50 protein-coding genes and 5 pseudogenes (2 of these 55 cut by a window edge) are annotated in these 57,122 nt (G+C 60.5%); 35 read left to right on the top strand and 20 right to left on the bottom strand.

What is annotated here, in order from left to right:
* The 7 genes in view from BKP54_RS19320 to BKP54_RS19350 are tightly spaced (at most 59 nt apart) and all read left to right on the top strand, a layout consistent with a single transcriptional unit that may run on beyond the window.
* On the top strand, positions 1-864 hold the 3' portion of the coding sequence (locus tag BKP54_RS19320) for an ABC transporter substrate-binding protein (protein ID WP_025428827.1). 699 nt of this gene lie to the left of the window's left edge; only the last 864 of its 1,563 coding nucleotides appear in the window; its start codon lies off the left edge, out of view; it ends in the stop codon at positions 862-864.
* Positions 865-923: 59 nt separating this feature from the next.
* The gene (locus BKP54_RS19325; protein ID WP_025428826.1) at positions 924-1,895 is read left to right on the top strand and encodes an ABC transporter permease; all 972 of its coding nucleotides are present in this window, start codon (positions 924-926) and stop codon (positions 1,893-1,895) included.
* A 9-nt stretch (positions 1,896-1,904) separates the two neighbouring features.
* Positions 1,905-2,855: an ABC transporter permease gene (locus tag BKP54_RS19330; protein WP_025428825.1), complete on the top strand. Its 951-nt coding sequence runs from the start codon at positions 1,905-1,907 to the stop codon at positions 2,853-2,855.
* Between the two features lie 3 nt (positions 2,856-2,858).
* Positions 2,859-4,052: an amidohydrolase family protein gene (locus BKP54_RS19335; RefSeq protein WP_084814745.1), complete on the top strand. Its 1,194-nt coding sequence runs from the start codon at positions 2,859-2,861 to the stop codon at positions 4,050-4,052.
* Entirely contained in the window at positions 4,049-5,539 is a 1,491-nt protein-coding gene (locus BKP54_RS19340; RefSeq protein WP_084814714.1) for an amidohydrolase family protein, read from the top strand. The genes BKP54_RS19335 and BKP54_RS19340 overlap by 4 nt, the downstream gene beginning before the upstream one ends.
* The gene (locus BKP54_RS19345) at positions 5,532-6,518 is read left to right on the top strand and encodes an ABC transporter ATP-binding protein (RefSeq protein ID WP_025428822.1); all 987 of its coding nucleotides are present in this window, start codon (positions 5,532-5,534) and stop codon (positions 6,516-6,518) included. The genes BKP54_RS19340 and BKP54_RS19345 overlap by 8 nt, the downstream gene beginning before the upstream one ends.
* A complete protein-coding gene (locus tag BKP54_RS19350; RefSeq protein ID WP_084814715.1) occupies positions 6,515-7,507 on the top strand; it encodes an ABC transporter ATP-binding protein in 993 nt (330 codons plus the stop codon). Before BKP54_RS19345 ends, BKP54_RS19350 begins: the two co-directional genes overlap by 4 nt.
* A gap of 82 nt (positions 7,508-7,589) precedes the next feature.
* Here the strand turns inward: BKP54_RS19350 and BKP54_RS19355 are convergent, their stop codons facing one another.
* Positions 7,590-8,324, bottom strand: a complete 735-nt coding sequence (locus BKP54_RS19355; protein WP_025428820.1) for an aspartate/glutamate racemase family protein — start codon at positions 8,322-8,324, stop codon at positions 7,590-7,592.
* Positions 8,325-8,632: 308 nt separating this feature from the next.
* Between BKP54_RS19355 and BKP54_RS19360 the strand changes: the two genes are divergently transcribed.
* Together BKP54_RS19360 and BKP54_RS19365 are read left to right on the top strand one after the other, a co-directional pair.
* On the top strand, positions 8,633-9,319 hold the full coding sequence (locus BKP54_RS19360; RefSeq protein ID WP_025428819.1) for a GntR family transcriptional regulator: 687 nt from the start codon (positions 8,633-8,635) through the stop codon (positions 9,317-9,319).
* Positions 9,320-9,394: 75 nt separating this feature from the next.
* Entirely contained in the window at positions 9,395-10,222 is an 828-nt protein-coding gene (locus tag BKP54_RS19365; RefSeq protein ID WP_084814716.1) for a bifunctional allantoicase/(S)-ureidoglycine aminohydrolase, read from the top strand.
* A gap of 239 nt (positions 10,223-10,461) precedes the next feature.
* On the opposite strand, the gene BKP54_RS19370 is transcribed toward BKP54_RS19365, so the two are convergent.
* Entirely contained in the window at positions 10,462-11,007 is a 546-nt protein-coding gene (locus tag BKP54_RS19370; protein ID WP_025428817.1) for a class I SAM-dependent methyltransferase, read from the bottom strand.
* Between the two features lie 457 nt (positions 11,008-11,464).
* A complete protein-coding gene (locus BKP54_RS19375; protein ID WP_038578250.1) occupies positions 11,465-13,273 on the bottom strand; it encodes an ABC transporter ATP-binding protein/permease in 1,809 nt (602 codons plus the stop codon).
* 279 nt (positions 13,274-13,552) lie between these two features.
* Here BKP54_RS19375 and BKP54_RS19380 point away from each other — a divergent pair, with 279 nt between their 5' ends.
* The gene (locus tag BKP54_RS19380; RefSeq protein ID WP_084814717.1) at positions 13,553-14,401 is read left to right on the top strand and encodes a methyltransferase domain-containing protein; all 849 of its coding nucleotides are present in this window, start codon (positions 13,553-13,555) and stop codon (positions 14,399-14,401) included.
* Positions 14,402-14,603: 202 nt separating this feature from the next.
* On the opposite strand, the pseudogene BKP54_RS19385 reads toward BKP54_RS19380, so the two are convergent.
* Together BKP54_RS19385 and BKP54_RS19390 are read right to left on the bottom strand one after the other, a co-directional pair.
* A pseudogene (locus BKP54_RS19385) lies at positions 14,604-15,898 on the bottom strand (S41 family peptidase).
* Between the two features lie 199 nt (positions 15,899-16,097).
* Positions 16,098-17,111 (bottom strand): LysR family transcriptional regulator, encoded by a 1,014-nt coding sequence (locus BKP54_RS19390; RefSeq protein WP_198956848.1) that lies wholly within the window; start codon positions 17,109-17,111, stop codon positions 16,098-16,100.
* Between BKP54_RS19390 and BKP54_RS19395 the strand changes: the two genes are divergently transcribed.
* Together BKP54_RS19395 and BKP54_RS36585 are read left to right on the top strand one after the other, a co-directional pair.
* Positions 17,110-18,096: a cyclase family protein gene (locus BKP54_RS19395; RefSeq protein WP_082523517.1), complete on the top strand. Its 987-nt coding sequence runs from the start codon at positions 17,110-17,112 to the stop codon at positions 18,094-18,096. The two genes, BKP54_RS19390 and BKP54_RS19395, sit on opposite strands and share 2 nt — an antisense overlap.
* An 87-nt stretch (positions 18,097-18,183) precedes the next feature.
* Entirely contained in the window at positions 18,184-18,558 is a 375-nt protein-coding gene (locus BKP54_RS36585; protein ID WP_245317861.1) for a hypothetical protein, read from the top strand.
* A gap of 215 nt (positions 18,559-18,773) precedes the next feature.
* Here the strand turns inward: BKP54_RS36585 and BKP54_RS19405 are convergent, their stop codons facing one another.
* Both BKP54_RS19405 and BKP54_RS19410 read right to left on the bottom strand, forming a co-directional pair.
* Complete coding sequence (locus tag BKP54_RS19405) at positions 18,774-19,130, bottom strand: hypothetical protein (RefSeq protein ID WP_057206424.1); 357 nt, start codon at positions 19,128-19,130, stop codon at positions 18,774-18,776.
* 368 nt (positions 19,131-19,498) lie between these two features.
* Entirely contained in the window at positions 19,499-19,714 is a 216-nt protein-coding gene (locus BKP54_RS19410) for a hypothetical protein (protein WP_057206426.1), read from the bottom strand.
* 1,147 nt (positions 19,715-20,861) lie between these two features.
* Here BKP54_RS19410 and BKP54_RS19420 point away from each other — a divergent pair.
* The 3 genes and pseudogenes from BKP54_RS19420 to BKP54_RS19430 all read left to right on the top strand — a co-directional run.
* On the top strand, positions 20,862-21,992 hold the full coding sequence (locus tag BKP54_RS19420) for a YdcF family protein (RefSeq protein ID WP_234907938.1): 1,131 nt from the start codon (positions 20,862-20,864) through the stop codon (positions 21,990-21,992).
* 238 nt (positions 21,993-22,230) lie between these two features.
* Positions 22,231-23,604, top strand: a complete 1,374-nt coding sequence (locus BKP54_RS19425) for an ISNCY family transposase (RefSeq protein ID WP_025427064.1) — start codon at positions 22,231-22,233, stop codon at positions 23,602-23,604.
* Between the two features lie 245 nt (positions 23,605-23,849).
* Positions 23,850-24,620, top strand: a pseudogene (locus tag BKP54_RS19430) (IS30 family transposase); the annotation flags it as partial.
* A 330-nt stretch (positions 24,621-24,950) separates the two neighbouring features.
* Here the strand turns inward: BKP54_RS19430 and BKP54_RS19435 are convergent.
* Positions 24,951-25,917: pseudogene (locus tag BKP54_RS19435) on the bottom strand (IS110 family transposase).
* A gap of 120 nt (positions 25,918-26,037) precedes the next feature.
* Here BKP54_RS19435 and BKP54_RS36590 point away from each other — a divergent pair.
* Positions 26,038-26,262, top strand: a pseudogene (locus BKP54_RS36590) (IS30 family transposase); the annotation flags it as partial.
* Between the two features lie 126 nt (positions 26,263-26,388).
* Here the strand turns inward: BKP54_RS36590 and BKP54_RS19445 are convergent.
* On the bottom strand, positions 26,389-27,342 hold the full coding sequence (locus BKP54_RS19445) for a fatty acid desaturase (protein ID WP_057208073.1): 954 nt from the start codon (positions 27,340-27,342) through the stop codon (positions 26,389-26,391).
* A gap of 248 nt (positions 27,343-27,590) precedes the next feature.
* Between BKP54_RS19445 and BKP54_RS19450 the strand changes: the two genes are divergently transcribed.
* The 5 genes from BKP54_RS19450 to BKP54_RS19470 are packed head-to-tail and all read left to right on the top strand — an operon-like array spanning position 27,591 to position 32,948.
* On the top strand, positions 27,591-29,153 hold the full coding sequence (locus BKP54_RS19450; protein WP_084814718.1) for an ABC transporter substrate-binding protein: 1,563 nt from the start codon (positions 27,591-27,593) through the stop codon (positions 29,151-29,153).
* A gap of 42 nt (positions 29,154-29,195) precedes the next feature.
* Positions 29,196-30,170, top strand: a complete 975-nt coding sequence (locus BKP54_RS19455; protein WP_084814719.1) for an ABC transporter permease — start codon at positions 29,196-29,198, stop codon at positions 30,168-30,170.
* A gap of 2 nt (positions 30,171-30,172) precedes the next feature.
* Positions 30,173-31,006, top strand: coding sequence for an ABC transporter permease (locus BKP54_RS19460; RefSeq protein WP_084814720.1), 834 nt, complete (start codon positions 30,173-30,175; stop codon positions 31,004-31,006).
* Positions 31,003-31,977, top strand: coding sequence for an ABC transporter ATP-binding protein (locus tag BKP54_RS19465; protein ID WP_084814721.1), 975 nt, complete (start codon positions 31,003-31,005; stop codon positions 31,975-31,977). Before BKP54_RS19460 ends, BKP54_RS19465 begins: the two co-directional genes overlap by 4 nt.
* Complete coding sequence (locus tag BKP54_RS19470) at positions 31,977-32,948, top strand: oligopeptide/dipeptide ABC transporter ATP-binding protein (protein WP_084814722.1); 972 nt, start codon at positions 31,977-31,979, stop codon at positions 32,946-32,948. The genes BKP54_RS19465 and BKP54_RS19470 overlap by 1 nt, the downstream gene beginning before the upstream one ends.
* Here the strand turns inward: BKP54_RS19470 and BKP54_RS19475 are convergent.
* Positions 32,930-33,736 carry a PhnD/SsuA/transferrin family substrate-binding protein gene (locus tag BKP54_RS19475; protein ID WP_084814723.1) on the bottom strand — a complete coding sequence of 269 codons (807 nt, stop codon included), beginning with the start codon at positions 33,734-33,736 and terminating at the stop codon, positions 32,930-32,932. The genes BKP54_RS19470 and BKP54_RS19475 overlap by 19 nt on opposite strands.
* A gap of 92 nt (positions 33,737-33,828) precedes the next feature.
* Here BKP54_RS19475 and BKP54_RS19480 point away from each other — a divergent pair, with 92 nt between their 5' ends.
* Entirely contained in the window at positions 33,829-35,445 is a 1,617-nt protein-coding gene (locus tag BKP54_RS19480; RefSeq protein ID WP_084814724.1) for an FAD-binding protein, read from the top strand.
* Complete coding sequence (locus tag BKP54_RS19485) at positions 35,445-35,765, top strand: ferredoxin family protein (RefSeq protein WP_057207959.1); 321 nt, start codon at positions 35,445-35,447, stop codon at positions 35,763-35,765. Before BKP54_RS19480 ends, BKP54_RS19485 begins: the two co-directional genes overlap by 1 nt.
* Before the next feature lie 229 nt (positions 35,766-35,994).
* On the opposite strand, the gene BKP54_RS19490 is transcribed toward BKP54_RS19485, so the two are convergent.
* Complete coding sequence (locus tag BKP54_RS19490) at positions 35,995-36,966, bottom strand: ornithine cyclodeaminase family protein (protein WP_084814725.1); 972 nt, start codon at positions 36,964-36,966, stop codon at positions 35,995-35,997.
* A 124-nt stretch (positions 36,967-37,090) separates the two neighbouring features.
* On the bottom strand, positions 37,091-38,152 hold the full coding sequence (speB, locus tag BKP54_RS19495) for an agmatinase (RefSeq protein ID WP_084814726.1): 1,062 nt from the start codon (positions 38,150-38,152) through the stop codon (positions 37,091-37,093).
* A gap of 366 nt (positions 38,153-38,518) precedes the next feature.
* Here speB and BKP54_RS19500 point away from each other — a divergent pair, with 366 nt between their 5' ends.
* The 5 genes from BKP54_RS19500 (at position 38,519) to BKP54_RS19520 (ending at position 43,548) form a co-directional block, all read left to right on the top strand.
* A complete protein-coding gene (locus BKP54_RS19500; protein WP_057207964.1) occupies positions 38,519-39,595 on the top strand; it encodes an extracellular solute-binding protein in 1,077 nt (358 codons plus the stop codon).
* 92 nt (positions 39,596-39,687) lie between these two features.
* The gene (locus BKP54_RS19505) at positions 39,688-40,572 is read left to right on the top strand and encodes an ABC transporter permease (RefSeq protein ID WP_084814727.1); all 885 of its coding nucleotides are present in this window, start codon (positions 39,688-39,690) and stop codon (positions 40,570-40,572) included.
* A complete protein-coding gene (locus BKP54_RS19510) occupies positions 40,569-41,408 on the top strand; it encodes an ABC transporter permease (RefSeq protein WP_057225264.1) in 840 nt (279 codons plus the stop codon). The genes BKP54_RS19505 and BKP54_RS19510 overlap by 4 nt, the downstream gene beginning before the upstream one ends.
* Before the next feature lie 10 nt (positions 41,409-41,418).
* The gene (locus BKP54_RS19515) at positions 41,419-42,486 is read left to right on the top strand and encodes an ABC transporter ATP-binding protein (protein ID WP_025428789.1); all 1,068 of its coding nucleotides are present in this window, start codon (positions 41,419-41,421) and stop codon (positions 42,484-42,486) included.
* 201 nt (positions 42,487-42,687) lie between these two features.
* Complete coding sequence (locus BKP54_RS19520) at positions 42,688-43,548, top strand: LysR substrate-binding domain-containing protein (RefSeq protein WP_057225262.1); 861 nt, start codon at positions 42,688-42,690, stop codon at positions 43,546-43,548.
* 41 nt (positions 43,549-43,589) lie between these two features.
* Here BKP54_RS19520 and BKP54_RS19525 read toward each other — a convergent pair whose 3' ends face one another.
* From BKP54_RS19525 to BKP54_RS19545, 5 genes are all read right to left on the bottom strand, one after another.
* Positions 43,590-44,399, bottom strand: a complete 810-nt coding sequence (locus BKP54_RS19525; protein WP_244497489.1) for a citryl-CoA lyase — start codon at positions 44,397-44,399, stop codon at positions 43,590-43,592.
* Positions 44,400-44,410: 11 nt separating this feature from the next.
* Entirely contained in the window at positions 44,411-45,595 is a 1,185-nt protein-coding gene (locus BKP54_RS19530; RefSeq protein WP_025428786.1) for a CoA transferase, read from the bottom strand.
* Positions 45,592-47,130, bottom strand: coding sequence for a tripartite tricarboxylate transporter permease (locus BKP54_RS19535; protein ID WP_084814728.1), 1,539 nt, complete (start codon positions 47,128-47,130; stop codon positions 45,592-45,594). Before BKP54_RS19535 ends, BKP54_RS19530 begins: the two co-directional genes overlap by 4 nt.
* Position 47,131: 1 nt before the next feature.
* Positions 47,132-47,623: a tripartite tricarboxylate transporter TctB family protein gene (locus BKP54_RS19540; protein ID WP_057207976.1), complete on the bottom strand. Its 492-nt coding sequence runs from the start codon at positions 47,621-47,623 to the stop codon at positions 47,132-47,134.
* Positions 47,624-47,687: 64 nt separating this feature from the next.
* The gene (locus tag BKP54_RS19545) at positions 47,688-48,665 is read right to left on the bottom strand and encodes a tripartite tricarboxylate transporter substrate-binding protein (protein WP_057207978.1); all 978 of its coding nucleotides are present in this window, start codon (positions 48,663-48,665) and stop codon (positions 47,688-47,690) included.
* Positions 48,666-48,840: 175 nt separating this feature from the next.
* Between BKP54_RS19545 and BKP54_RS19550 the strand changes: the two genes are divergently transcribed.
* The 7 genes and pseudogenes from BKP54_RS19550 to BKP54_RS19575 all read left to right on the top strand — a co-directional run bounded on the left by BKP54_RS19550 (position 48,841) and on the right by BKP54_RS19575 (position 55,557).
* Positions 48,841-49,575, top strand: coding sequence for an IclR family transcriptional regulator (locus tag BKP54_RS19550; protein WP_234907939.1), 735 nt, complete (start codon positions 48,841-48,843; stop codon positions 49,573-49,575).
* A 37-nt stretch (positions 49,576-49,612) separates the two neighbouring features.
* Positions 49,613-50,005, top strand: coding sequence for a putative sulfate exporter family transporter (locus BKP54_RS19555; protein WP_277996387.1), 393 nt, complete (start codon positions 49,613-49,615; stop codon positions 50,003-50,005).
* Between the two features lie 366 nt (positions 50,006-50,371).
* Positions 50,372-51,535, top strand: a complete 1,164-nt coding sequence (locus BKP54_RS19560) for an MFS transporter (protein ID WP_057208075.1) — start codon at positions 50,372-50,374, stop codon at positions 51,533-51,535.
* Between the two features lie 12 nt (positions 51,536-51,547).
* Positions 51,548-51,637, top strand: a pseudogene (locus BKP54_RS36595) (ABC transporter ATP-binding protein); the annotation flags it as partial.
* A 140-nt stretch (positions 51,638-51,777) separates the two neighbouring features.
* Positions 51,778-53,217 (top strand): NAD-dependent succinate-semialdehyde dehydrogenase, encoded by a 1,440-nt coding sequence (locus BKP54_RS19565; RefSeq protein ID WP_057207987.1) that lies wholly within the window; start codon positions 51,778-51,780, stop codon positions 53,215-53,217.
* Positions 53,218-53,551: 334 nt separating this feature from the next.
* Positions 53,552-54,667 (top strand): Glu/Leu/Phe/Val dehydrogenase dimerization domain-containing protein, encoded by a 1,116-nt coding sequence (locus tag BKP54_RS19570; protein ID WP_082523632.1) that lies wholly within the window; start codon positions 53,552-53,554, stop codon positions 54,665-54,667.
* 164 nt (positions 54,668-54,831) lie between these two features.
* Complete coding sequence (locus tag BKP54_RS19575) at positions 54,832-55,557, top strand: glutathione S-transferase (RefSeq protein ID WP_057225293.1); 726 nt, start codon at positions 54,832-54,834, stop codon at positions 55,555-55,557.
* 40 nt (positions 55,558-55,597) lie between these two features.
* Here the strand turns inward: BKP54_RS19575 and BKP54_RS19580 are convergent, their stop codons facing one another.
* The 3 genes from BKP54_RS19580 to BKP54_RS19590 all read right to left on the bottom strand — a co-directional run.
* On the bottom strand, positions 55,598-56,485 hold the full coding sequence (locus BKP54_RS19580) for an aldo/keto reductase (RefSeq protein WP_057207991.1): 888 nt from the start codon (positions 56,483-56,485) through the stop codon (positions 55,598-55,600).
* A 135-nt stretch (positions 56,486-56,620) separates the two neighbouring features.
* Complete coding sequence (locus tag BKP54_RS19585; RefSeq protein WP_057207993.1) at positions 56,621-56,875, bottom strand: helix-turn-helix domain-containing protein; 255 nt, start codon at positions 56,873-56,875, stop codon at positions 56,621-56,623.
* Between the two features lie 84 nt (positions 56,876-56,959).
* A protein-coding gene (locus BKP54_RS19590) for a glycine betaine ABC transporter substrate-binding protein (RefSeq protein ID WP_057207995.1) crosses the window boundary here: on the bottom strand, positions 56,960-57,122 show its end. Its footprint extends 704 nt past the window's final position; 163 of the gene's 867 nt are visible here — the last part of the coding sequence; its start codon lies beyond the right edge, outside the window; the stop codon is at positions 56,960-56,962.

Here is a 57,122-nt window from a genome sequence, read left to right on the forward strand (position 1 = left end):
GCCCTCCTGTCGGGCGAGATCGACCTGACCGACGGTGCGCCCGTGCAGGATCTCGACCGGCTGAAGAGCGATCCGAACATCAAGGTCGTCGAGCGCTCCGACCTGCGCACGATCCACCTGGTCTTCAACCGCAAGGACAAGCTCAACGACGGCCGCGAAAACTTCTTCAATGACATCAAGGTCCGCCAGGCGATCGATCATGCGATCGACCGTCAGCTGATCTTCAAGCGCGTCATGCGCGGCAAGTCGCATGTGGCCGGTACCATGGTTGCGCCTGAGATCCCGGGCTACAGCGCCGAACTGGATGTGCCGACCACCTATGATCCGGAACTGTCTAAGAAGCTCCTGGAAGAAGCAGGCGCCGTCGGCACCGAGTTCACGCTTGTCTGCATGAACGACGAAAGCGTCAACGAAGAAGACGTCTGCAGTGCGCTCGTGTCGATGCTGTCGCGTGTCGGGCTCAAGCCGACGCTCGACATTGGTCCGCGCGCCGTGCAGGCGCCGAAGCGCGCCGGCGGCAAGTCCGATGCCTTTATGATCGGCTGGGCCAACGAGCCGACGCTCGATGCCTACTCGATCCTGATCCAGGTGCTTTCGACCCGCGAAGGTGCTGCCGGCGTCGCCAACTATGGCGGCTGGTCCTATCCCGAACTCGACGCCATGGTGAAGAAGGCCGCAGTCGAAATGGATCGCGACAAGCGATTGGCGATCGAGACCGAAGCGCTGAAGTTTGCCAAGGATCAGGTCATCATGATCCCCTTGCATCAGCAGCCGATGGCATGGGCGATGTCGAAGGAAGTGACCGACGTCACCATCCGCGCCGACAACAAGCCGCGCCACTGGCTGACCCGTATCGGCGATTGACCCCACATTGCCCCGGCAGAGCCTGCTCTGTCGGGGTTTCTCATTGAGCGGGAAACCCAATGATTGTCTTTCTGATCAAGCGGCTGGCTAATGCCGTGATGGTCATGCTCGCCGTCGCGCTGATGGCCTTCATGATCTTTCGTTTCGCCGGCGATCCGGTCGAACTGATGGCCAACGAACAGATGTCGCAGGCCGATCGGCTCGAACTGCGCGAAAAGCTCGGTCTGAATGATCCGTTCCTGACCCAGTATGTGCGCTTCGTCGTCAACGCGGCCCAGGGCGATTTCGGCATCAGCTACCGAAACGGCCAGGACGTGATGACGCTGATCGCCGAACGCTTCCCAGCGACCATCGAACTGGCACTGGTCGCCACCGTCCTTTCGCTGCTGGTCGGCATTCCGCTCGGCGTGCTGACGGCGATCCATCGGGGCCGCTGGTATTCGGAAGGCTTGCAATTCGTCAGCATTATCGGCGTTTCCCTGCCGAGCTTTGTCGTTGGCATCCTGCTGATCCTTGTCTTTGCCGTTTCGCTCGGCGTAGTGCCGGCCTTCGGCCGCGGCGACGTCGTCCAGATCGGCTGGTGGAGCACGGGCCTCTTGACCGCATCCGGGCGTGCGTCCCTGCTTCTGCCGTCCTTTGCGCTTGCCCTCTACCAGATCACGCTCGTCATGCGGCTCGTGCGCGCCGAGATGATGGAAGTGCTGCGTTCTGATTTCGTGAAGTTTGCCCGTGCCCGCGGCGTGCCGCGGTGGCGCATCAATTTCCGCCATGCGCTTCGCAACTGTCTGATGCCTGTTGTCACCATGACGGCGATGAACGTCGGCTCGCTGATCGCCTTCGCGCTGATCACTGAAACCGTGTTCCAGTGGCCGGGAATGGGCATGCTGTTCATTCAGGCGGTGACCTTCCTCGATATCCCGGTGATGGCAGGCTACCTGTGCATCGTCTCCTTCATCTTCGTCACGCTGAACACGCTTGTCGATATCGCCTATGCGGTCATCGATCCCCGTCTTCGCGATGCCACACGCTGAGGCCGCCCCATGACTGACCAGGCTCAGGAAACAACCTCGACAGCCAAGATCGGCCGGCTCGCGCGCTGGCGTCAGAGCGATCTCTGGTGGTCCTTCACCCGCAGTCCGTCGGCAATCGCCGGCGCACTGATCCTGCTCGTGCTCATCGCCGCGGCTTTTGCCGCGCCGTTGATCGCGCCGCAGAACCCGTTCGATCCGGCGCAGCTCGATCTCTGGAACTCGGAGCTGCCGCCGATCTGGCAGGCTGACGGCCAATGGCCCTTCATTCTCGGCACTGACACCCAGGGCCGCGACATGCTTTCGGCTATTCTCTACGGCTCTCGCATTTCGATCCTGATCGGGGTCTGCTCGGTGATCCTGTCGCTGACGGTCGGCCTCAGCCTCGGTCTCATCGCCGGCTATTTCGGCGGCGTTGTCGACAACATCCTGATGCGCATCGGCGATGTTCTGCTCTCGATCCCGACGATCCTGATCGCCATTCTCGTTAGTGCCGTTGCCCGCCAGATGCTGCCGCCGGAGCTGCGCGACGTCGGATCGGCAGCTGTTCTCGTGCTGGCAATCACGCTCAGCGCCTGGGTTCAATATGCCCGAACCGTCCGCGCTCAGACGATCGTCGAGCGCGGCAAGGAATATGTCCAGGCAGCCCGCCTCCTGAAGACGCCGGCGCGGCGGATCATGCTCAACCATATCCTGCCCAACACGCTGACGCCGATCATGGTTGCAGCCACGCTGAACTTCGGCATGGCGATCCTCACGGAAGCGACGCTCTCTTTCCTCGGCATCGGCATGCCGCCGAGCCAGCCCAGCCTCGGAACGCTCATCCGACTTGGCAACCAGTTCCTGTTCTCCGGTGTCTGGTGGGTCGTCCTCTTCCCGGTGCTGCAGCTTTGCCTACTTGTCGTCTCGGTCAACCTTCTTGGTGACTGGCTGCGCGACGCACTCAATCCGAAACTGAGGTGAATGATGTCCAACCTTTTGATCCGTAACGTCCGTCCCCACGGCGGGGCGCCGAAGGATATCCTGATCCGCAACGGCAAGATCGAAGCGATCGGCCAGAACCTTCAGGCCGATGGCTTGGCGATCGAGGATGGCCGTGGCCACATCGCCATTCCCGGCCTGGTCGAAGCCCATACCCATCTCGACAAGTCGGTCTGGGGCATGCCCTGGCATGAAAACGCCAAGGTCGCAACGTTACGCGGACGCATCGATTTCGAACGCGAGAAGCGGCTTGAGATCGGCATCGATCCGCATCGCCAGTCCATGCGCCAGGCGACCCTGCTGGCGGCGAACGGCGCCAGCCATATCCGCAGCCATGTCGATATCGACACAACCCATGGCCTGCGCCTGATGGAAGGCATCATCGAAACGCGCGAGGCGCTCGACGGCATCATCGACATCGAGATTGTCGCCTTTCCGCAGTCGGGCCTGGTGACGCGCCCGGGCACGGCCGAGCTTCTCGACCAGGCTCTAAGCAATGGCGCGGAAGTCCTTGGTGGAATTGATCCTTGTGGCATCGACCGTGACCCGAAGGGACATCTCGATGTCGTCTTCGGCCTTGCGGAAAAACATGGCAAGCCGATCGACATCCATCTGCATGAAGCCGGCGAACTCGGCGCCTTCAGCATGGAGATGATGTTCGAGCGCATTCGTGCGCTCGGCATGCAGGGAAAGGTTGCGATCAGCCACGCCTTTGCGCTCGGCGCTCCGGATTACCTGCGGGTCTCCGGCCTGATCGAGCAGATCGCCGACCTCGACGTGCGCATCGTCACGACGGGCTCGCCGTCCTCGACGGTACCGTCAATCCTGCGCCTCAAGGAGGCTGGTGTGAAGGTTGCGGCCGGTTGCGATGGCATTCGCGACACCTGGGGCCCGTGGGGCCAGCCGGATATGATGGACCGCGTTCGCATCCTCGGCATGAAGAACGGCCTGCGCCGCGACGTCGACCTGGGGCATGCGCTTCATGTCTGCTCCACCGGTGGCGCTGACGTCATGGACATTGCCGGCTACGGCCTGGAAGTCGGCTGCAATGCCGATTTTACCCTGCTCGTCGGCGAAACGCTTGCCCATGCAGTCGTCGAAGTCGCACCACGTCCGCTGGTCGTCAAGCGCGGCCGTGTCGTTGCCCGTAACGGTATCGCGGAGGTAGCCATCCCATGATCGACCTCAAGGATTTGAAACTCGGCACGCGTGCCGAAGACCGCACACTGTTGACGGCGCAATGGGTTCTCGGCCACCGCGACGGCAGTCACCGTCTCATCCCAAACGGCGAAGTGGTTATCGAAGGCGGCAGCCTGCTTTATGTCGGGCCGCACTTCGAGGGCGAGGTCGCACGCAGGGTGGATTTCGGCGCGGCGATGATCAGCCCCGGCCTGATCGATCTCGATGCCCTCTCGGATCTCGACACGACGATCCTTTCCATCGACCATCAGCCAGGCTGGGCCAAGGGCCGGGTCTGGCCGCGCTCCTACGTCGAGCGCGGGCCTTATGAAATGTATACGCAGGAGGAACTGGCGTTCCAGAAACGCTTCTCCTTCGCTCAGCTTCTGCTCAACGGGATCACCACCGCGGCACCGATCGCGTCGCTGTTCTATCGGGAGTGGGGCGAAACGGTCGAGGAGTTTGCAGCCGCCTCGGATGCCGCCGGCGATCTCGGCCTGCGCGTCTATCTGAGCCCTGCCTACCGCTCCGGCGGCATGGTGCTGGAGGCGCCGGGACAGCTCGAGGCCGTCTTCGATGAGGCGAGAGGCCTGCAAGGCCTCGACGACGCCATCGGCTTCATCCGCGATCACGATGGCCGTCATGGCGGCCTGGTTCGCGGGCTTCTGGCCCCTGATCGCGTCGAGACCTGCACCGAGGCGCTGCTGAGGAGAACGGCGGATGCCGCGCGCGATCTCGATTGCTCGATCCGGCTGCACGCCGCACAGGGCACGATGGAGGTCGATACGGTCCGTCGTCTTCACGGCAAGACGGCGCCGGAGTGGATGGCGAGCCTCGGCTTCCTGAGTTCGCGGTTGATCGCCCCGCATGCCACGCAGGCAACGGCCAACGATCTCAAGCTCTATGCCGACAACGGCGTCAGCATCGTCCATTGCCCAATGGTCTCGGCACGCGGCGGCAGCACGCTCAATTCCTTCCGCTCGGTCAAGGAGCGCGGCATCAACATCGCCATGGGCACCGACACGACGCCGCCGGACATGCTGATGAACCTTCTGGTCGGCCTCATCACCTGCCGCGTCGTCGAGGGCGACACCGCAGCCGTCAGCTGCGCCAATCTCTTCGACGCCGCCACGCTGGGCGGTGCGAAAGCTCTGGGACGCAGCGATCTCGGGCGGCTCGAAGCAGGCGCCCGGGCTGACATCGCGGTCTTCGGCCTGATGGATCACCACATGGCGCCGGCGATCGACCCGATCACGACGCTGGTTGTCGGTGGCTCGGGGCGTGTCACCAAGACAGTCTTCGTCGATGGCCGTCTCTCCATGCACGAAGGCAAGGTCGCCGGCATCGACATGGATGCGGCACGCCGGCAGGCACAAAAGCAGTTTGACGGGCTGATCGCCAAATACCCCGAACGCAGCTGGGCCCATCCACCCGTCAGCGAAATCTTCCCACCCAGCTATCCCTTGGAGGACCTGCGGCATGAGTGAGCTCGTAACTTCGCCGGTTCTCGACGTGCGCGGACTTTGCGTCGAGTTTCCCGGACGGCACGGCACCGTGGCGGCATTGTCCGACGTCTCGCTCAGCATACGGCCGGGCGAGATCCTGGGTGTGGTCGGCGAATCCGGCGCCGGCAAGTCGATGACCGGCCTTGCCGTCCAGGGTCTGCTCGAACCGCCGGGACGGATATCCGGCGGTGAGGTCTGGCTTTCGGGTCGCCGCATCGACCAGCTTTCCGACAGGGAAATGCAGGGCGTGCGCGGCCGACAGATCGGCGCGATCTTCCAGGATCCGCTGACATCGCTCAACCCGCTCTTTACCGTCGGCGCGCAACTGGTCGAGACGATCCGCCTTCACCTGAAGCTGTCGAAGCAGGGTGCCAAGGAACGGGCTATACACCTCCTGAAGGAAGTAGGTATTCCCGCACCTGAGGCACGTTTCGATCACTATCCGCACCAGTTCTCGGGCGGCATGCGGCAGCGTGTGGTCATTGCGCTTGCGCTTGCGGCGGAGCCGAAGCTGATCATCGCCGACGAACCGACGACGGCGCTGGATGTTTCGATCCAGGCGCAGATCACCTCTCTCCTGCGTCGTCTCTGCGACGACCACGGCACATCCGTGATGCTGGTGACGCACGATATGGGCGTGATTGCCGAGACCGCTGATCGGGTTGCGGTAATGTATGCCGGTCGCCTGGTCGAGATTGGCCCGGTCGAAGAGGTGCTCCGTAATGCGCGCCATCCCTATACGCGCGGGCTGATGGGCTCGATCCCCGCGCTCGGGCGCCGTGTCGAGCGGTTGAACCAGATCGACGGCTCCATGCCGCGCCTGAACGCCATCCCGCGCGGCTGCGCCTTCAATCCACGTTGTCCCGAGGCGGGACCGCGTTGCCGTGAAGATCGTCCGGAGCCGACCCCGGTCGGCCTCGGCGTCAGTGCTTGCTGGCTCAATGCAGGAGGAGTTCTATGAGTGACGCCCTGACCGTCAATGATCTGACGTGCAATTTCAATGTATCGGCCCCCTGGCTGAACCGAGTCCTAGAGCGCAAGCCGCGCCAGTTCGTGCGCGCGGTGGACGACATCAGCTTTTCCGTGCCGATGGGCGGCTGCCTCAGTCTCGTGGGAGAATCCGGCTGCGGCAAGTCGACCGTCGCCCGGCTTGTCACCGGCCTCTATCGCGCCACGGAGGGTGAGGTTCGTTTTGCGCCGGGTCGCTCCGGCGAGCCCCTTTCCGCCCAGATGATCTTTCAGGATCCTTTCGCCAGCCTCAATCCGCGCTGGCGGGTGAAAAACATCATCGCCGAGCCGCTGCGCGAGCTGAAGCTGCGCAATTCGGAAGCAGAGGTGATGGAGCGCGTCGGCGAATTGCTGCGCATCGTCGGACTTGCGCCTTCTGATGGTTCGAAGTTTCCGCACGAGTTTTCCGGTGGCCAGCGCCAGCGCATTTCGATCGCGCGTGCGCTTGCCGGTGAGCCGGAGTTCCTTGTCTGCGACGAGCCGACTTCGGCACTCGACGTATCGGTGCAGGCGCAGATCCTTAATCTCATGCGCAAACTGCAGGATGAGATGGGGCTCACCTATCTCTTCATCAGCCACGACATGAGCGTCGTCCGCCATATGTCGGACCGGATTGCAGTGATGTATCTCGGCCGCATCGTCGAGGAGGCGGACACGGAAACGCTTTTCGCCAATCCGCGCCATCCCTATACGCGGCTGCTGCTGGAAACGATCCCCGATATCGCCGAACCGAAGCGCCAGCGCAGCATCACGGCCAGTGAAGTGCCGAGCCCGCTCAATCCGCCGTCGGGCTGCACTTTTCACCCGCGTTGTCCGCTGGCTGATGCCCGCTGCAAGAACGAACGTCCGGCAATGAGAAGCTTTGCTGATGGTTCACGTGCGGCGTGCCACCGCGTCGAGGAAGCTGTCGCGTCAACGGCAAAGCCGACGCAGGCAGCATAACCGGGGCGTCATCACAGAATGAAAAAGCTCCGGAGGCAGTTGCCTCCGGAGCTTTTTGTTTTCAGTCAGTTGCAGCTGTTTGTTAAGCTACCGTATCCACAAGGCGGGTGACGGCCGCAGACTTAACCCGCGGATAGTCATAGGCGCCCACCTTGGAGGTGGTATAGCCCGCGCCAACCAGTGCTTCGGCGAGCTTGATTGCAGCGGTCACGCCGTCGATCACCGGCATGCCCGTTCTAAGCTTCAGCCGGTCGCACAGTTCCGACATTCCCGCACAGCCGAGAATGATCGCCTCAGCGCCGTCCTCATGCTTGGCGCGCAGGATTTCCTGTACGAGCATTTCCTCCGTGTGGGCGAGGTCTTCCTCCAGCGCCAGCACCGGCATGTCGACAGAGCGCACCTTGCGACAGCGGTGGCCCGCACCATAGGCGTCGACCAGGTCCTCGATGATCGGCACAGAGCGCGGCAATGTCGTGATGATGGAGAAGCGCGTGGCGATGTTCATCGCCACCTGGATGGCGGCCTGGCAGATGCCGATGACCGGTCCGCGGGCGATCTCACGTGCAGCGCCAAGGCCGGGGTCGTCGAAGCAGGCAATGACATAGGCATCGACCCCGCGCGCCTCTCCGGCGCGGATTTCGGCAAGCATCGCCGGCACCGCCATGGCTTCGTCCGCATGGCCCTCGATGCTGGCGGGACTTGTGGTCGGGTTGACGGACTCGACCAGCGTCGGGGCGGCTGCAACCCGCTCGGCGCTGCGGTGCGCCTGTTCGGTCATCGAGGCAGTGGAGTTCGGGTTGACGAGAAGGATGCGCATGGATCAGTTCATTTTCGTTTTGAGGGCGGCAAAGGACGCGATGTCGGGTGTCCGCATCTCGAACTGACGATCGGAGGTGATGTAGTTGTTTGGCAGTTCGGCGAAGTCAAAGTCCATCAATGAGCTCTCAGGTCAGCGCGGTCGGTTGTCACACCGGTCGATGGCCGTCGTTTAAGTGGTTGCCACAGCATATCAAGTTACGGTACACAATATTGTCTACAATTTTGTAGTCAATATCAAACTGCAGTGAGTGGAATTGACTTTGAACGCTGGCCGACGAGAGTATGCGAACGGCTATGGGAGATTTCATGTACAATGCGGACGAGACCGCCGGAGCGCCGACGGCTATCATTTGTGAGAAGATCTGGCTTGCCATTGCGGAGCGGCGCCTGCGCCCAGGCACCCGCCTCAAGGAAGAGCAGCTTGCCGAGATTTTCTCCGTCAGTCGCGCCCGTATCCGCCAGGCGCTGACCGCGCTCGAACGGGATGGGCTGGTTACGATCATGCCGAACCGGGGCGCTTTCGTATCCGAGCCGTCGGTGGATGAGGCGCGCGACGTCTTCGTGACGAGAAGGGCGATCGAGCAGCGGGTGGTCGAGCGCTTGTGCGAGCGGGCGACGGTGGAAGACATCGAGCGTATGCGCTCCCATATCGACGAGGAACGGGTTGCGGGTAGGGCAGGCGATCTCTCTGCAATCGTTCGTCTTTCCGGCGGATTCCACCTGCTTTTGGCGGAGCTCTCCGGCTCTGCCTTCCTTTTCGGCATCCTGCGCGACCTGGTTTCGCGCACATCGCTGATCACCGCCATGTACCGTTCGAAACACCTGCACAATTGCGGGCCGGACGAGCATATGGCGGTCGTCGACCGCATCGCGGCGAGGGATGTGGACACGGCAATCCGTGAGATGGCCGAACATCTGCATCACGTCGAGGCGGAACTGGATCTCGACGAAGAGAAGGATCAGCCGCGCGACCTGCGCGCAGCACTGCTTTGACATTCCATTGGCAATAACCCAACCGCACCGCTCTTGTGAGGAGGCGGTGCCTGTTTTGAGAACTGAAGGACGGAAATGACTGGTCGTAATTACTATGCGCCCCATGGCGGCGCTCCGGAACAAACGCAGCTCCTGACCGACCGTGCGGTCTTCACCGAAGCCTATGCGGTGATTCCGAGGGGCGTGATGATGGACATCGTCACCAGCTATCTACCGTTCTGGGACAAAACCCGCCTGTGGATATTGTCGCGACCTTTGTCCGGTTTTGCTGAAACATTTTCGCAGTACATCATGGAAATCGCTCCTGGCGGCGGCAGCGACCGGCCGGAACTCGATGAGGGCGCTGAGGGTGCGCTGTTCGTCGTCGAGGGTGAGCTGACCGTCACGCTTGATGGCAATGAGCACCGCATGCAGCCCGGCGGCTTTGCTTTCATTCCGCCGGCCAGCAACTGGGCGGCGCATAACAGAAGCGAATCTCCCGTTCGCTTCCATTGGGTCCGCAAGGCCTATGAATACGTCGACGGCCTTCCTGCTCCCGAAGCCTTCTTCACCAACGAGGCTGACATCACACCGTCCGCCATGCCCGGCACTGAAGGCAAGTGGGCAACGACGCGTTTCGTCGACCCGACCGATCTGCGGCACGACATGCACATGACCATCGTGACCTTCGAGCCGGGCGCGATCATTCCCTTTGCCGAAACCCACGTGATGGAGCATGGCCTCTACGTGCTCGAGGGTAAGGCCGTCTACCGGCTTAACCAGGATTGGGTCGAGGTCGAAGCCGGCGACTATATGTGGCTTCGCGCATTCTGCCCGCAGGCCTGCTACGCCGGCGGCCCCGGCAAGTTCCGCTATCTGCTCTACAAGGACGTCAACCGTCACATGAAATTGCGCGCGCGCTAAGATCCGTGGCAACATTGTCCTACCGAAACAGCGCCTTCCGAGAAGGCGCTGTTTCTTTTTAATCAATGGGATGCGTTAGCGATTTAATGTGCCGCCTTGGGTCGGTGAGGGCCACGCTTTTGCCCCACGGGCCAAAGATATTCGGCGGTCAGGAGGACAAAAGCGCGATCTCGCTCCTGACTCTCGTCCTCGTTGCGGCCGGCGCAGTCAACGTTTTCCCGTAGCGGCACGCCAGCGGATCACCACGGCCCATTAGCGTAGAGAAAATACTTGTCTTTGCGCGCGCCCGGCGGAAGCGGTAGCGAACGCGTCCCCGCCAGTTCGAGCGGCAAATCGGACAGGACGATGGCATGCGGCGCAAGGACTGCCGGGAGGCATCGGCTCAGTTTGGCGCTTGTCGCAATATTGTTCGCGTTGACATATGAACCCATATCCGCATGCGCCAGGATGACCTGTCTGTCAAAGCGGGTGGCAGCGGCACCAAGCGTATCCTCGATGTCGCCAAGCAGCAAATAGTTCTCTGGCGGCGTGCAGTCGGCGAAACAGTCGATCTCGCGATCCAGAACATAGATCTCGCGCTCCGGGAGATGGATGCGCAAGTGGTCGTAGGTACGACCGTGACCCAGCCCCATCTCGAACACAATGCCCGGACGGTCGGCTATTTCTCGGAAGGCCCATTCGAGGCAGATGTGCTGAGCCTCCAGACGGAACAGCAATGTTTCGAGTCGGGAGTCTTTACGTCTCCCTTCAGCGCGCGGTTCTTTCAGTGTGGCACGTGTCGGCATACTTATCGTCCCTGCGGGTTATGGAATCGAACGCGGCTCGGATGGCTCCAATTGGCGCCGGCGCGGTGGCCTGCAACCGGTGAATGAAAGATATAGGACGAACGTCCGATGTGCCAGTGCCCAGCCTGTGAGGAAAAAATGCAGTGATCTCAAGGAACATCTAAGTTCCAGGAGGCATCTAAGGTGGACGGGCAACCAGGCTGGCGATTTTGCGACGTTTTTTTGGGGGGCTTCAACGGAGATCCCGACCCCATGAGAAAAGGCCGTGGGCGCGATCCCGACGTACAGGACGGTACGACTGAGGGGCAGCAAAGGGTTGCACTCTGCCGTCTGAAAGGTGCTTTTCCAACGACTGTTGTGTGGCGAAACCGGCCATATCCCCGTCGTGTGAGCGTCGCCATGGCGCTTAGGGTTTCGCCCCCTACCGGAATCGCTCCCGCCTTCAGCGCGAGCGCTGTCAATCGACAAGTTGTGGATTGGTGGGGCGCAGGCTCTTCGGACGGATCAGACGCAACGAACCGCCGGCGGCGTCCTTTTCGAGTTCCAGCACGCGGGTGAAGAAGCCGTTGGCGCGTTCCCTGCGCCCGATGTTGACGATTGCCGCCTTGCCCATTTCCTGGTCGAGGAACGTCATCACCTTGCGATAGGCATCGTCTTCCAGTGTATCCAACGCCTCGTCGATGATCAGCCACCGCGGTTTGTGCAGACCAAGGCGGGCGATCGCCAGAAGACGCATCTCGACCTCGCTCAGATTGAGCTTCTTGCGCATGTCCTGGTCGAGACGATCGGCGAGGCGGCCAAGGCCGACCTTGGAAAGCACGCCGCTAAGTTCGCCGTTCTTGAAGCTGTCTGGCGTCTTCGGGTAGGCAAGCACCTCTTCCAGCGTGCCCGGCGCAAAATACGGCGAGCGGGGAACGAAGGCGAGGCCATCATCGATCGGCAGCGAGATGCGGCCATGCCCCCAGGGCCAGAGACCTGCAATGGCGCGGAAGAAGGGCGCTTTTTCCACCTCCGCCGCACCGGTGACAAGCACGCGTTCACCAGGATTGATGGTGACATTGGGCTCCGAAAGCTTGATACAGCCGGCGGCCGAGACAATCTCGATATGATCGAACATCATCTGCGGTCCATCAGCCGTAACGAACTCGATGCGCTTGTCGCCTTCATGCCGGTCGTCGACGACGAGCAGGGCTGAGCGGAACGCGGCGACGCGCATCAATGTCGCGCGCCAGTCGGCAATGGCACCGATGTTGTCGACGAACCAGCGCAGCGATGCGTGCACCTGGTTGAAGGCGCCCACGGCCATCATCAGGCCGCCGAAGCTGAGATCGCCGGCAAAATAGACCGGCGAGGCGATGACGATCGGTGCGACAACAGTGATCCAGCCATAACCGGCCGTCACCCAGGTCAGCCGCGTAACGGCGAGCAGCAGGCTCTGGCTGATCTCCAGAACGGACGCGAGATCTGCCTGCAACCGGCGTTTCTCGTTCGTCTCGCCCGATGACAGCGAGACCGCCTCGATGTGTTCGTTGATGCGCATCAGCGAGAAGCGCAGCGACGCCTCGCGTGCGTAGTGTTCGCCGTTGAGCTTGACCAATGGCCGCCCGACGAGCCAGCTCAGCCATGACGCCGTGCCCGCGTAGAGAATGGCAGCCCAGACCATGTAACCGGGGATGTTGATGGCCATGCCCGAGATGTGAAAGACGAAGCCGTCCGACAGCGACCAGAGCACGCCGATGAAGCCGGCGAGCAGGATGCCGGATTGGATCAGCCCAATCGTCAGCCCGGCGGAGAGATCTGACAGATGGCGTGCATCCTCGTGTATGCGCTGGTCTGGATTGATGCCGATGGCGCCTGCATTGGCCAGCCGGAACGCGCGCGCCGGCTTCATCCATTCGTGGATGAGATCGAGTGTCAGGCCTTCGCGGAGCTTCAGCCGAACAAGCTGGCCGAGCCATGTCTGCAGAACATTGAGAACGAGCAAAGCTCCGGCGATCTGGGCGAAGACAACGAGCTGGTGCAGGAAGGCCGGGAGGTCACGTCTTTCCAGCGTGTCGTAGAACGGCTTGTACCATCGATTGAGGATGATCTGACCGAAGGCAGTGGTGACGATGACGGTCAGGATACCAAGGGCGAGCCAGATGATCCGGTTTCGGAGTGGCGAAGCCATGAAGGCTGCATGCATCATCCGTAACTGGGCGCTAAGGGGTTGTTCGTCGTTGGCCTCTACCCGACCATTGTTCTTGCCGTTTGTTGGGTTCGGCATCGATGCGAATCTCTCCGTCACGATCTCCACAGGGGAAATATAGCCTGCCGAGCCCGGTCTCCCTAGCGCCGATTGTCGTTATCCAAATCAGCAGAAGGCAATTTGGGTGGCCCCTGTTGCCCAAGCAACAGCATTCGGGCTGCAAAACTCAATTCAACAAGGAGCTGGACGACAGTGCGGCACGCGCCCCAAAAGGCATGAAACTGATTGTATCCATATAAAGAGGGTTCATAGTTCCGATCGATGAGACACGAGAGCGCATCCACGGGAGGAACGTGCATGTCCAACAATCTCGACCACATCCGTGAGCAGCAGAAGGATCTCTGGGACCGGTTTTCAACCGGCTGGCAGAAATGGGACGAACTGGTTCTGGGCTGGCTCGCTCCGTTCGGCGATGCAATGATCCACCAGGCCAAGCTTAGGGATGGTGACCATGTTCTCGATGTCGCGGCTGGCACCGGCGAACCGGGGTTAACGGCTGCCGCTTTGGTCCCGAATGGTCGAGTGACGGTAACAGACCTGTCCGAGCGCATGCTCCAGGTGGCCGCCGAGAATGCCCGACATCGCGGTCTCAGCAATTTCACGACCGAGATATGCGACGCCGGCAGTCTGCCTTTTGCCGATAAATCCTTCGACGCAGTACTATGCCGGTTCGGGTTCATGTTTTTCCCGGATGTCGGCGCGGCGGCGCGACAATTCAGTCGTGTCGCGAAACCTGGCGCGCGTGTTTGTGCTGCTGTTTGGAGCGGGCCTGAAAAAAATCCCTGGGCGACGACAATAATGGCAACGATCGCGCGGCACGTGACTTTGCCCGCGCCGATGCCCGGCGCGCCCGGCCTGTTTCGTTGCGCAGCCGCGGGCATGATGTCGGCGGCATTCGCCGACGCAGGTTTGCAAGATGTCGATGAGCGGGAGATCTCAACTATGATGGTGCACGAGTCTCCCGAACGGTATTGGACCTTCATGACCGAAATAGCGGCGCCCGTGGTCGCGGGGCTGGCTCAGGCGGACGCCGCGACGCATGAGGCGATCAAAAATGAGGTTCTTGATTTGGCGCGTCAGTCCACGCGCGGCAACAAGGTCGAGTTACGTTCTACTGCGACGATTGTCACGGGAACACGAAGATAAAGGCGGACGAGGACCAGGGCGGGGCTTTCAGACACGACCGTGCATGGAGAACACTGTCTGAGGGTCGCGATCAACAATCACCGCACCGGACGCCAGGACTTGAAGTTGCTCGTCGACGAGGTCGTCCGGCTTGGCCGGGAAATCGTCCGGGCGAGCGCAGCTGCCTGAATGGCCCGCAAACCCCAGGGTGTCACGTTCGTTGTCACCGCGTCAGCGACGGTTGACGTGGCGTGACGATGCGGTCCGAGGTGCCGTCGGCGAGAAGCCGAAGCATCTCCGAGACTGCGGCTTCCCGTTGCGGATCTCGGCCGGCGGCATAGGCGAGGGGCAGGGCGACGCGAATGTCCGGGGCGATCCCGTTTCCTTCCAGCCGAACATTGTCGTCGATGACCGCATCGGAAACGGCAATTTCAAGGAGGCTGTTGTCGGGCAATGTATAGGCGCGGCCAGCCAACAGCGCGCCAGCGGTTCGCTCGCCCACAAGCGGAATGCCATTGATCTTCAGCGCGTAGGCGAAAAGCTCGAGCCCGCTGCGCGTGCCCTCATCGACCAGCGCCACCACCGGCCCGCGCCAGCGAACATTTGCCAGCGTGTCCTTTCCGCGCCGCGGGATCAATCGGAACGACGGCGTGTCGCCGACGAACAGTTCGGCGGCGTCCGCAGCGCCACCGCCCCAACGCCCGCGGAGGTCGACGATCACCCCGTCGACATTGCTCAGGCGACCGGTCGAAAGCTCGCGCTCCACGATATCAAGCCCATCGCGCGTCGAGAGGGTCCAGAACCTCACATAGCCGATCTTTTGCCCGTCCCGTTCGCTCACTGCGACGCTGTTTTCGATCGCCTTTTCGAATGTTGGGAGCGGACGCAGCCGTTCGACCGCAACCTTGACGCCTATCGGCGCCGCATCGGCCCTGCGGCGGAGACGGATGTCAACCGATTGCCGACCTTGCCTTGAAAGGAGGCGATCTCGCGATAGGGCTTACCATCGACGGCAAGGATCTCGTCGCCCATGACGATCCCGGCCTTTGCTGCCGGAGAACCATCATAGACATCGGTCACGAACCGGGCATCGCCTAACTGCGTGACCATGCCGATGCCGGCGTAGCTCACTTCTCCATCGGGCGGAAACAACCGACGCAGGTCATCACGGATAGCGAAGCGGAAGATGTCGCTCAACTCGAAGTACGCAATCGTGTCCGATTTGAAACGGCCATTGTGGGAGGCTTGCAGGCTGGCCAGCGCCGTTTCGATAGCCGCATCCACGCGGGCCGTGGAACCCGTCGTGGACAGCGCGGGTGCCGCGCTTTCGATTTCTTTTTTTGCCGCGGCGTTGAAGCGATCGAGCGCATTTTCGTCGTGAAACTCCGAATTCACCAACGTGATGACGCGGTCGAAGACCGGATCGCCCGACCGAGGCACGTCGGTCGCAAAGGCGCTCACGGATATGAACGCCAGCAGGATCGGGGTTTGTGCGGCCCTGAGTATCGCATTGCGCATCGGCGGTTTTCCGGTTCGTTTCCGCTCATTATCGGTCTAAGCGCGGCGGAGGCGAGGCCCGGCATTGCAAAATTGCGTGATCGCCGGTGTGAGGCACTGGCTGCACCGCGCGCCATGGCGTCCAGTTTTAGAGATGGCGATGGTAGGAGGTCGTAAGGGGCCGATACTGATCACTTTGCGCGTCAGCTAAAAGCCTGGTCTAGAAACCGGCTTTCCGTAGCTCGCCGGCTAGAAATTCGGTAAAAACCTTCACTTTCGACTGCAGAAGGCGGTTGGTCGGGTAGACCGCGTAGATGCTGCGCCGGGCAAGTTTTTGCTGCGGCAAAATCCGCACGAGCTTGCCGCCGTCAAGCGGCGGGTTGGCGATGAAGGACGGCAAGGCACCGATGCCGATGCCGGATTGGATCATCTGACACAACATCAGACTATTGTCCGCGACGAAACGCGCGGGCAATTCGATGCTTGTCGTCCCATCGGGACCTTCCAGCACCCAGCTCCCCGGTTGGTCGGCAAGCCGGTAGGCGAGGCAATGATGATGCTTGAGATCGTTGACCTCGGTCGGGGTGCCATTTGCCGAGATATAGGCAGGCGCTGCACAGATGAATTGCTCGACTTCACCAAGCCGCCTGGCAATCAAAGATGAATCCGTAAGCGTCGCGCGCACGCGGATGGAAACGTCGAAGCCCTCGGAGACGACGTCGAGCACGTGGTCATCGAGCGTCATATCCACCTTCAATTGCGGGTGAAGCATCATGAAGCGGGCAAGCATCGGTGCGAGAACGGTCAGTCCGAAAGACAGGGGAGCATTGATCCGGAGCCGGCCATTGATTTCGCCGGTTTCCCCGGATGTCTTCCGCTCGAGATCGTCGAGCTCGTCGAGCAGCCTGCAACATTCGGTGAAATAGCTGCGCCCGCTTTCCGAGAGGCTCATGCGGCGCGTTGTGCGCACGATCAGCACTGTGCCGAGCCGCGCCTCGAGCTGCCGGATTTGCTTGCTGATCGACGCATTCGATTGTTGCTGCTCTTCGGCCGCCTTGCTGAAGCTCTGCAACTCGATGACGCGACGGAACGAGCGCATGGCGGCCAACAGATCCATATTTTCTCCTGAGTAAATTATGTTTTCTAATTGTCGCCGATTATTCGCGCTTGGGCTAGCAATAAGATGGACCCAGCTTCCCGATTTCAGGGAAAGCGAGAAGAAGGAGTTCATCATGTTCGATACGAAAGTTCTCAGCCGCGCCTTGGCTGCCTCCCTCATCGCCGGCCTCGTTGGCAATGCGGCTCTCGCACAAGAGGTCGGCAAGAGCCCCTGGGGGCCAAAGGATGAGATCGGGCGCCTCAATCTGATCACGCCGGAATCCCGCGCTGCGATCCTCTCGCGGATTGATGGAGGCAGGTCCTACGATCTAGCGGTGGAGTATTTCATCGGCATGCCAAGCTGGGAGGCGGCGGGCGATCCGCCATACCAGATGTGGATGACCCACACGCCGCATGGCACCGCCGTTTCCGACCCGATGAAAGTCGGCAAGGAGATGAACGAGCATGTCAGCTACACAGGCTCGGCCGTGTCGATGTATGCACACATGGGCACACATATCGATGCACTCAATCATTTTGGCTTGAACGGCAAGATCTGGAACGGTTATGCCGCCACCGAATACCTTGGCGACCAGGGCTGGACTGTCACAGGCGCCGAGAAGCTGCCGCCGATCATTGCGCGCGGGGTCATGGTCGATGTCGCTGCAGCCAAGGGCATGCAGATGCTGCCGGACAACTATCGGGTGACGCGCAAGGATCTGCAGCAGACGCTCGACCGCCAAGGCGTGAAACTGAAGCAGGGCGATGTCGTGCTCATCCGCACCGGGCGCATGCAGCATTACGAGAACGCATCGGCCTACATGAACAACCCTCCGGGGCTGAGCATCGATGCTGCGAAGTTCCTGGTCGAGGATGGCGGCGCCATCGTGGTGGGTGCCGACAACCTCAGCTTCGAGGCGTTTCCTGCCGAAACTGAGAACAATTACGTTCCGGTGCACACCTATCTGCTCGCCCAGCAGGGCGCGCCGATCATCGAACTCGTCAATCTCGAAGGGTTGTCGAGGGATCGCATCTATGAGTTCGCATTTGTCGGCGCGTCCTTGAAGTTCCGTGGCGCGGACGCCGCACCCATCCGCCCGGTTGCCTTGCCGCTTCGATAGGATCAGGTACCAGGCGTCCACAAATGGCCAACCGAGACGCCGTGGGAAAAGCTCGCGGCGCTCTTGCTACGTCTCGAGTCCTGTTTGATGGGCAGCGGCCTCGGTGAGGCCGTGACCCTGGTCCCCGACGACAACAGGGCTGACACTGCTACTCTTTGTGGCATGGCTGGTTTCACGGCTGAAACCGGGCGATTTCAATTACCGGCGCCTGCCGTGAGAAATCTCTACGATCTTCACGCCGATGGCGGTCTTGGATTCGTTGAAAACGATCTCACCTCGGCCGATGACCGTGCCATTGACCTTGAGGTCGACCGGGTCTCCAAAATTTGTATCGAGATCTATGTGATCATCCCGATGCAGCTTGGAAAGCTGGGCCACAGTCAGCCTGCTGCGGCCAAGGACTACCTCGATGACAAGCGGGATGCCCTGTACGGCATGTTCGCCAATCGGGGCGCTTTCTAACGGAACAGGGCCGGTTTCGATCTCCGGCACGCCATTGTAAAAAGTTTCGTTCATCATCATGCACCACCCAAAAACACTGGTTTACAAGTCCTTAACGAAAGGGTTGCGCCAGTTCGCCATGACAGGCAATGGCACCGGGGAGGGCAGGGCCCGTGCGCCTTCCGTGAGCGTTAACAATCCATTAACATCCACAAAGGCGACGTCGGAAACGTGTCCTAGAGTGTCATTGCGGACCAACTTCCTTCCCGCTTTTCGAACCCTATCGCCCGGCGACCATCAGGCAGCTTGTCACCGAGTCGGACGACATAGACATATCCGCCATAGACCATCAGCCCGCGATCGCCGTCGCTGAACACAATCTCGAACTTTGGAGGGCTCGGGGCAACCGTGCCTTTTGAAGGGTCGGTATCAGGCGCGAGTTCCACGGAAGCGTCGCTCCAAGGCAAACTGGGCGCCGGTGCGACATAATAAATCGCGGTCAAGGCAGATAGGCTGCAGATAGAAATTGCCGCAATCTGCGAGGAAATGCCGTTGGGCCTCATGACATTCGGGTGAAACGTGGCTGCGGCCAATATGCAGTCCTCCTATATTTTACTGATGCTTGCGGCGGCGGGTTGAGGAGGCGGCCGGGTCGATTTGTGGCCTGACAATAAATCTGTCTCGGACCTTTGCTTGACGATGCGACTCAGATGCCTCAGCGCTCCATGCGAAACATTTCACCCTGACCCTGACAGGACAACGCGATCGACAGCGGTTTCCACATCTTTCGATTGCCTTCGAAAGGCGTCCACACTCAGGGGGTATGAGCGATCCAAGGGTATAGCGTCGTCAAGCGCTCCAACTCATCGCATTCGCAAGCGTTGCGTGAACCGTCGATTGATCGATACGCATTCAATGTTCAATGAGGACGCCGATTGCTCTCCTTTGGGCGAGCTGTCCGTCACCAGTTGCCGGGGTCGGCGGTGTGATCGACACTGGCAAACTCGTCGGCCTTTTTCCGATCCAGCGTGAGGCCAGTGGTGATCTTTGCCTCATCTGTGACCGAATAGGACAGAGGCGGCGGCCGATTGGTCAGCTCCTGATACATAAGCAAGGCAGCCTCCTCGGCGGTATCAGCCGCGAACTCTTCGTTGATAGTGACGGTGAACTTATGCATAGCCTTCTCTGTGCTCTTTCGACGCCCCGCACCCAAACGCGATTGTAGCGTCTCTGGAGACCCCGGTATATCCATGCGCCTCAATATGCTCGCATGCACCAATGGCCGCGTTCATCGCCACCCCGCTTTCCCCGGAGGATGACGTTAAGTTATCGGCAGCATCGCTGATCACGCCCAGCGCCAGGTTCACAGCCATCGTAGCGAACTCTGGCTGCAGTCACATTGCAGATCTGCCTTGAAGAGGTGGGCGGCGCCGATCGCTTGGCGGCAAGCGGGCGCCGCCCTCGTCGCGAAGGCGTACGACGTCGCGTTGGCGGGGAAGCCACGCCCAGGAATATTAGAAAGCGAGGCAACGCCAATCTATACCTCATTGAGGCACTTCCGATACCTTGGTCGACGTAAGCTGGTCGACGCGGCGGCGCGAACTGGAACAGGCCGCATAGAATCGTGAATAGCCCGAGACCCATGAGGGCAAAATCCGCCACAGCACGCCGTCAAAAGTGCCGGCAAAGACCTTGCCGGTCGATCACATTATTTGCGCGATCGACCGGGCGGCTAACTGATTGGGTTAGGAGCGAACCTGATCACAGAACTTGAGATTGGCTGGCTTCTCCAGAATGTGGTCGTAACCAACGTTCTTCATGTCTGTGGTCGGCATTGAGCCATCGACGATATCCATTACACGTCCCGTCTCCTCCATCCAACGCGCCGGAGTTCAGCGGCGATCCACTGTCTGCCTGCTACGCTTCGGATCTGGAAAGCCTCGTAGTTGAAAAGCGGCCAGCGTTGTGGGTGCACGGCCAAGTCCGCCACGGAGTTGATTACGTGATCGGCGAGACCAGGGTGAAAGGTCGGCTGTTGGGTGAAGATACCAATACAGTACCAATCAACGATTGCCGTCAGTCCAACACCGCCAATTCGTCTATCCAGACATATCCTATCATATTGTATTATAATTCCTATTGCTGGATTCTCCTGCCAGTGATTTGGGAATCATGGCCGTTGACTGGACAAGTGGTCAGTTTTTGGTCTTACTACATGGACCGAACCTCTTATGAATGTAACGGTTCGGTCGTGATCACGGAAAATACATTTCGATCCGGTCGTCAGTAGGCTCGGCCGGTCAGCGGAAAACTGGGAGAGTTAAATGAAGCTGAGATCCATTTTTGCCGTCATGACGGGACCGATCAAGGTCGCACCAGCTGCCACACGCGCGCAGGGTGGGGCGAGACGCTACATTCTGGGCGTCCTGGCAGCAACGGCCTGCTTTATTTCGGCCGTTCCAGTCAGTGCCTTTGATCAGGCCAATGCCGACCGCATCAAGCAGTTGGTCGACACGGGCATGCAATATTACTGGTCGGGCGGCGACGTCAAAAAAGCCGAAGCCGAGGTCTTCAAGGGGATCACCCTGCACGGCAAATACGATGTCGTGGAAGCGGCTTTCAAGGAGGCGTCGACGTTAGCTCCTGAGCGACTGGATTTTCAGTACGCCGTCGCATCGACCCAGATCATTCAGAAAAAACTGGACGAGGCGCAGACGACATTCCAGGGGATCCTCGAAAAAGATCCGACGGCCTTTGACGCCCAAAGCTGGTTGGAGGCCATTGCTCGGATTCGTGGCGATGAGACCAACGTGGCGCTCGCTCATCAAGCTCTCGCAGGGCTCGATCGCGAACAAGCAGAGGTGTATCGCAAGCGTTTTATCCGCGCAGAGCAGATCATGGCAGAAAAGCCAAACTTCGATGTACCGACGCTGCCTGGCAAGGTGATGGTGGTCGCGCTCGGATATGCGTTGGCGGACGACGGCACGGCCCAGCAAACTCTGCTTGACCGCCTCGAAGTGACGTTGAAAGCTGCTGAAGCTAATCCCACAGCGCTCGTTATGGTGAGTGGCGGAGTACCGAAGAACGGCGTCACCGAGGGCGACATCATGTCTAAGTGGCTGGTCGACAAGGGCATCAGCCGTGATCGCATCATCATTGAGGACAAATCAAAAGATACGATCGGCAATGTCGTCAATGCTGCCAATCTCCTAGTGCGGCACCAGGCCGATACCGTAATTTTGGTGACAAGCTCAAGCCATATGCGCCGTGCTCGTACGGTCATGGAAGATGCCCTGACGCAACGCGATTTGCCGACCACTGTCGTGCCACTGAATGCGCTGGACGCACCGTCTCAGGAAGAGGCAGCAAAGGTGGGCGCTGACGAACGGTTGGTAATCTACCGGGATCTGATGCGTGTATCGGGTGTCTGGGCTTACCCTGGGCTTCAACAGTAGTCGCTTCCCCACAGCAACAGAATGCTAGGAACAGATTGCGCGTCCCAATCCATACTTGAGATGGAGGGGCGCGTAAGCTGGCTCGATGGGTCACTCAGAACGACCCGCAGTAAGGCGCATTGAAGTTCCATAAGATACCTTATCTGATTTTCTCGTGTAGCCGCAAAGTTGAAGTGTCCTGATCCTGCAAAGTAAGAATGTCACTCTCCCCGGGTTTTGATGACCTGGGAGATTGCGGATGGGATTGATTGCGATGAGCGAGCGTGACCTGCAGCGGATTGAGGTCTTGTCGAAAGTGATTGCCGGGCGGATGACGCTGGTGTCGGCGGCCCATGTGCTTGGCTTGAGTACCCGCCAGGTGCGTCGTCTGTTGGACCGGATCGGCGCTGGCGGTGCGGCGTCGATCCGGCACCAGGCGATCGGCCGGCCATCGAACAACCGGATCTGCGACGGCGTACGCGATTACGCCATGGCGATCGTGCGCGAGCGCTATGCGGACTTTGGTCCGACGCTGGCGGCCGAGAAGCTTGCGGAGCGTGATGGTCTGACGGTGTCGCGCGAGACCTTGCGCCAATGGATGTCGGAGGCCGGCCTGTGGCTGTCGCGCAAGCAGCGACGGACGTTCCATCAGCCGCGGCTGCGGCGCGAGGCCTACGGCGAGCTGGTTCAGATCGACGGTTCCGAGCATCGCTGGTTCGAAGATCGCGGTGATCCATGTTCATTACTGGTGTTCATCGATGATGCGACCGGCAAGCTGATGCAGTTGCGGTTTGTACGATCGGAAAGTGCGTTCAGCTACTTCGAGGCGCTGGAACTCTATCTGAAGGCGCATGGTGCTCCAGTCGCCTTCTATTCCGACAAGCATTCGGTGTTCCGGGTTGCGAAGAAGGATGCCAAGGGCGGCCAGGGCATGACCCAGTTCGGGCGTGCACTTTGCGAGTTAAACATCGAGATTCTTTGCGCAAACTCGAGCCAGGCCAAGGGCCGCGTCGAGCGGATGAACCGGACGCTACAGGACCGGTTGATTAAGGATCTGCGCCTGGAGGGCGTCTGCGGCATGGACGACGGCAACGCTTTCCTGCCTCGGTTCATGGAGCGCTATAACCGCCAGTTTGCCATTACCCCTGCCAGATCTGATGATCTGCATCGGCCGCTGAACCTTGCCCCGGATCGGCTGCGCGACGTGCTATGCAAACGTGAGCAGCGTTATGTCGGTGCCCAGTTGACGTTTTCGTTCGAGCGCCAGCGGATCATGCTGGAAGAGAACGAGGTGACGCGCGGGCTGGTCGGTCGCTATGTCGAGACCTACGCGCTTGCCGACGGCAGGCTGGATGTGCGTTGGAAGGGGCATTCCCTACCCTACCGGGTGTTCGACAAGGACCAGCGGGTGACGCATGCGGCGATCACCGAGAACAAGCGGCTCGGTGAACTCCTGACCTACATCAAGGAACGTCAGGAGCAGCAGACGAAGCCCGCCGTGAAGACGAACAGCGAGAAGAACGGCTACGTTCGACGCGCGCGCGGCCCGGGACGTCGGAAGGATTTCATGAACGATCCTGCGGTCATTGCCCGGCGGCGACAGGCGCTCTCTGACCTCGATGCGGCGGAATGACCGGCTGCTTCAACTGTCCAAGCTAAAGCCGAAGGGGAGCGTCATCACCCGCCCCGCTCCTTCCTTGCAACCCGGCCCAGCCGGTCGGATCGGGGGCTGACCGGCGGAGCCAGTGTCGCATTTCTAAATGGCTGAGCATGTCGCAGCCCTATTCAGCTTTGACATCTCGTGTAGCCGGGTACATTCTATTTTCAAGTGCGACTTGCGATAGATACCAATGGGTTGTCACGCGCAAGGAATGGCTCATGAGACGCACCTACTCCCAGATCGATATGGATGAACGCCGCAAGATTGCCCGCTGGCGATCGGCTGGCATCAGCGTTGACGTAATCGCCGAGAAACTCGGACGACATCGTTCGACGATTTTTCGCGAACTGCGACGCAACGCGTTTGAGGATGAAAAGATGCCGGACCTCAACGGCTATTACTGCGTGACCGCCAACGACATGGCGCGAGAGCGGCGTGCCAAGCTGCGCAAACTTGCCCGGTTCTCGCATCTGCGCCAATCGGTGATCGAGCGCATCATGCATGGTTGGTCGCCGCAACAAATCGCCGGCCGGCTGCAGTTGGAGCGCCATCCGATTTCTGTCAGCCATGAGACGATCTACAAGTTCGCCTACTCCGCGGATGGGCATGCGATCAAGCTCTGGCGGCATCTGCCGGAGCACCGCGCCAGACGTCGGCCGCGGCATGCCAGGCGTCGTCATGGCAGGCGGTTCAGCCCGGATGTCAACATTCTCTACCGTCCCGACACCGTTGCTGCGCGCAAGCAGTTCGGTCATTGGGAATGCGATCTCATTCAATTCCGCAAGAAGTTCGGCAAGGCGAATGTGACGTCGCTGGTCGAGCGGGTTAGCCGATTTGCCGTTTTTCTGCGCAACAACGACCGGCAATCACGGCCGGTGATGGATGGGCTGATCCAAGTGCTGCAATCCCTCCCTCACCTCGCCCGTCGCTCGATTACCTTCGATCGCGGCACGGAGTTCACGGACTGGTCTTACTTGCAGGCAAGCATGATCGCGGCTCGCGAGTCAATCGCGAGCGAGTATGCGCGATGAGCTCCGAATGCCAGCGCGGCACGGATTCGGCAACGTCATATGGCGTTCCTGTTCTTAGTCGTCGCCCAGCGCTCCATTTTGACGTGAGAGCAATCGTATGTCGGGAACAGGGTTGTCTCCGCGGTCGGCACAAGGCCGCCGCATGATGGTCTTCGCAGGCAAGGTCTTCCTATGTTCTGCGCGCAGTCTCTGGGAGCTGCCGCCAACTTCACGGAATGGCCAGACCTACGTCCACGACAGGGACGCCTCGTCGCGCCAGAAAGGTGATGCGCGGAGAGTAATCGGCTGTCAGACCTTCATTAATGCGTTGGTGCCGACTGAAGCATTGAAGGTTTCTCCCGTCTTGAGCATGGTATGCATGATAACCGCGAGTTTGCGGGCGACGGCCACAGCCGCCCGCTTAAAGCCAAGCCGCTCGCGGAGCTTAAGTCCCCAGTCTTTGAGGCGGCTTTCGTTCCTGGCACTGGTTCGCGTCAGCAGCGCTGTCGCCGCTTCGTAAAGCAGCCCGCGCAACCGGTTGTCGCCTCTGCGTGAGATATGGCCGTCATAATCGACTTCGCCCGACTGATAGCGGCGGGTGGTCAGCCCGAGCCAGGCGCCAACCGAGCGCGAAGTTCGGAAGTTTTCTGGTGCCTCGATGGCGGCGACGTAAGAGACCGCCGTAATGGCGCCGATACCTGGAACTGTCATCAACAACTTCGTAGCCGGGCTCTGCCGCGCCGCTGCAATGAGCTGACGGTCAAGAATGGCCGCACGCTTGCGAATATTGTGCCACGCATCAAGCAAGGGCAAAATGATCTGTGCCAAAGAAGTTTGCCTCTCCAGGAGCTCTCGAACATGGGTATCAAAAACCCGACCTGTGCCTTTGGGTACGATAAGGCCGAAGGTCGGGTCAGCATAGCGTCAAACGACTTGACCCGAACCGCTTTGTAAAAGCCGGCTTCTGCGAGCTGCGCCAGACCATCGGCATCATTGGCATCGGTCTTGTTGAGTGTCTCGTTCAATACCTTTTGCGCGTGCCGTGCTTCAATGCAGATCGCCGGAGCCCCTTCGGCCGTCAGGGCATGATAGAACCACGTCGACAGCGGCCCCGTTTCGAAGACGACGCGCCTGGCGTGCGGCGCGTGCTTGCGGATAAGCTCGGCCAGAAGCGTTGGGTCCGAAGGGCACTTCCCCGCCAGATCCGCTTGCCGTCCTCCCGAACCGAGATTGCTGTGTCTTTCAATGAAACATCAAGCCCAATATACTGGTCCATGGTTGCTCTCCATCTGATGTTGGGCCCGGTTTCCCATCGTGAGCCCGTTTCACCATCTTATCGGGAGCAACCACCCCCGCTAGCATCTGCTTGGGGCGGTCGCGCCGCGATTACCCCATGTTCTGCGACCCCCAATCTCCTTGGCAGAAGGGTACCGTCGAAAACACCAACAGGCGGGCAAGGAAATGGCTTTCGAGAGAGGTCGATCCATTGTCTCTCAATGATCGCGATCTCACCGAGATCTGCAATCACCTGAACGCAACGCCACGAAAATGCCTTGGCTACAAAACGCCAGCTGAAGTCTTTCGCCAGAAACTGCTCGCGCAGAACAGGCGCACGGGCTAGCGTCGCAAAGCCCGCAGGTCGCGGTTCGTCGTGAACTCACAGATGCCTTCCGATCCGGCGATATGTCGCTGGATCACTCCCGCCGCCACGAGAATGCTTTGATCGAAGTCTCTTTTCCCAACCCGTTCATGGATCGCTCCGCTGGCAGTGCCGGGGGTGACGAGGGTCATCGTGTGGTCGTAGCAGGAACCGTCGTGCGACATCCCGATAACCATCGTAGACAAGACCACCGTTGGCCTCGATGAGAATAGTCCTGTATCGACGGTAAAGAAATGGAATCCGGTACCACGGCACGCCGGGACGCTGATGATGCAGCACATGCAAATTGTTGAAGAGGAAGAGCACCCCGAAGAGAGCACTATTCTCAACGATCGCCGTACGCTCATCGTGATTATCTGCATATCGGTGCTCGGCATACGACCGCAATCTGCTGAGTGCCGCACCGAAATAGACGAAGCCAAGAAGATAGAGCCACAGCGGCATATCGCAAATCCAAAACACCCAAGCTGATACAAATGCGACGCCGATGATGTGCCGCGCCCAGATGTACGCTCGCTGGCGGTCACCCTTTAATATCTGCATCGTTTCCTGTGCCAGAAAATTCACGATCATGACGAGCGGCCCGATCGTTAGCCTTCCAAGCAGCGTTGTGTTCCAGGATGCAAGAGCCTTGCCAAGACGGCCCATCGCCTCCCAGGCATTTTGGGTAAAATAGGAGGATTCGGGGTCTTCAATTGGGTCCGTAAGATGCTCGTCTCGATGATGAACCAGATGCTCTTCCCTATAGATCGCGTAGGGCAACCAAAGGGATAATGGCGGCCACCCGATCGCGTCGTTTACAAGACGGTTCCGGGTTGGATGCCCGTGGATGACTTCGTGCTGAAGCGACCCGTGCCAAGCAATCAGCCAGCCACCTAAGCCAAATACTGCAGCCGCGGGCATTGCTTGCCAGAACCAAGTCAAGCCGAAGAAACCACCATAGATGACGAGAGCCAAGGCCACAGTCTGCCATTCAATACGGGCGATGATTGAAAGGGCAGATTGCGAAGGAAGAGTGTCAGACGACAGGTGGCTGGACATGAAGCAGGTTCCGGCAAAGGGGAAAAAGCGATAGATTTCAAGCGCCAATATAAAAGGCCGATGCCTCATGCCGCGCCGCATGGCTTTGCAGCGGAGCCGCGAAAAAAGGAAACCGGTTGCGCAAAAAAGCCGGATCGCAAAATATTTATTCTATGTAATTTATAGATTATTGGCTTTAATCCCTTCATCGAATTGACAGCCGTCCTTTCCACTTTGTGGCCGGGCGCTCATGATTGGAGGGACATTAAATGACATTCCACCCTACACGCCGACAGGTGTTGATCGGCGGCGCTTCTATTGCGACCGTCGTCGCGCTCGGTGGCGTCCATCCCGCCTTCGCCAATACCGATCGCACCAAAATCACCGTGCGCATCGACAAGGACCTTTCCAACTTAGATCCGGCCCACCGCTCCGGCCCGGTCGATCTCAACGTTATCTGGTCCGTGCAACAGGGCCTGATCTCCTTCAAGCCAGGTTCGACCGAGTGGGAGCTCGATGCGGCCGAAGAACTGGAGCAGGTGAACGACACTGAAATCCGCTTCAAGCTGCGCGGCGGCCTCACCTTTACCGACGGCTATGGCGACCTAACGGCCGAGGACGTGAAGTTCTCCTTCGAGCGCTTCATCAATCCCGATGCCGATGGCAAGCCCGTCACCTATGCCAAGGACTGGTCCGCACTCGATCGCGTCGAGGTGACGGGGCCACTCGAAGGCCGCATCATCCTGAAGAACCCGGCGCCGGCGCTTTACACGATCGCGCTAGCCGATGGTTCGGGCCGCATCATCTCGAAGAAGGCTTTCGAAGCGCACGGCAAGGACATCGCTACAAAGCTGATTGGTAGCGGTCCTTATGTACTCAAGCAGTGGACCCCGCGCGAGCAATTCGTTCTCGAAATCAACCCAAACTACAAGGGGCCGATCAAGCCGTACTTCCAGCAGATCGTCGGCAAGCCAATCGGCGAACAGAAGACTGCAGAAATCGCCTTCCAGTCCGGCGAGATCGATTTTACTGCCATCGATCCGGAAAGCGGCAAAGCGCTATCTGATCTGCCGGATGCAAGCGTGACGGAAATTCCCGCCATCGACTATGTCTGGTTCGGGCCGAACATCGAGAAGGCACCGTTTGACGATATCCGGGTTCGCCAGGCGATCCGCTACGCCGTCGATATCGAAGCTATCCTGCAGGGCGCCTATTCCGGCATCTATCCGCGTGCCAACGCGCTGCTCGCACCGAACCTGCTCGGCTACTGGAAGGATGCGCCTGTCTATGCCCGCGACCTGGAAAAAGCGCAGAGCCTGCTCGCTGAGGCGGGCCACGCCGATGGCTTCAAGACGAAGCTGACGATCGAAGCCAATGCGCGCTATGAGGCGATCGCCCAGATAATCCAGGCCAATCTTGCCGAAGTCGGTATCGAGGTCGAAATCGAGGCACTGGAGTCCGCAGCCTATTGGGCGCTCGGCGAAAACGATGCCAGCAAGGATCTCGAACTGTCGCTGATCAAATACAACGGCAAGTTCGACCCCGGCTTCCAGACGCAGTGGTTCACGTCAGCACAGGTCGGTCAATGGAACTGGCAGCGTTGGAAGAACACCGATTTCGACGCCCTGCACGAAAAGGGTGGCGTCACCGTCGATCCGGCTGAGCGCGAGAAGATCTACATTGAGGCGCAGAAGCTGCTTGATGAATCCGCAGCCTTCATCTGGATCACCCACAACCTTAACGCTTTCGCTTCCCGGAAGTGGCTGAAACCCGGCGTCCTGCCGAATGGCAACAACTGGCTCTACACGGCCTTTACGGAAGCGACGGCTTGATCCAGTGACTGCGCTTACACGGACAAAACGGGATGCGCCGCGATGAGAAGCGCATCCCTTCAGATTCATCTCACCTTCAAACTGGCGACGGCGCTTCTCGCCGTTGCCAGCTCAGTCGTGCTTCTGATGGCTCTGACGCGGCTGATCCCGGGCGATCCTGCAACCGTGGTCCTTGGTTCGCGCGCAACACCGGAAGCGGTCGCTGCGCTCAACGCCCGCATCGGGCTCGACAAGCCGCTGATCGCGCAGGTGCTCGCCTTCTTCGGTCGGCTCTTCTCCGGCGATCTCGGCGAAGATGTCTTTAATGGTCGGCCGGTTCTTGCCCTCGTTGCCGCCACTCTGCCGAACACGGCGGCGCTTGCGATCTCCGCTATGCTGTGCGCAATCGCCTTCGGTGTGCCGCTCGCCCTGCTCGCTGCCCGCTGTCCGGGTGGCAAGGTCGATCGGCTGATCGCATACCTGAGTGTCGCCTTCATCTCGACGCCAAGCTTCGTCGTGTCGATTTTCCTCCTGATGGTGTTCTCCGTGACCTTCCGCTGGTTTCCAGTTCTGGGTGTGGGCGAAAGCGGGGATCTCAGTGATCAGCTTTGGCATCTCGTGCTTCCGACCACTGCACTCGCTGCTGGCTGGATTGGCTATATCGCTCGCCTTCTACGGTCCTCGCTGCTCGAGGTGCTCGGTGAAAACCATATCCGCACGCTGCGCGCTTATGGCGTTAGCGAAACGGTTATCTTGCTCAAGTATGCGCTGAAGCCAGCAGTACTGCCGACCGTTGCAGTGCTCGGCATGGGGTTTGGCGATCTTCTTGGCGGCGCGGTCTTTGCCGAGGTGATCTTCAACCGCCCTGGCCTCGGCTCGCTGATCTACGACGCCATTCGGACGCGCAACTACCCGGTCGTTCAGGGCGGCGTCTTCGTCATCGTCACTCTATATGTGTTGACGAACCTCATCACTGACCTTGGCCAGAGCCTGATCGATCCGCGCGAGCGCGCGCGCCTCGCCGTGGGGAGACACTAGGGATGGCCGTCCTCTTTGACCTCCCCCGACGTCCAGGCGGCACTTTCGCGTTCATTGCGGTGACGCTTCTTTGTGTGGTCGCGATCGTCGCGCCGCTGATCGCACCTTATGGCCCGAACTCCATCGCGCCCGGCAACCGACTGATGGACCCCTCGCTGCAGCATCTGCTTGGAACGGATCATCTCGGTCGTGACATCCTGAGCCGCCTAATCTACGGCGCGCGGGTGGCGCTCGGCATCTCGCTCTCGGTCATCGCCATTTCCCTGATAATTGGTGTAACCCTCGGGATCGCGGCCGCCCTTTCGCCGCGCGCCGTCGATCTGTTCGTCATCGGCGTCTTCGATATTGTCACCTCGTTTCCGAGCATCATCCTAGCACTGGCGCTGGTCGCCGTATTCGGTCCGGGCCTCGGCAATGTCGTCCTGCTCGTCAGCATCGTCTTTATCCCCCATTTCGGCCGGGTCGCCCGCGCCCAAACAATCGCGATCCGCAACAGCCCGTTCATTGAGGCCGAAAGAGTACTCGGTGCTCAGTCCTGGCGGTTGATCCTTCATCACGTCACGCCAAATATCATCAGCCCAATTTTCGTGCTGGCCTGCATGGACATTCCCGTTGTCATCACCATCGAGGCGGGGCTCAGCTTTCTTGGTCTTGGCGTACGTCCGCCGCTCGCAAGCTGGGGCAATCTGCTCAACGATGGCTATACCTATCTCGACCGGTCGATCTGTCTGGCCACGTTTTCCGGCTTGGTGCTGGTTCTCGCCACTCTCGGCTTCGCGCTCCTGGGCGAAGCTCTGCGTGACTCGCTCGACCCCAAGCTGAGGAAGACCCTATGAAAGACGCCCTCGTCACAATTGAAGGCCTGAACGTATCCTACCGGGGGTCGGGGCGCACGGCTCATATTCTCGATGGTGCGGATATCATCATCGGACGGGGGCAATCGGTGGGTCTCGTCGGCGAAAGCGGCAGTGGCAAATCGACAGTGGCCTTGGCAATGCTTGGGCTGCTTGCCGACGATGCAGAGGTTTCCGCACGCCGCGCTGTGTTCGACGGCCGCGAGACCAACTTCGCCGTGAAGGAAACGGCGGCGCTACGCGGTGCCGATATCTCGATGATTTTCCAGGACCCGATGACGGCGCTCAATCCGATGTTCACCATCGGCACCCAACTCGTCGATATTCAGCGTCGGCGGTTTCCCAAGGAGAGCCGACGGAAGCTCTGGGGTCGGGCTCAAACGATGCTTGCCGATGTTGGTGTGCAAGACGCAGCAGCGCGCATGCGCCGATACCCACACGAGTTTTCCGGCGGTATGCGTCAGCGTGTGGTGATCGCCATGGCGCTTCTCGTCGAGCCGAAACTGCTAATTGCCGATGAGCCGACCACGGCGCTCGATGCGACGATCGAAGCGCAGGTCGTCGAAGTGTTGCACCGGTTGAGACAACGGACGGCCGCGTCCATGCTCATCGTCAGCCACAGCATGGGACTGATCGCCGAACTCTGCGACAGTGTCATCGTGATGTATGCAGGAACGGTGGTGGAAAGCGGGCCTGTACGCGACGTGCTGCATCGTCCGCGACACCCCTACACCCGCGCGCTGCTTGCGTGCGAGGTCAATCCCTACGCCGCCTTCCACCCGTCGCAGGACCTCGCGACGATCCCGGGCAACGTCCCCGATCCCGCCCGCCGACCTGAAGGCTGCATCTTCGCCGGCCGCTGTCCCTCCCGCCACAACCGTTGCAGCAACAAGCCGCCCCGCCGGCAGGCGGACAGCGGACAGGCCTACTCCTGCTGGTTGGAGGCTGCCTGATGACCCCTACGGCACTCATCTTGAAGGATGCTGTCGTCCGCTACGATCGGTTGACGGCAGTCGATAGCGTTTCGCTGGAGCTGCGACGCGGCGAGACCCTGGGTCTCGTCGGGGAGAGCGGCTGCGGAAAGTCGTCTGTCGCCCGCGCGATCGTGGGGCTTCAGCCGCTTGCGGCCGGTAAGCTGACGATCGAGGGCGAGACGCTGCAGGATGTGACCAGTCGGCGCCGCAGCGATCTGCAGCGCAGGATCCAGCTGCTGTTTCAAGACCCGGCCGCCTCACTTTCTCCGCGTATGACGGTGCACTCCTTGCTTGCCGAGCCGCTGAAAATCAGAAAGGTACACACGCCCGAAAGCTGGGCGCGGATATCGGCGCTGGCGGAAAGCATCGGTCTTGGCGAACAGCTTCTGTCGCGCTATCCGCATCAACTGAGCGGCGGACAGGCGCGGCGCGTGGCGCTCGTGCGGGCACTTGCGGCCGAACCGTCGATCATCGTTGCCGACGAACCAACGGCCGGTCTCGACATTTCCATCCAAGGCGAGCTTCTGAACCTTCTGCGGGCACTGAGAGATCGTCTCAACCTCAGCTACTTGCTCATCTCCCACAATCTCAATGTAGTCGGCCGCGTGACCGATCGTGTGGCGGTAATGTATCTCGGCCAAATCGTCGAAAGCGGGCCGACGGCCGCATTATTTCGCGATCCCGCGCACCCCTATACACAAGCACTGCTCTCGGCCAACCTCACGCTCGATCCCGGTCGCCGACGCGTGCGCATTGTGCTCTCGGGCGAGCTTCCTAGCCCGAGCAACCCGCCCTCCGGGTGCCGCTTCCACAAGCGTTGTCCACTGGCAAAGCCGAGATGCGTCGGCGAAGCACCCACCCTTCAGGCCGGAGCGGATGGACGTAGCGTCGCATGCCACTTCCCGCTCACCGCAGAAGCCATCGTTATGCCTCAGGCGATAGCGGGATAACCATGACGCACAGCATCCCGATCAAATTCCGCCAACCTTTCGTAGTCGGCATCACCCAGCAGGCTGATCCCGCGCAGCGAAAGCGTGTCGCAGACATCGGCGAACTCGGGATCGGCTATCGTCTCCGCCAAGGCGCGGCGCAGAACCACCAGGTCCTTGGTCGGCGTTCCGGCGGCCGTGATAAAGGGCAGGCCCGGTCCCTTGGCGGTCTCCGCAAGGATGCGAACGCCGGCGACACGATCAGGGTCGAATCGCAGAGTATTGCCGAAGGTCACGCAGTCGATCGCCGCAACATCCGCGTCCCCGCTCGATACCGCGTCGATGCTCGCCCGATGGCCTCCGGTTTCCAACACGGAAGAAAAGAACCGTCCTTTAATGGCATGGCGCGCTACGAATGCGCGGAACAGATTATAGCCCGAATTGCTGCCGGGCTCGTTGATTGCGGCTCGCATGCCTCGCAATTCTTCAATCGACTGTGCCGACGACCCGGCATTGACGATGATGAAACTGCACTTGAGCGGTCCGTCGCAGCCCGGCAATCCGTAGACGGGCGACGCCACAAGTTGCACCTTTCCGCGCAGATGCTGGACGTAGGGATATCCGCAGGTCTGGCCGAACAGCAGGTCGGGTCGAAGCCAGGCTTCGTCATAACGCACATCGTCGTTCAACGTTGCCGGGGCATCGAGCCCATTGGCACGAATGCGTGCGCCCAACGCGCCCCAGAACAGCCGCGTCGCCTCCTGAACCGGCGGCGGGCTGACGTACATGGCGAGGCTGGCAAGCGACATCTAATGAAACTCCCAAAAACACAAGTGCTACAATCTATGCAATGCATAGATTTAAACCGCAACGAAATTTGTTCGGTGAAAGGATCCCAGCGATGAGCTTACCTCCGCAGGAAGCCCACTCCGCCATCTCTTCCACAAGCGAGATCATCAGCGACGTGCTGGTCATCGGCGGCGGCCCCGCAGGGTGCTGGGCAGCGCTGGAGGCAGCTAGCACCAAGGCCAGAGTCGTGCTGGTCGACAAGGGCTATTGCGGTAGCTCCGGCGCAACGGCTTCCGCCGGCACCCAGATCTGGTATGTACCGCCGGACCCGGCCGAGCGGGAAGCGGCCATGGCGAGCCGCGAGGCCATGGGCGGCTATCTCTCCGAGCGTGCCTGGATGGTGCCCGTTCTCGAGAAGACCTTCGAAAGCGTCAACCGCCTGGCCGACTGGGGTTACCCCTTCCCCAGTGATGACAAAGGCGAACAGCAGCGCATTTCGGTCCAGGGACCGGAATATATGCGGCTGTTGCGACGCCGAGTGAAGAATGCGGGCGTCACCATTCTCGATCATCATCCAGCAACGCAGCTCCTGACAGATGGCGGGGCTGTCGTCGGGGCAAGCGGACTGCGCCGGCAGGAAGGAGGACAGTGGACGGTCCGGGCAGGCGCTGTTGTGCTTGCAGCAGGCGGCTGTGCCTTCATGAGCAAAGCGCTCGGCTGTGACGTACTGACCGGTGACGGTTACCTGATGGGGGTCGAGGCCGGTGCGGAACTCTCGGGCATGGAGTTCTCATCTGCGTATGCCATATCGCCGGCCTTTGCGTCGATCACCAAGACGGCGCTATACCGCTTCGGGCAGTTCTACCGCAAGGACCATAGTCTGATCGACGGCGCAGGCTCCGCCCGCGGACGCTCAATCATTGCCCGCACGCTCCTGTCCGAACCCGTCTACGCGCGCCTCGATCTTGCCGAAACCGACGAGGTCAAGGCGATCCTGCGCCGCGCCCAGCCGAATTTCTTCGTACCCTTCGACCGCCGTGGCATTGACCCTTTCACGGAGTTCTTCGAGGTGAAGTTGCGTCTTGAGGGTACGGTTCGCGGCACCGGTGGGCTACGGCTGACCGGGCTCGACTGCGCAACAACTGCGCCCGGCCTTTATGCCGCCGGCGACAACGCCACCCGCGAGCCTATCTGCGGCGGTTTTACCGGCGGCGGCAGCCACAATGCTGCCTGGGCGATCTCCACCGGCTCTTTTGCCGGCGCGGCGGCCGCAGCCTTCGCGCGGGGTAGAGCCAATGTGTCTCATACTCATGTTGCCCGGCCCGCAGCCTGGGCTAGCAAAAACGCGATTACCGCTGATCCGCAAACCATCATCAGGGCGGTACAGGATGAGGTCTTTCCGCTCAACATCAACTATTTCCGGACACATACCGGGCTGTCGGCAGCGCTGGAGCGGCTCGACCAGCTGTGGCAAGAGATCGCCGACGCTACGGCCGCGGACGAGAGCCAGGTGCTACCACTGCGCCAGGCACAGGCAATGACCGCCACCGCTCGCTTCATGTATCGCGCCGCCCTGGCGCGTACGGAAACGTGCGGCATGCACCGCCGCGACGATTTCCCAAATCAGGACCCAGAACAACGTTACCGGCTGGTCGTATGCGGCCTCAACACAATCACAATCCGGACGGAACCGGTAAAACCAAGCGACTACAAGGAGGCTGCAGAATAATGATCGAGGTACTGGATAGTGATACCTGCACGGACTGCAATCTCTGCGTCCAGGTCTGCCCGACCAACGTTTTCCAGGTTATGCCGTACGGCCCGCCCCGTATCCTGCGGCAGGAGGCCTGCCAGACTTGCTTCATGTGCGAGCTTTATTGTCCCGTGGACGCGCTCTACGTCGATCCGGACGCCGAGGCAGTGCATGGACTGACGGTCGATGTCGTGCGCAAAAGCAATCTCTTCGGCAGCTACAGGAGGGCCATCGGCTGGCACAAGGACACCCGTCATCAACGTCACATCGACGATCATTACAGATTGCCTCAATAGCCTACCGCTCTGGAATCAAACCTCCCGGTCGAGGGCGAACGCCTGACCAAAGCGCACCGGTGTTTGCCGCGGTCCATGGCGCGATCGAGAACCTGAAGACAATTGCCGGGCCGTAAAGCTCGATGTCACCCGCGTCGCGACACGGGCGCCCCCATATCAGCGCAAGCCGGCCCCAGCGATCGTGGCAGGGCAATACCTCGCAGCCGCGGATGGGTCGATCGCAAGCCACTCAGCTGTTGGCGGACGCAGTCTCATACACCATCGTCGCGGCGGCTAGATCCGCCAAGGCGGTTCCTACTGCCTTGTAGAGCGTGATCTCCTCGTTCGAGGTTCTTGCCGTCACATCGCGGCGGCACAATTCGTCGAGCGTCGCGCGTACCATGGCCTCCGAAAACAGGCCCGCCTTGACGGGCTGAACCAGGTCTCCGGCTTCATGTAGGGCCTCATGCGTGTCGATGTAGACCGAAGACCGCCGCACAGCATCGTCATCAGCCTCACGCATCGCGGGCGTAAAGCCACCGATGAGGTCCACATGGGTGCCGGGACGCAGCCACTCGCCCCTGATGATCGGCTGGGTTGCCAAGGTTGCTGCACTCACGACATCGGCGGCACGCACCGATGCTTCAAGATCCGAGACGACGGAGGTTCTGAGCCCCTGTTGTGCAAGGCTGTCCGCCAATCGCGCCGCGTTTCCCGCGTCGATATCCCAGATGTCCACGTGCTCGATCTGCCGGACGGCGCGATAGGCGTCCGGGATCAGGCTTGCCACCCGGCCGGCGCCGATCACCAGCAGGCGTTTGGCGTCCTTCCGGGCGAGATAGTCTGCAGCAAGCGCCGATGCTGCCACTGTTCTGCGCGCCGTGATCGTGTTTCCATCAATGAGCGCGAGCTGCGTACCGGTTCGCCCGTCGTAAAGAATGTAGGTCGAGGTCAGGCCGGCAATGCCGCGCGCGGTATTCCCGGGAAACACGGTGACGATCTTGAAGCCGAGATAGCGCGCCGGTCGCTGTGCGTCATGCCAGGCGGGCATCAACAGCAGTGTCGCATCCGGTTCCCCGTCGTTTGCGACGGTGTGATGGTGGCGAACCGGCACGACGCAGCCCTCGGCAAAGGACCGCCGCAGGGTATCGATCAAGGCGCCGAATGGGAGCAGTGCAGCGGTCGCCTGGGCGTCGAGGATGCGAATTGGCGCGTCAGTCATGGAAACAACCTTCCGAAAATAGGTCGGCCGTCATGCGGCCGAAGAGGTGAAATCTGCTGGGCCGGACGCAGCCGGCATCCGAGCCGGCACAACCAGTTTTTTGTGCTGCGGCCCGGAGTGGCCGTTAACGCCTGTTCACCCTTGCGGACGGGCTGAACATCGCCAGGCATAGAAGTTCGAACAACACCTGCGCTGCGATCTGCGCGGTATTGGTGGTCGCGTCATATTGCGGCGCAATTTCCACCACGTCGCCACCGACTAGATTGATACCCTTGAAGCCCCTGAGCATCGTCAGCACTTCCCGTGGCTGCAGCCCGCCGACTTCGGGCGTACCTGTACCCGGGGCGAAGGCGGGATCCAGGCTGTCGACATCGAAGCTGACATAGGTGGGGCCGGAGCCGACCACTTCAAAGGCCCCGGCAATCACTGCCTTGATGCCCATCTCGGCAACCTCTTCCGCGTGAATGACGGTCATTCCAGAGGCGAACGAGAATTCCCAAAGATATTCGCCGCCGCCGCGAATGCCGATCTGGATCGTGCGTCGAGGGTCGAGCACACCCGCGAGCACAGCCTCTCGGAAGGGCGCCCCATGATGAAATTTCGACCCTTCATAAGGGCCGGCCGTGTCGCAATGGGCATCGATATGGATCATGCCCACGGGTTCGTGGCCGGCAAGGCCTTTGAGGATGGCGCCGGATATGGAGTGATCTCCGCCCACCGAGAGCGGAATGGTTTTCGTGCCCGCAATCATCCGGTAGCAGGCCTCGATGTCGGCATGGCATTCAGCCAGGCCGAACCGGCTGCGCATCGGCACGTCGCCGACATCGGCAACCTTCAGCCGACCCATCGGCGCGACCCGAAGCACATGTTCGTAAGGGCCAACCCGCTCGATTCCACGAACCGCGCGGGGTCCCAGTCGCGCGCCGGCACGGTTGGTCACGCCGAGATCCATCGGCACGCCGATCAGGGCAACGTCAAGCGCCTCCAGGATGTCGGACCGCAGCCCGTTTTCGATGAATGGCGCGTCAAGAAATGTGGCCGGGCCTGCAAATGGCCATTTGCGGCTATCGCCGTCCTTGAAGACGCTGGCCGCAACTTCTCGGAAATGCGGGTCCTGCATTTCACCGCCTGCCGCATTGCCGAAGCGGCTTCGCAAGTCTTCCAGAAAATCCCGGTCAATCGTCAAAATAGGCTCCCACGTTTCAACTGTATATTCCTGAAATCGAAACCGATTTGAGGATGAAATTATGCAGCGAATTAAAAGTGTTGCAGCGACCTTGCGCGTCACTTTGGACGCGCGGCGCTGTAACGTCGCAACGACATCATTCGCGTCGGGGAGCGCCTTTTGGAACCTTGAAAATTCATGAGAGCCTATAAGGATCCCTGATAGTCAAAAGTGGCGAGAAGAGTAAAAACGCCGCGCCACACCGCGGCTGACCATTCACGAATCCTTATATCCCGGAGATAATTTTCCCACTACCGCTTCGAACGGCGTCCCCTCAGTCTCCCCGCGATCACAAGGCTGCACAGAAGCGGCCACAAATAAGGGGAACTGATCATGGATATGACACGCCGCCGGTTTATGGGATCCGCTGCTGCGCTCGGGATTGCTGGAACGATGACGGGACTGGCGAGGTCGGCGTTCGCTGCCGGCAGCGAGCTTACCGCCGTTGAATGGGGCGGAGATGTCGTCGAAGCGATGAAGCAGATTGCGGCTGCCCAGGATGCATCGACTTTCAACTGGGTTCTGCATCAGGGCGGCGCGGGCGCAATCCTTCCGAAGATTAAGGCGGTCTGGCCCAACGTCGATTACGACTATGTGGCCGGATGGGAGGGGTCCTTCAACAGCATGGTCAAGGAAGACTGGCTGGAAACCATCAATCCGGCAGACATTCCCAATCTCGCCGACATTCCCGAGAAGATCATCATTCGCGACGGCAAGGGCAACATCAAGGCTGTTCCGCGCGCAGTGGGAGGCATGTATTTCGGTGCACGAACCGACACTGCGCCCATGGTCGTCAAGACCATCGACGATCTCCTGAGCCCCGATCTGAAGGGTGCAATCTGCTGGCCCGGACCGACGCAGAGCATGATGCTGCAGATCGTGGCGCTTGCCTTGCATGCCGGCGGCAGCGAAACCAATATGGAACCCGGCTGGAAGCTGATGCAGGACCTGGCGAAATCGGGCAATATCGGGCGCGTCGCTGTAACCGATATCGATTTTACCAACTCGCTGACATCAGGCGAAACATCGGTCGGCTTCTTCGCCGAGCCGGGCTGGGCTGCCGTGGCGAAAAACTTCCCCGTGACGCGCTTCACCAAGGACAGCAATTTCAAGGCATTCCTCTACCAGAGCGGCTTCGGCGTCATGAAGAACCGGCCCAATACCCGGGCGGCGCTCGACTTCATCAACTTTGCCATCAGCCCGGAAATGAGCTCGCTCTACGCCAAGGTGGCCGGTGAAGCGCCGCTCAACAGCAAGGCGTCCACGCCCGACAACCTCAAGCATCTCGCTTTCACGCCGGAGGAGTTCTCGAGCTTCGTCTATGTGCCGGACTACAACGTCGTCCTCGAGCAGCAGGATGCCTGGTCCAAGCGCTGGGAACAGGACATCGCACCGCTGCTCTAAATCACAGTGCGACAAGATTGCCGGAGGCGCGAAGCGTTCCTTCGGCAATTCTCTTTCGGGGCCCGGAAGGGCGACAAACAGGCTGTCCGATCATGACCAACACCAGGCAGCAAACCGCTGCAGTTTCAATTCCCGATCGTCGCGATGCGGCCATCACGCTCGCGCCCGCGGTGCTGGTCCTCGCCTTCGGTTTCCTTTCGCCCTTGATCAACCTGGCGATCGAAAGCCTGAAGGAGTTCACCCCGGGACGCGTCGGTTCCGTGGAAAACGCGGCGACGACGGTTCAGAACTACCATGAGCTTGCAAACCAGGCGTTTGCCAATGTCCTGCTGACAACGTTCTGGATCGGCGGCGTGGCGGCGATCGTCGGACAGCTCGTGGCGTTTCCGCTTGCCTATTTCATCGTGCGACGCCTTTCCGCACGCATGCGCACCTTGACACTCGGCTTTCTGATCACGCTTGTGCTGTCGAGCGTCTTGATCAAGACCTATGCGATCGAGCTGACATTCGGCTCGGTCGGCATTCTGCGGCCCTTGCTGCTGACAGTCGGCCTGTCGCCGAACAGTCGTGAATACATCAATATCGTCGTCATCGCGGGGCTGGTGCACTCGATCATACCGGTCGCGACACTGACGCTGATGGGTGCGATGCAGTCCATCGACCCGCGCCTCCTCGACGCCGCCCAATCACTCGGCGCGCCGGGATGGAAGGCGCATCTGTCGATCACGCTTCCGCTCAGCCTTCCGGCCCTCATATCGAGCACGCTTATCTCGCTGACGTTTGCGATCAGCGCCTTTGTCATTCCGATGGTTCTCGGGAGGGGCCGCGTCCTCTTCATGTCGAACGTGATCTACACCCGGTTCAGCGATATCGCCAACTACCCGAGCGGGGCGGCGATTTCACTCGTCATGCTCGCCGCAGCCCTGGCGGTGATTTCGGTCATAACGTTGGCGCACGCATGGAAGAGCCCGCGATGAGCACACATTCTCGTACCGCCAGATCCGGCGACCGGGCTGCCAGCGCACTCGCCTACTGCGTCGTCGGCCTGGGACTGGCCTTTCTCGCAATCCCGCTTGCGATAACCTGCCTGATGGCGTTCGACGCAAGAACATTTCTCGGTCCCTTGCCGCCGCCGGCATTGTCGTTGCACTGGTTCGAGCGTCTCGCCTCCCAGGCGGACATTCTTTCGAGCCTTCGCACCAGCCTCGTTCTGGCCGTGCTGACGACGATCCTGTCGGTTTCGATCGGAACCGCTGCCGCCGTTGGCCTTGCACGCGGAGATTTTCCCGGAAAGGCGACCCTGACATCCGCCTTCCTCTCGCCGCTGATCGTTCCGCCCGTCGTCATAGGCTTCGGCTTGCTGCTGTTTCTGTCCAAGGCCGGCATTACCAACGGTATGGCGCGGCTTCTTCTCGGGCACGTGATCGTGACCGTGCCCTATTGCATCAGGACCAGCCTTGCCAGCCTTCTTGGCGCCGACAAACGGTTAACGGAAGCGGCCATGATTCTCGGCGCCACGGAGCGTCAGGCGTTCTGGTCCATTACCATACCGCTGATGAAGACAGGGATCATCACCGGGGCGATCTTTGCCTTCGCCATCTCGATGGACGACGTATCGATCAGCCTTTTCCTGAGTGACCCGTCGGCCACCACCCTGCCCGTTACCCTGGTCAGCAACATGCGGGCCGCTTTCGACCTGACGATCGCGGCAGCCGCTGTGATCCTGATGGCTGTAACGGTGCTGCTGATCGTTGTCCTCGACCGGCTGGTCGGGTTCGACAACGTCGTAGGCCAGGGTCTATTTCGTTCATGAGGACAATACGATGATTTCTGCCGTAGAATTTCAAGGTGTCGGCAAGCGCTTCGGCGAAACCGTCGCGCTGGACAACATTTCGTTTTCGGTGAAGCCCGGCGAGACGATTGCGCTTTTGGGACCGAGCGGTTGCGGCAAGACCACGATCCTTCGTCTCATCGCCGGCTTTGAACGGCCTGACAGCGGCACGATCACCATCGGCGGCAAGTCGATGGCCGGATTGAAGCCGTATGAACGAAATGTCGGTCTGCTGTTCCAGCACTACGCCCTCTTTCCACACATGACCGTCGAACAGAACATCGGCTTCGGACTTCGTCACCGCGGTCACGCGGCAAACGAGATCCCCGCCCGTGTCGGAGAAATGCTGGAACTCGTGCGGCTGACCGGCTTCGGACATCGCCGTCCGCATCAACTGAGCGGTGGGCAGCAGCAGCGCGTGGCCCTTGCGCGGGCACTCGCGACCCATCCGAGCCTGCTGCTTCTGGATGAACCGTTGTCCGCGCTTGATGCGAAGTTGAGGCATGAACTGCGCACGGAGCTGAAGGATGTTCTTGCCGCGGTTGGCTCCACGGCGATCGTGGTGACACATGACCAGGAAGAAGCGATGAGCCTCGGCGAGCGCATTTTCGTGATGAGCCGTGGCGAGATCATGCAGTCGGGCAAGCCGGACGATGTCTATTGGCGTCCGAAATCGCGTTTCGTCGCGGATTTTATGGGGCGAACGAACTGGATCCGGGGCTCGGTCGTCGCGACCGATGGTGCCGTCTCGAAGTTTCGCTCGGAATCCGGATGGGAGTTTCCGGTCGCCTCGTCACGCGACGGTGCAGCCATGAAGGAGGTTTGCGTCCGTCCGGAGAGTGTCGAGATATCGTCGAGCACCAGGGACGCTGCGGCGAGAGGCATGGCTGGACGCGTCGCGGACGTCGTTACGCTCGGCGCTTTCCGACATGTGTCCGTGGAGCTTTCCAGCGGCGACCGGGTCATTTCCGCTTGTGCGAACCGCCCGGACATTTCCTTCGAACGGGGGCAAGAGATCAGCATTTCCATGCCGCCGCAGGCCTGCGTCCTGTTTGCATGATTGTCTCGACATGAGCGGGCGGGCAGCGATTGTGTTGCCTGCCCCGCTGGTCGGGCCCTGTTGCGCCCGGCTTACGGATCGTTCAATGTCCGATCCAGCTGCCGATGTCGCCATTTGGCGAACCCGTCCGCGTCCCGGATGCGGAAGCCCAAGACGTCTTCGGCCCGCACTCATCAACAGCGGCGAAAGCACGGTGCTTCCATGCTCGATCTCGACTCTTATTTGCTCCGGGCGTTCCTGACCGTCGCGGAAATAGGAACCGTCAACGGCGCGGCCGCAAAACTGCATCGCACGCAGGCTGCACTCAGCATGCAGATTCGCAAACTCGAAGAACTCGTCGGTGTCACGCTTTTCTCCCGGTCGTCCAAGGGACTGGAGCTCACGTCCCATGGTCAGATCATGGTTGCCTATGCGCGTGAAATCGTCCTGCTCAGCGACGAAGTTGGCCGCAGACTGACGGGCAAGGTGATCGAGGGGCGGATCCGCCTCGGCGTCGTCGAGGATTTCGCCGCCAGCCGGCTGATCGACATCCTACGCGACTTCAGGGATCAGAACCCCAAGGTCGAGATCGACATTATCGTCGAGCCGAACCGCCGTCTGGCGGAGATGTTCGAAGACGGAAAGCTCGATGTCGCGGTCTGCGACATCGCCTGCCTTGGCCGAAAGCCAATTCTGATCTGGACCGAATACCTGATGTGGGCCGTCAGATCTGACTTCGTCGTCGACGCAAGCCAGCCGCTCCCGCTCATCATGTTCGACGACAGCTGCCCCTGGAATGTTCAGGCGATCGCGACCTTATCCCAAAGAAACATAAAATGGAAAACCGCGTGCGTTGCCTCCACGCTGGTGGCGATGGCAACGGCCGTGCGGGTCGGCATCGGGATTGGCCCGATGATTTCTGCGACGATCCCGGATGGATGTCGCGCACTCGACAAGTCGAGTGACCTGCCGACTGCTGTCCGGATCGAGATCGGCTTCTACGCGCAATCGGACGTGTCCGAGGGCGTTCGCTATCTGGTCGAATTTGTATCCCGCCATACGGCCATGGGTGACCGCCCTTAGTCTCCATTCTGAGACGACTTCGGGAGAAACGCCCCCGAAGGTTACTCCAAAGTCGCCTCATCCCCCGAATAGCGCCACAGCCATTCACGTGGCAACGGCCCTTTGTTGCGCTCGGGCTGCTGAGATTGTTCCCAGGCATGCGCCAGAATGCCGACAGAGCGGGACAACACAAACAGCCCCCGTGTGAGCGGCGCCGGGAATCCAAGTTCGCCATAAACGACTGCAGTGGCACCATCGATGTTGAGAGGAATGAGCTTGCCCTTGCGCAAAGCAACCTGGCGTTCGAGTTCGACCGCGATATTGACCAGTTTACCGGCGACGGTGCCGTTCTCAGCGTAGGTCCTCGTAATATCGAGCAGCCTCGGTGCTCGCGGATCCACGGGATGAAAGCGGTGGCCGAGTCCCGGCACATAGCCATTGCTCCCCTCAAAAAAGCGGTCAAGACGGTCCGAAACTGCCTGCGGCAAGCCCTTGGCGTCGACGCCTACGGCGATTTCCTGCAGAAAGACCAGTGCCTGTTCACCGGCGCCGCCGTGCACGTCTCCAAGCACATTGATCGCGGAGGCCATGGCATTGTTGATGCCGACGCCACAGGTCGCGGCCATGCGCGCGATCGCGATCGAGGGCGCTTGAGGGCCATGATCCACCGCGGCCGACAGCGCCACGCCGAGCAGCCCAGCCTGATCCTCTGTCGGCAATTCGCCACGTAACATCAGCCAGATCATCGCCGGGAAGCTGATGTTCCCGATCAGATCCTGGATCTCGTGGCCGCGCAGCCGGATGACGCCGGGGCGCATCTCGATAATATCGGTCCTCCACCAATCCTCGGCCCATTGGCGCCCCTGTTCCATACCTTGCTTGTTCATGCGCGTACCCTGATAGCCTGCTGCGAAACGATCTCGGCCAAGATCTCGGCCGTCTGTTCGCCGAGCCTCGGCGGCCGGCGTGATGGCACCGGCGGCTCGCCGTCGACCAGGAACCCGCCGCGAACAACAGTCAAACGGTCAGCACCGTCGCTTTCGGGGAATGTCGTCATCAGTTTCCGCCCGATGACCTGGTCTTCTGAAAGGATTTGCGGGATCGTGAGGATCCGCCCTGCCGGTATGCCGCGTCGATTGAAGCGCCGCTCCCATTCTACCGCTGGCGCTTGCGCCAATGCCTGCTCGATCAGCAGCTTCAGTTCGCCGCGGCGGCGTTTGCGCTCGTCGCGCTTTTCGAAGCGCGGATCGTTGGCGAGTTCAGGCCGGCCGATTTCGTCGCATAGCGCGACGAACTGTTCCTGCTTGTTCGCCGCGATGTTGAGCAGGCCGTCTCCCGTAATAAAGGAGCCCGAAGGGGCTGCCGTCATGTTCTCATTGCCCATCGCCGCCGGCTCCACGCCTGAGATTAGATAGTTGGAGACCGGCCAGCCGAGCGCGCTTAGGGTGCATTCGAGCATCGACACGTCGAGGAAGGCGCCTTCACCCGACCGTGACCTGCGCAATAGAGCCGACACAACCGCGAACGCACCGAATAGGCCGCCCAGCGTGTCGGCGACGGGATAGCCGACACGCAATGGCGCGGTCTCGGTCGTGCCGGTGATGCTCATGATCCCGGAAAGCCCTTGAATGATCTGATCATAGGCCGGGTTGTCGCGCATCGGGCCGTCCTGGCCGAAGCCCGAGATGGCGCAATAGACAAGATCGGGACGTATCACTTTCAAAGTGTCGTAGCCGAAGCCCAGCCGCTCCATGACCCCGGGTCGGAAGTTCTCCACCAGCGCGTCGGCCGTCGCGACAAGCTGAAGAAAGTGCTGCTTATCGGTTTCGTTCTTTAGATCCAGAGTGATGGAGCGCTTTCCGGCATTCTGCGCGAGAAACGAAGCGCCCATGCCTTGCGCGTTGAGCTGGGCAGAGGCGCCAAGCTGGCGGGCAAGATCGCCTCCCAGAGGCGTTTCAACCTTGATGACATCGGCGCCGAGGAGGGCGAGCTGATAGGCGCAATAGGGACCCGCGAGCACGTTCGTCAGGTCCAGGATGCGCAGGCCGTCGAGGAGTTTTTTCGTCATCGGTTGTTCCTTCGGTCAAGCGCGGGTGCGTGTTCGACCGTCGCCGCGCGACGATCCGAAAAATGCTTCCACAGTCTCGGTCCAATCAACGCCGTGAAAGCGAGCACGAGCAGCGACAGCGAGATTGGGTGCGTAACGAAAACCGACCAATCGCCGTTGGAGATCGTCATCGTCCGGCGAAACTGTGTCTCCGCCATCGGCCCAAGGATCATCCCGATCAGAACTGGCGCCGTCGGGAAATCGAAACGTCGCATAACGAAGCCCATCGCACCAAGCACGTAGAGAAGAACCAGATCGTAAGAGGACTGGGAAATGCCGTAGGTGCCGATGGTCGCAAAGACGAGGATGCCACCATAGAGCAGCGGCGGCGGAATCTTGAGCAAGCGAACCCACAGGCCGATCAGCGGCAGGTTCAAGAGCACCAGCAAGACGTTGGCGATCAGCAGGCTGGCGATCAATCCCCAGACGAGCGCCGGCTGCGTCTGAAGCAGCAACGGGCCGGGATTGATGCCGTAGCTCTGGAAGGCTGACAGCATGATCGCCGCCGTTGCAGAGGTGGGAAGCCCAAGCGTCAGCATCGGCACAAGGACGCCGGCCGTCGAGGCGTTGTTCGCGGCCTCCGGACCAGCAACTCCTTCGATCGCGCCCGTCGTTCCGAACTCGTCCCGGTGCGGTGACAGCTTCTTTTCGATCGCATAGGAAAGAAAGGTCGGGATTTCGGCGCCGCCGGCCGGCATGGAGCCGATCGGAAAGCCGATGAGCGTGCCGCGCAGCCACGGCTTCCAGGAGCGCGCCCATTCCGCACGCGTCATGTAGAGCGAGCCGCGCAAGGGGGTGATCTCATCCTTGCCGGCATAACGACGGCCGGCGACATAGAGGGTCTCGCCGACCGCAAACAGGCCAACTGCCGCGACGATCATGCTCGTGCCATCGAGCAGTTCGGGCACGCCGAAGGTGAAGCGCGCCTGCCCGGTCTGCATGTCGACGCCGATCATGCCGAGGAAGAAGCCGGCAAACAGGCTGGTGAGGCCACGTACCGACGATGGACCCAGCACGGCCGAGACCATGACGAACGACAGGACCATGAGCGAAAAATACTCTGCCGGTCCGAACTTCAGCGCCATGCCGACAACAACCGGAGCAAGGAAGGCGACGCCGAGCGTGCCGATCGTGCCGGCGACAAACGAGCCGATCGCCGATGTCGCCAGAGCGGCGCCGGCCCGACCAGAGCGCGCCATGCGGTTGCCTTCGAGCGCGGTCACGACCGTGGCGCTCTCGCCTGGTGTGTTGAGCAGGATCGACGTGGTCGAGCCGCCGTACATAGCGCCGTAGTAGATGCCTGCAAACAGGATGAATGACGCCTCCGGAGAGACCTGGTAGGTGATTGGCAAAAGGAGCGCGATCGTCAGCGCCGGACCGAGGCCGGGCAGGACGCCGATTGCCGTCCCAAGTGTCGTGCCGGCCAGACACCAGAGCAGGTTGATCGGCGTCAGGGCAACGGCAAAACCGGTCGCGAGTTGTTTTAGGGTTTCCACGTCAACCTCCAAGAAGGCTCTCGACGACACCGCCGCCGATATTGACGCCAAGCAACTTGGCAAAGCCGAAATAAGCGGCAAGCGCGAGCAGCAGCCCGCAGGCGGCGTCCCGCAGGGGCCGGTGGCTGCCGAAGCCACGGGCGATCAGCACGAACATCATGACGGAGGCAGCGGTGAAGCCGACGCGGCCGATGAGGACCACGTTGGCAACGAGCCCGGCCGCGACATAGGCGATGGATCGCCAATCGGGCGGAGTGGACTTTTCTTCCTCGTCCTGCCAGCCGCCGCGAAGGGCGCTCCACAGGAGCGACACGGCCAATACCGTCAGGCCGGCGGCGGTCAGATAGGGAAATACCGTCGGCCCGACCTTGGCATAGAGAGGCGAGACCGCCATGAGGCTGGTCTGCCAGGCAATGACGCCGGCGACGAGCAGAACGCCGATGCTGAGGGTCAGTTCGGGTAACGCCGGTTTCGAATGCATGGGTGGGGGCATCTTTTGACCTCCGGCGGGCGGCCCATCTACGGGCAGCCCACTAGGTTGCGTTCTCGGGAAGGGATCAGGAAGCGAGACCGAGGTCCTTGAGGATCGCGGTAATCTTCGCGGTGTCTTCGACAAGGAATTGCGAATAGGCCTCGCCAGTCAGAAGGATCGGCGTCCAGGAGCGCTTGTCCGTCTCGTCCTTCCAGGCCTTGCTCGTCGCCATCTTTTCGATCATCGCAATCAACGCGGCCCTGTTTTCCTCGGTGATGCCGGGAGGCGCAAAGATACCGCGCCAGTTGAACAGCTCCACGTCCAGGCCTGCCTCCTTGAAGGTCGCGGCATCGATACCTGCCTGTCGGGTATCGGCCGAGATAGCAAGCACGCGTAGCGTGCCGGCCTTGACCTGCTCGGCAAACTCGCCATAGCCCGAGATGCCGGCGGCAACCTGATTGCCAAGCAGCGCTGCAAGCGCTTCACCGCCACCGGCAAACGGGACATAGGACAGGTCAGTCGGCTTCACGCCTGAGGCTTTGGCAACGAGGCCGAAAAGGATGTGGTCCGAACCACCGGCCGAACCGCCCGCGACCGGAACCTTGGTGGGATCTGCCTTGAGCGCCTCGACAAAATCCTGAAGGGAATTGAACGGCGAATTGGCAGGCACGACCAGAGCCAGGAATTCGCCCGTCAGGCGCGCAATTGGCGTCGTCTGATCTAGGGTCGCCGGCGATTTGTTCGCGATGATCGCGCCGGTCATGACCATGCCGCCAACCATGATGGCGCTCTCGCGACCCTTCCACTGGTTGATGAACTGCGGAAGGCCGACGGTGCCGCCGGCGCCGCCGACATTGGTGATCTGCGCACCGGAGATGAGATTCTCGGCGCGAAGAACCTGTTCCATCGTCCGCGCGGTCTGGTCCCATCCTCCGCCGGGGGCGGCCGGCACGAAAATCTGCAGCTGCGGCGCGTCCGATGCCTGCGCAGGGTCAAGCGGGCCTGCGAGAGCAACGGCTGCAAAAGTAGTCGCATAAGCCAGTAGATGACGTCGATTTAGCATTGCTTCCTCCCTTTATGACGCCACCGACAGCGTCGAAAGTGGGTCCTCCCGACCCGGGTCATACAAATCGCAGAGGATTATCGTTCTGTCAAACAGAATTATATTCTGTCAGGCAGAACGATATGCAATCAGAAATCTTGGTGATAGGACAATTGGAAACGTTAGGATCGCCGCATTGAACACGAAAAACCCACAGCAGGAGGCAAGCGGACCGCCCGAGGGGGTAGCCGCGCTTGATCGCGCCATCGCAATCATGAATGCCTTTACGGTGACGGATCGCTCTTTGACGCTCGCGGAAATCTCCTCGCGAACGGGCCTGTACAAGAGCACGATCCTGCGACTTCTTGCCTCTCTGTTGCGGGCAAGTCTGATGGAGCGGCTTGATGACGGTCGCTATCGAATTGGACCGGCAGCCTTCAGATTAGGCTCGATCTATCAGCGCTCGTTGATTACTGCGGAGGTGCTGTTGCCACACATGCGCGCGCTGAATGACCAGAGTTCGGAGAGCGTCGCATTTTATGTGCTGGCTGGAGATGTCAGAACCTGTCTCTACCGCATCGAGGCGAAGCATGCGATCCGCTACACCGTACGTGAAGGCGACGTGCTCCCACTCTCCGCCGGCTCCGGTGGACGAGTGCTGGTGGCATTTTCTGGCCAGCCGGGCGAGCCATATGAAACGATCCGCAAGAATGGCTATCACATCTCGTTCGGAGAACGCGATCCGGAGACCGTCGGCATTTCCGCACCTGTCTTCGGTGCGGGCGACGCGTTGCTGGGCGCAGTGACACTAGCTGGACCGCGTTCGCGCGTGGATGAACCCTTCATACGAAAGATGATCGAGCCACTGTTGCGGGCGGCTGCGGACATGACGGAAGCTTTCGGAGGCAGTAGAGGCCTCCTCCAATCATAAGGTCCATGATCAGGACGGCATACGCGTCGACGGAAACATCGCGGGATGTGTCTTATCTCTCAGCCCAATGATCGCCGCGATTTTTTTGGGGATGGTTTTTGCCAATATCGTCGGCTTCTCGGCGTCTGCCGATGCTGGCATCTCCGTCGCGGGGAAAAAACTGCTTCGTCTAGCGGTTGCCATGCTTGGCCTGCAGCTAACCTTCAACCAGCTGGCCGGCATCGGGATCACCGGTCTGATGTTAGCGGCGACGGTTGTGGTTTCAACGTTGATTTTTACGGTTTGGGTGGAGCGCTGCGAGGGAGAAGTACCAGAGCTTCGGACGCTGATAACCTCGCGCCAGCGATGGCTTATGCGAATCCTGGGCCGATCCGCACCGACTGCGGGCTTTCCTTCACAAGCACAATTGCGCATTGTGCGCCCCCGATGAGCTACAATTGGGAAGGCGCCCGGAACTCCGCACTCTGTGTTCATTTTTTTCACTGGCGTATCTTAGCCGGTGGAGCATCGCACGTATGCTGCAGTCAGACGAGCTTCTTCAGAATTGGGCGTTTCTTTGATATTTTCGAGAAGATTCGCCCCATAGCTGCGTATTTACTAATATTTCGATCAAAGAAAGCGCGTCGGTTACGCGGAATTTCGGTCAATCCTGGCGTCGGTCGGTTGACAGTCTCGCGACCTTGTCACACAAATTGTGAAAATGATTTTCAATACTAGACCGGGATACGCGAAGCCATCGCTGACGAAGGTGGCCTGCGGATAAGTCGACAGCACAATTCGCCGAGGAGCAATGCGCATGACCAGTCAGCGGCTCATCATGCTGATCTTTTTCCTCCAGCCGATCGCTTTTGGCGCCTGGTTGCCACGCATCCCAGACATTCAACAAAAGCTCGGTCTCGGGCCGGCCGAACTGGCGTTGGCCCTGCTCGGCATGCCAGCAGGAATCCTGCTAACCCTGCCCTTCGCTGGCCGCTTCGTCGCCCGGATCGGCGGCCGCGCCACCATCCTCTACGGCTTCATGGTGTTTCTCGGGCTGGTGTGGCTACCGACATGGGCGCCAAGCATCGAGTTGCTTTTCGTAACACTCGCAGTCGTGGGCGTTGCGTTGGCGACATTGGAGCTGGGCCTCAACGTCGAGGCGGATGCCATCGAGAAGCGCTCTGCCAAGTTGATCATGAGCACATGTCACGGCTTCTGGAGCCTCGGGATCATGGCGGGCAGTCTGGTCGGCATCGGCTTTGCTGCAGCGGGCGTGCCGCCTGAATGGGCCGTACTGATTGCAGCGGCGGTTATGTTGCCAATCAGCCTTCTGGCAGCCAAGGCGTTGCCGGACCTACATGTTGTAGAGCCAACGCAGACGGACACCGTCAAAACCAGGCGCCGCCCACCAAGTCGAGCTTTGCTCGGTATTTGCTTCTTTGTCTTCGGCATCACCATGACCGAGGGCGCGGTTGCGGACTGGTCGGCAGTCTACCTGCGAGACGTGTTCGGGCTCGCCAGCGCCAGCGCCGGTTTTGGCTATTCGATCTTCGCCTTCATGGTCGCTGCGGGACGGTTCGGCGGTGACCGGCTCAAGACCATCTACGGGCCTGTCGCTGTGGCTCGCACATGCGGGCTCGCCAGTGTTGCGGGGCTGCTCTTGGTGGCGATAAGCCCGGCTGCCTGGTTGGCGCTGATCGGCTTTGCCGCCATGGGCTTCGGTGTATCGGTCGGTTTTCCGCTTGCTGTCACAGCGGCAGCCGACCAAAAAGACCGGCCGGCACCCGCAAGTGTGGCGATACTGTCTTTCGTGGCACTCCTCGGCTTTCTGATTGGACCGCCAATGATCGGACTTGTTGCCGAGCAAAGCGACATGCGTTTCGGTTTGGGGATGCTTGTTCCCTTCCTGGCTGTGAGCTTGCTGCTGACCGGCATGCTGAAGCCGGGCACCAAAGCGGCTCCCGTGCTGGTATCAACTTGAAAGCGGACGCCCGAAGTCGGCCCCGGTCCACAATTCGCCTGCCGGTTTCCGCATCAGTTGTCGGAAGGTCAAAGGCAACGCGTGGCTATTGCGCGAGCGATGCCGTGTTCTATGTGGCCATGATCAGGCCCCTGCCCCCTTGATCTTCAGCATCACTTGCAGGCAGTCTCCCCGCGTTTCCTAGACTTCCTCGCGCGCCACAGACAGTCGTGCCAGCCAGCCCCCTCAGAAAAGGTTCTTTCATGCCCAGCTACCCGGATACCCTTCTTCACATCGACGGCAAATGGCGGCCGGCGCGATCAGGCAAGAGCACTCCGGTTGTCGACCCTGCAACCGAAGAGGCGATCGGAACTGTCGCCTGGGCCGAGGTTGCCGATCTCGACGAGGCACTTGAAGCGGCCCAGAAAGGCTTTGAGATCTGGCGCCGGACGTCCTCCTTCGATCGGGGAAAAATCATGCGCGCCGCCGCAGCGCTGTTGAGGCAGCGCGCCGACGACATCGCCTGGCTGATGACCCGCGAACAGGGCAAGCCGCTTGGCCAGTCGAAGGGCGAGATCCTGAGTGCTGCCGACATCATCGACTGGTTCGCCGAAGAGGGCCGGCGCGCCTATGGCCAGATCATTCCGCCACGTGCGCCCAATGTGACCCAGATGACGGTGAAGGTCCCGGTTGGTCCGGTGGCCGCATTTACGCCCTGGAATTTCCCGATCAACCAGGTGGTGCGCAAACTTTCGGCGGCTCTTACGACCGGATGCTCGATCATCGTGAAGGCGCCAGAGGAAACACCGGCTTCGCCGGCCGAGCTGATCCGGTGTTTTGTAGATGCAGGGGTGCCGGATGGTGTCGTCAACCTCGTCTACGGCGTGCCCGCACAGATCTCGCAGTATTTGATTTCACATCCGGTGATCCGCAAGATGTCCTTCACAGGCTCGACTCCGGTTGGCAAGTCGCTGGCTTCGCTTGCCGGCCTGCACATGAAGCGGGCGACGATGGAGCTTGGCGGCCATGCCCCGGTGATCGTCACCGAGGATGCCGACGTCGACGAGGCGGTCGCGGTAATGGCTGGCAGCAAATATCGCAATGCCGGTCAGGTGTGCGTGTCGCCGACGCGTTTCCTCGTGCAGGAACGGGTGGCCGATCGGTTCATCGACGGCTTCACCGCCGCCTCGCAGGCGATCAAGGTCGGCAATGGCCTTGATAGCACGACGGACATGGGGCCGCTTGCCAACGAGCGCCGTATTCCCGCAATCGAGAAGCTGATCGTCGATGCCGTCGAACAGGGCGGGCGCTTGACGACCGGCGGCCACCGCATCGGAAATCGCGGTTACTTCTTCGAGCCGACGGTGCTTGCAGACGTGCCGCGCTCGGCCGCCATCATGAACGACGAACCCTTCGGCCCGGTTGCGATCATCAACCGGTATTCGGAACTGGACGATGCGATCGAAGAGGCCAACCGCCTACCCTTCGGGCTGGCTGCCTATGCCTTCACCGGCTCGCAGAAACAGTCGGATCGCATTGCTGCCGAAATCGAAAGCGGCATGATCTCGATCAACCATCTCGGGCTTGCCCTGCCCGAGGTCCCGTTCGGGGGGATCAAGGATTCCGGTTATGGCACCGAAGGCGGATCCGAAGCGATAGATGCCTATCTGGAAACGCGCTTCGTGACGCGCAAGAGCGCCTGAAATCTCGCCACGCCGTTATCTGGTCCCGCCGGGAGAGCGCGCTCGCCTGGCGGGGAACCACGAGCCAAAATACGGCCGTCCGGCTCCGGGGTCAGGTGGTCCCGCCACATCGGCGTTGATCCATGGCGCGGCGGTTCAACTGGCATTGAGGCGGTACGGCTGACAGGCGCGCACTCGTTGAAACCATCCCCTCCTGCAAACGAATGCGCTTTGCGTTTGTTGCGCGGAAATTTCCTCGCACGCAACGCGCCATCGTGTGGCGTGCTGACTTCGAAACCAAAGATCGCTGAGAATGTTTAACCTTCACTGTGGCAGGTCACAGGGAGGAATGGCAATGCGAAATGGGCTGAATCCGCGGCAGGAAATCGCTTCCGCAACCACGCTTGATATTACCGACATCACCAGCGAGGCATCAGGTATGCCTGGCTTCGACGCCCACGAGCAGGTTTGGCTGGGCCGCGACACCGAGCGCGGCCTTGAGGCAATCGTGGCTGTTCACACGACGGTCCTTGGTCCGGCTTTGGGCGGAACCCGCATCTGGCCGCATGTCAGCTTCGAGGCCGGCGTCACCGATGCACTGCGCCTTTCGCGCGGCATGAGCTTCAAGTCCGCCATCGCCGGCCTGGCGCTGGGCGGCGGCAAGGCGGTGATCATCGCCGACCCGAAGACAGAGAAAACGCCGGCGATGCTCGCGGCCTATGCCGAGATGCTGAATGCGCTGGTTGGCCAATACATCACGGCCGAAGATGTCGGTATGACGCTTGCGGACGCGGACTTCCTTGCCGAGCGCACGCCGAACGTCAGCGGCACCACCAAGGGCGGCAGTGGCAACCCATCGCCCTTTACCGCATTGGGCACGTTCCTCGGCCTCAAGGCCGCACTGCGCCATCGCACCGGTAGCGATAACCTGAAAGGCATTCGCGTTGCCGTACAGGGATTGGGGTCTGTCGGTTGGGCGCTCTGCCAGAGGCTCCACGCCGAAGGCGCCATGCTGACGGTGTCCGATCTCGACCAAGCCCGCACCGAACGCGCCGCTCAAGAGCTTGGCGCGACAGTCGTCGAGGGCCAGGCGATCATTGCAGCGGATGTCGATATATTCGCGCCCTGTGCGTTGGGCGGCGTTCTGTCCGCCGTGACGATCCCGTTGCTCCGAGCCAAGATCGTTGCGGGAGCGGCAAACAACCAGCTCGCGACCGCTGCGGACGGTGAGCGCCTCAGGGAAAGAGGCATCCTCTATGCGCCCGACTATGTCATCAACGCCGGCGGTGTCATCAACGTCGCGGCCGAAATCGGCAGCGGTCGCTACGGCGTCGACGATGTGATGGTTCGCGTCGACCGGATCCCTTTGATCTTGACCCGCATCTTCGAACGCGCCGAGAACGAGGGCCGGACCACCGACGCCGTGGCCGAAACGATGGCCCGCGAGATCATCGAGACTGCCAGACAATAGGTTTGCCCAGACGACAAGATGGTGGACAAGCGAAGACTTCTGCTCAATGTTCCCGCACAGCCGCATCAGCGAGCCCATTGTTTTGGGTTGGCCGATGCGGCAGCCGCAACGTCGGCCTGACAGCGGATCTGCACGTTGTCGGCCCAAATCGCCGCGAGGATGTCATGGCATTTGAACTCTACTACTGGGATGGCATTCAGGGCCGTGGAGAATTCGTGCGGCTGGCACTTGAGCACGCCGGGGCCGACTATGTCGATGTCACGCGGGAGCCTGACCGCGGGACGGATGAGATGATGCAGTTCATCGATAGTTCGTCGGAGGCGCATATTCCCTTCGCGCCTCCTTTTCTCAAAGACGGCGGGCAGCTCGTCTCCCATGTTGCCAACATCCTGCTCTATCTCGGCGCTCGGCTTGATCTTGCGCCGCGAGACGAAGACGCGCGCTGGTTCGCCAACGGACTTCAATTGACGATCACTGATTTCGTCGCCGAAGTGCACGACACGCACCACCCGATAGCGACCTCCAAGTACTATGAAGACCAGAAAGAAGAAGCAAAGGCGCGAGCGTCGGAGTTCGTCATGAACCGCCTGCCGAAATTCCTTGGTTATTTCGAGCGCGTGTTGAAGCAAAACCCGGTACAAGGCGGCCATCTTGTCGGCGACAGCCTTAGCTATGTCGACCTGTCGATGTTCCAGATGATCGAAGGGCTGGTCTATGCCTTCCCCAAGGCAATGAAGCACCACGACATCCGATATCCGGGTCTCGCACGGCTTCACGACCGGGTGAAGGACGGTCCCGCTATTGCTTCCTATCTGGCGTCGCCGCGTCGATTGGCGTTCAACGAAAGCGGCATTTTCCGCAGATATCCCGCGCTCGATATCGATCCGTGATCACTGCGATCCTTCAACACTGCGGTCGCGTGCAGAGCGACTATGGGACGTCATTTCCGGTCGCCGCAGAGTAGAGGTCGAACCAGGTTTGCCTGTCGATGCGAACCGCAAGCGCCTCTGAAAAACGGCGGATCCGATCGATGCTGTTTGTGCCAAGCACAGGCAGAATTCGGGCTGGGTGGGCAAGCAGCCAAGCAATCGCGACGGCGGCCCGGTCGACGCCAGCCTCGGCGCCGAGACGGTCGAGCTTCTCGGCGAGCACACCGCTCTCCGTCATCAACCGACCCCCTGCAAGCGGGGACCAGGCCATCGGCGGGGTCGACATTTGCTGAAGATGAGCAAGATCCCCGTTGGTGAAGGGCGCCGTTGCCAACAGACTGAGTTCAATCTGGTTGGTCGCGAGCCTTGTACTCATCGCCGACTGTAAAAGGCTTTGATCCCATGGGCGAAAATTCGAGACGCCGACCGATCGTACCTTTCCATCCTTGACCAGCGCGTCGAGCGCAGCACCCGTTTCGACGTGATCCATGAACGGGTCAGGCCGGTGAATGAGAAGAAGATCGATGTAGTCCGTGGCCATCAGTCGGAGCGATTCGTCGACCGAGGCAGTGATATGGCGGGCGCTTGTGTCGTAATGCTTGACCTTCGCGGCGCTGTGCCTGCCGGCAGGGTAGACGATGCCGCATTTGGTGACGATCTCGATGCGCTGACGAAGTCCGCTGCCACGCAACGCTTTGCCGAAGAGTTCTTCGACCATATAGCCGCCGTAGATGTCGGCGTGATCCATCGTGGTCACGCCCTGATCGAGACACGCTTCAATCTTTGAGCGGATGTGAGCGATCGACGTGTCCTGATCGTCTGCCAGCCGCCACATGCCGTAGACAATCCGCGAAAGCTCCACGTCTCCCGCAATTCCAATCCGCTCCATCGTTACTCTCCATGTCGGCTCACTGTGTCGCGAAGCTATAATCTGTTGCTGATTTCAGCAACTTGGCAGCGGCGGTAAATGTCGACGATCCGCATTTCCTCCGTGCAGCGCCAGTGAGCGCGCTAAATTTTGTTTTCAGCGCGGCCCCTGCCCCCGTCCCGTCAACAGCCACGAGAGGCTTACGCTCAAGACGCCGGCGATCATCGCCAGGCGATTGGCACGTGGGGCATCTCGATCGTTTTCCCAGTTGAACCACGTGCTCGTCTCGACGCCGACGATCCTGGCGGCCTTTTGTGCCGAAACGTCAAGCGCATCGCGCGCAAGCGACATACGTCCGCCGATTGTGTCATCCTGGGTGCAGAACGTGTTTTCATAATTGTTGAAGTTCATCGGTATCCCTTTCCATTCTGATGTGAGCGGTCGCCCGGCGGCATTTGGCTGACGCCGGGCTCTTTCTCCCGTGGGTGGACCGGCTTACCTTCCGGTCCAGGCCTTCACCTGATCGGGGTGATCGGCGATGTATTTCTCGACTGCAGCTTCATAGGAAGTCTCCTGCGCCTGGAACATCGCAGCCTCCAGATCGCCGATCGGCAGTTTCATGCGGGAGAGGAAGGCGGCGACATCAGGATTGTCCTGC

Source organism: Ensifer sp. 1H6 (genome assembly GCF_001976035.1).
Taxonomy (GTDB): domain Bacteria; phylum Pseudomonadota; class Alphaproteobacteria; order Rhizobiales; family Rhizobiaceae; genus Ensifer; species Ensifer canadensis.

Bases quoted from the DNA above. Each gene is read 5' to 3' on its own strand.
- BKP54_RS19325 (WP_025428826.1), top strand. From the start codon at position 924: ATGATTGTCTTTCTGATCAAGCGGCTGGCTAATGCCGTGATGGTCATG.
- BKP54_RS19330 (WP_025428825.1), top strand. From the start codon at position 1,905: ATGACTGACCAGGCTCAGGAAACAACCTCGACAGCCAAGATCGGCCGG.
- BKP54_RS19335 (WP_084814745.1), top strand. From the start codon at position 2,859: ATGTCCAACCTTTTGATCCGTAACGTCCGTCCCCACGGCGGGGCGCCG.
- BKP54_RS19340 (WP_084814714.1), top strand. From the start codon at position 4,049: ATGATCGACCTCAAGGATTTGAAACTCGGCACGCGTGCCGAAGACCGC.
- BKP54_RS19345 (WP_025428822.1), top strand. From the start codon at position 5,532: ATGAGTGAGCTCGTAACTTCGCCGGTTCTCGACGTGCGCGGACTTTGC.
- BKP54_RS19350 (WP_084814715.1), top strand. From the start codon at position 6,515: ATGAGTGACGCCCTGACCGTCAATGATCTGACGTGCAATTTCAATGTA.
- BKP54_RS19355 (WP_025428820.1), bottom strand. From the start codon at position 8,324: ATGCGCATCCTTCTCGTCAACCCGAACTCCACTGCCTCGATGACCGAA.
- BKP54_RS19360 (WP_025428819.1), top strand. From the start codon at position 8,633: ATGTACAATGCGGACGAGACCGCCGGAGCGCCGACGGCTATCATTTGT.
- BKP54_RS19365 (WP_084814716.1), top strand. From the start codon at position 9,395: ATGACTGGTCGTAATTACTATGCGCCCCATGGCGGCGCTCCGGAACAA.
- BKP54_RS19370 (WP_025428817.1), bottom strand. From the start codon at position 11,007: ATGCCGACACGTGCCACACTGAAAGAACCGCGCGCTGAAGGGAGACGT.
- BKP54_RS19375 (WP_038578250.1), bottom strand. From the start codon at position 13,273: ATGCCGAACCCAACAAACGGCAAGAACAATGGTCGGGTAGAGGCCAAC.
- BKP54_RS19380 (WP_084814717.1), top strand. From the start codon at position 13,553: ATGTCCAACAATCTCGACCACATCCGTGAGCAGCAGAAGGATCTCTGG.
- BKP54_RS19395 (WP_082523517.1), top strand. From the start codon at position 17,110: ATGTTCGATACGAAAGTTCTCAGCCGCGCCTTGGCTGCCTCCCTCATC.
- BKP54_RS19390 (WP_198956848.1), bottom strand. From the start codon at position 17,111: ATGATGAACTCCTTCTTCTCGCTTTCCCTGAAATCGGGAAGCTGGGTC.
- BKP54_RS36585 (WP_245317861.1), top strand. From the start codon at position 18,184: ATGGGCAGCGGCCTCGGTGAGGCCGTGACCCTGGTCCCCGACGACAAC.
- BKP54_RS19410 (WP_057206426.1), bottom strand. From the start codon at position 19,714: ATGCATAAGTTCACCGTCACTATCAACGAAGAGTTCGCGGCTGATACC.
- BKP54_RS19420 (WP_234907938.1), top strand. From the start codon at position 20,862: ATGAAGCTGAGATCCATTTTTGCCGTCATGACGGGACCGATCAAGGTC.
- BKP54_RS19425 (WP_025427064.1), top strand. From the start codon at position 22,231: ATGGGATTGATTGCGATGAGCGAGCGTGACCTGCAGCGGATTGAGGTC.
- BKP54_RS19445 (WP_057208073.1), bottom strand. From the start codon at position 27,342: ATGTCCAGCCACCTGTCGTCTGACACTCTTCCTTCGCAATCTGCCCTT.
- BKP54_RS19450 (WP_084814718.1), top strand. From the start codon at position 27,591: ATGACATTCCACCCTACACGCCGACAGGTGTTGATCGGCGGCGCTTCT.
- BKP54_RS19455 (WP_084814719.1), top strand. From the start codon at position 29,196: ATGAGAAGCGCATCCCTTCAGATTCATCTCACCTTCAAACTGGCGACG.
- BKP54_RS19460 (WP_084814720.1), top strand. From the start codon at position 30,173: ATGGCCGTCCTCTTTGACCTCCCCCGACGTCCAGGCGGCACTTTCGCG.
- BKP54_RS19465 (WP_084814721.1), top strand. From the start codon at position 31,003: ATGAAAGACGCCCTCGTCACAATTGAAGGCCTGAACGTATCCTACCGG.
- BKP54_RS19470 (WP_084814722.1), top strand. From the start codon at position 31,977: ATGACCCCTACGGCACTCATCTTGAAGGATGCTGTCGTCCGCTACGAT.
- BKP54_RS19475 (WP_084814723.1), bottom strand. From the start codon at position 33,736: ATGTCGCTTGCCAGCCTCGCCATGTACGTCAGCCCGCCGCCGGTTCAG.
- BKP54_RS19480 (WP_084814724.1), top strand. From the start codon at position 33,829: ATGAGCTTACCTCCGCAGGAAGCCCACTCCGCCATCTCTTCCACAAGC.
- BKP54_RS19485 (WP_057207959.1), top strand. From the start codon at position 35,445: ATGATCGAGGTACTGGATAGTGATACCTGCACGGACTGCAATCTCTGC.
- BKP54_RS19490 (WP_084814725.1), bottom strand. From the start codon at position 36,966: ATGACTGACGCGCCAATTCGCATCCTCGACGCCCAGGCGACCGCTGCA.
- BKP54_RS19505 (WP_084814727.1), top strand. From the start codon at position 39,688: ATGACCAACACCAGGCAGCAAACCGCTGCAGTTTCAATTCCCGATCGT.
- BKP54_RS19510 (WP_057225264.1), top strand. From the start codon at position 40,569: ATGAGCACACATTCTCGTACCGCCAGATCCGGCGACCGGGCTGCCAGC.
- BKP54_RS19515 (WP_025428789.1), top strand. From the start codon at position 41,419: ATGATTTCTGCCGTAGAATTTCAAGGTGTCGGCAAGCGCTTCGGCGAA.
- BKP54_RS19520 (WP_057225262.1), top strand. From the start codon at position 42,688: ATGCTCGATCTCGACTCTTATTTGCTCCGGGCGTTCCTGACCGTCGCG.
- BKP54_RS19525 (WP_244497489.1), bottom strand. From the start codon at position 44,399: ATGGAACAGGGGCGCCAATGGGCCGAGGATTGGTGGAGGACCGATATT.
- BKP54_RS19530 (WP_025428786.1), bottom strand. From the start codon at position 45,595: ATGACGAAAAAACTCCTCGACGGCCTGCGCATCCTGGACCTGACGAAC.
- BKP54_RS19540 (WP_057207976.1), bottom strand. From the start codon at position 47,623: ATGCCCCCACCCATGCATTCGAAACCGGCGTTACCCGAACTGACCCTC.
- BKP54_RS19545 (WP_057207978.1), bottom strand. From the start codon at position 48,665: ATGCTAAATCGACGTCATCTACTGGCTTATGCGACTACTTTTGCAGCC.
- BKP54_RS19560 (WP_057208075.1), top strand. From the start codon at position 50,372: ATGACCAGTCAGCGGCTCATCATGCTGATCTTTTTCCTCCAGCCGATC.
- BKP54_RS19565 (WP_057207987.1), top strand. From the start codon at position 51,778: ATGCCCAGCTACCCGGATACCCTTCTTCACATCGACGGCAAATGGCGG.
- BKP54_RS19570 (WP_082523632.1), top strand. From the start codon at position 53,552: ATGCGAAATGGGCTGAATCCGCGGCAGGAAATCGCTTCCGCAACCACG.
- BKP54_RS19575 (WP_057225293.1), top strand. From the start codon at position 54,832: ATGGCATTTGAACTCTACTACTGGGATGGCATTCAGGGCCGTGGAGAA.
- BKP54_RS19580 (WP_057207991.1), bottom strand. From the start codon at position 56,485: ATGGAGCGGATTGGAATTGCGGGAGACGTGGAGCTTTCGCGGATTGTC.
- BKP54_RS19585 (WP_057207993.1), bottom strand. From the start codon at position 56,875: ATGAACTTCAACAATTATGAAAACACGTTCTGCACCCAGGATGACACA.